The following is a 56990-nucleotide window of genomic DNA, read 5'->3' as shown; positions in this document are numbered from 1 at the left end:
GACCGCGACCGCGTGCTCCGGCTGCTCCCGTCCATCTCGGGCTACCCGTGGGCCGTCATGCCCTACGACTCGGGGGAGCGCAGCCAGCCCCGGCCGGCCAGCAGCTTCCGCCAGGTCGTCCGCTCCATCTTCTACGCCAGCGGGCGCCCGCTCCGGGTCGCCGTCGGGCTGGCCCTGCTCGCCAGCCTGGCCAACCTGCTGTACGCCCTCTACGTCCTCGCGGTCGGCTTGATCAGCGACAGCGCGGTGGAGGGGTGGACCTCCATGAGCCTGCAGATGAGCGCCATGTTCTTCCTGCTGAGCGTGGTCATCGCCATCATGGCCGAGTTCATGTTCCAGTCGAACGAGACGACCAACGAGCTGCCGATCTACCGGGTCGCCTTCGAGGCGACGAGTTCGGTGCTGTCCGCCCGGGACATGCTCAACGTCGACGCGGCGGCACCCGGTACCGCGCCGGGATCCGGCCCCTCGGCGGGCATCGGGGCCGCGAATCACGTGGCCGAGCCGGCGACGGTCGACCGCCGCGAGCACGTGCGGGCCGCCCGGTGACGGCGGCCGGTCGCCGGGCGCTCGTCGGGTGGACGGGCTTCGTCGGGGGCGCGCTGCTGCCCCGCGTCCGGCCCGTGGCGCGTTTCCGCAGCACCGACATCGACCGGCTCCCCGAGGCCGACGTGGACCAGGTCGTCTGCGCCGGTGCCCCGGCGGAGAAGTGGCGGGCCAATGCCGAGCCCGAGGCCGACTGGGCGAACATCAGCCGCCTGATCGACGCCCTCGACCGCAGCCGCGCCACCTCCTGCGTGCTGGTCTCCACCGTCGACGTGTACGCCGACTCCCGCGGTGCCGACGAGACGACGCCGGCCGACACCTCCCAGGAGCAGGCGTACGGCCGCCACCGCGCACTGCTCGAGGAGTTCGTCAGCCGCCGCTTCGACGATGCGCTCATCGTGCGGCTGCCGGGCATGTTCGGCCCGGGGCTCAAGAAGAACCTGGTGTTCGACCTCATCCACCAGCCGGAGGCACGCTTCGCTCACCAGGCCTCGCGGTTCCAGTTCTACGACGTCCGCGACCTGTGGGGCCACGCGCTGCTGGCCCGGGACGCCGGTCTGCCCGTCGTCAACCTGGCGACCGAGCCGGTGAGCTCGGGGCAGGTCGCGCGGGAGTGCTTCGGGGTGGACTACCGCTGCGACGACCGACCCGAGGTGGCCTACGACCTGCGCACCGTCCACGCGGACGAGCTGGCCGGTCGACCGGGCCCCTACCTGCGCTCGGCCGACGAGGTGCTGGCCGGCATCTCCGTCTGGGGGCGCGCGCTCGTGGAGGCGCGGCCATGAGGCTCGCCTTCTCCAACCTGGCCTGGCCGGCGGAGCTGGACCCCGCGATCCTGCCGGGCCTGCACGCGCGCGGCTTCGAGTCGCTGGAGGTCGCTCCCACCCGGCTGTGGAGCGACCCGCTCGCGCAGCCGGCCGACGAGGTGGCCCGCGTGCGCGCGCAGATCGAGTCGTCGGGCCTGCGCATCACCGCCCTGCAGTCGCTCCTCTTCCAGCGTCCGGAACTCCAGCTGTTCGGGAACGACGAGGCCCGCGAAGGTCTCTACGAGCACCTGGTGGGCATGGCCCGCCTGGCTGCGGCGCTGGGTGCCACGAGACTCGTCTTCGGTTCGCCGGGCAACCGGCGCCGGGGCGACCTCCCGGTCGCGCAGGCCGACGAGATCGCCGTCGAGCTCTTCGCCCGGCTCGGCGCCGTCGCCGCCGATCTCGGGGTGTGCTTCTGCATCGAGGCCAACCCCGAGGCCTACAAGTGCGACTACCTGACCGATGCCGTGGCCTCCACGGCGTTCGTCCGCTCCGTCGACTCGCCGGGCGTCCGCCTGCACCTCGACACCGCCTGCATGCTGCTGGCGGGGGACGACGCTCCTGAGCGGGTGCGCGCGGGTGCTGACGTGCTCGCGCACGTGCACGCGAGCGCTCCGCAGCTCGGGGTCGTCGGTGGTGACGGCCCGGTGGACCACGGACCGGTCTCCGACGCCTTGCGGTCCGTGGGCTACACCGGCCACGTCTCCGTCGAGATGCTGCCGCCCGGTGGCGACGACCTGACCGGCGCCGTGTGGCGCACCGCCGATTTCGTGAGGAAGACCTACGCGTGAGCACTGATCTCCTGACCGTCAGCGAGGAGAACGGGTGGGCCGTGCCCCGCGGGGAGGTCCACGTCCTCCGGGAGAAGCGCAGTCGCTACTGCGTCCTCATCCCGGTGATCAACGAGGGCGAGCGGCTGCTGGCGCAGCTCGGCCGGGTCCGTGACCTCGGCCTGGACCTTGACGTCATCGTGGCCGACGGCGGGAGCACGGACGGTTCCAACGTCCCGGACGTGCTCGCCGGGCTGGGCGTCCGCGCTCTGCTGGTCAAGCGGGACGCCGGCAAGCTGAGCGCGCAGCTGCGGCTGGGCCTCGCCTTCGCCATGGCCGAGGGCTACGCCGGGGTGATCACCGTGGACGGGAACGGCAAGGACGACGTGTCGGCCCTGCCCCGCTTCGTCGAGGAGCTCGATCGCGGCGCCGGCTTCGTCCAGGGCTCCCGGTACGTCCCCGGGGGCCGGGCGATCAACACGCCGCGCGAGCGGCACCTGGCGATCAAGCTCTTCCACGCCCCGCTCACGTCGCTTGCGGCCCGGCGTCGGTACACCGACACGACCAACGGCTTCCGGGCCCATTCGCGGGAGCTCCTGGAGGACCCGCGGGTCGCACCGCTGCGCTCGGTCTTCGACACCTACGAGTTGCTCGCGTACCTCCCCATCAGGGCGGCCCGGTTGGGTTACCGCTGCCTCGAGGTGCCCGTCACGCGGGCATATCCGGACGCCGGCTCCATCCCCACCAAGATCCACGGCCGTCGGGCGCAGTTCGAGCTCGTGAAGATCCTCGTGCGTGCCGCGCGCGGGGTCTACGACCCCGACGGGCAGTGACCGCGGAGCGAGGGCAGGTCGGCGTCTTCCTCCGGTTCCTGCTCGTCAACGCGCTCAACACCGGTCTGTACTGGGGCCTGTACCTCCTGTTCCTGCAGGTGATGCCGTACTTCTGGGCGAACGCCGTGGCGCTGGTCCTCGCGGTGCTCGTGGCCTACGTGGCCAACGCCCGGTACGCGTTCGGTGTCGCCACCTCCCGGTCCTCGCTGATGAGGTACCTGGTCGCGAACGGCACGACCATCGTGCTCCGGATGCTGGTGGTCTGGGTGCTGGTGGCGCCGGGGTTGCTCCCCGAGGAGCTGGCCCCGCCGGCGGCGGTCGCGATCACCATGCCGGTCGCCTTCCTGCTCACCCGGTGGGCGATGAAGGTGACGCCTCCCGGTCGGGGACCGGTCGCGGCGCCGGTGGAGACCCCGTCGCGCGGGAGCCGGGCGGCCGCCCCCCTCTGACCGGCGCGGGTGCTCAGCCGAGCAGCCGGGACACCGCCGACAGCCGGTCGTCGCCGGCCATCGCGCTCCACCATGCCGACCAGCCGGCCGCGTCCGCAGCGCTTCCAGCGCCCGGCGCACGGCTTCCCGGTCACCGCGGCGCGACGCGGCGAGCGCGGCGTAGAGGTCGCGGGCTCCTTCGGGGGCGAACACGGCGAGGTGGTCGTAGTCCCGCTCGTCGTAGGCACGCTGCAGGTTGTGCAGCATCCGCAGCTGGGCGACGGGGTTCCCCGAGTCGTCGACCCGCAGGTCCACCCGGACGCCGTCGTCCTCGTCGGTCGCCGGCTCGGCGCCGACCACCAGGAGGGCGGCGGACTGGCGCCCGCGCACGTCCCCTCCGGCGGCCTGGCCAGCACCGAGCGCGGCCAGGAGCCGGTCGGGCAGCTCCCCGCCCGTCGCGCTGAACGAGTCGGACATCGCCGGCAGCACCTCGTCGGAGGCGAGCATGTTGCCCTGCACGCTGAACCCCGCACCCACCAGGTGCCCGGACACGGGGAACGATCCCGGGCCGGTGTCCGCGGAGACCCGGCCCGTGGCGTCCAGGACCGCGATCTGCCGGTCGGCGTCCTCGGCCGAGTGCGCCGCCCGCCGCACCAGCCCTGCGGGCGTCGAACCGGCTGCGAGGCCCTCGAGGAGCGCCTTCCCGAGCCCCCGTCGGCTGCGGGCCTGGACGGCGACGACCCCCACGCCGGGCTGCGCCGCAGGCACCGCCCGGCCGACGGCCAGGATGCAGGACGAGACGGCGATGCCGAGGTCCCCGGTGACGGGATCACGGGCCAGGACCGAGAACGTCACGGCGGTGACGTCGTGGGACGGGCGGGCGTCGGCGCGGACGGGTCAGTCGTCGCGACCCAGTTCGCGGATGCCGTCGACACGCTGCCCGAGCGTAGCCGTCACGCGCTCGCTCGCCGCCCGGCGCGCCAGCCCCGGCAGGTCGGCCGAGGTGACCAGGACCACGGAGGCGCCGGCCGCGAGCGGCGCGAGCAACCAGGCGACCGGCCCGGCCTCGGCGGCCACGCGGGTGTCGACCAGCAGCCGGTCGCCCTCCACGATGCCGAGCCGGTCGGCCAGCTCACCGGCGGCCTCCACCAGCCCGCCCAGGGAGAGCTCGAGGCCGCCCGCCACCAGGCCGGGGTCGGCCGGCCGTGGCGGCGACCACGGGGCGAAGACGTCGCCGTGCACCCGCACCTCGAGCGCGAAGTCCCGGGCCGGACCCGCGTAGCCGCTCATTCCCATGCCGAGGGGGTGCAGCGACAGACCCAGCAGGTCCTCGACCCCCTGCTCCTCCAGCGGTGCCAGCCGTTCCTGGGCGGCGAGGACGACGTCGGCACCTTGCAGACCGCCCTCGTCCTCGGCGGCGGTGTCCAGCACGGTGGCGCCGCAGCTCCACACCGCCAGCAGGACGGCCGCGGTCTGCCAGTGCACGGGCAGCGCCACCACGACGGTGTGTCCCGGCGCGACGTCGAACTCCTCCTGCAGGAGGTTGGCCGTCTTGGCCACCCAGTTCGCCAGGGTCGCCGCGGACAGCTCCACCCGCTCCCCGGCGGTGTCGTCGTAGTAGGTGACGAGAGGTGTGGCGGGGGACCGGCGCAGGACGCGCGCCAGCAGGTCGGCCGGTGTGGGATCAGCGGCGGGCATCAGTTGATGCAGGAGGTGTCAGCCGCCGTGCGGGCATCTTCTGCGACGACCTCCGGGGCGGGGGGCGGCGGGGTGACCGCCTGACCGACGCCGTTGAAGTCGCTGCCGAGCACGAGCTGGACCGTACCGCGGCCGGCGTCCTCGCTCTCCGCGGCGACGGCCCCGGGGATGGCGGCCGCCACCGTGCTGGCCAGCGCCTCGTCCCCGGCGGCGTAGCGGACCTCGGTCCGCTCGTGGTCCATGGACGAGGCGTTACCGGTGGAGCCGACGGTGAACCCGGCGGTGGTCAGGGACGAAGCGGCCTTCGCGGCGAGGCCCGAGGTGCCGGATCCGTTGTAGACGTCGATGGTCACCGCCGAGGGGTCGACGGTCGCCGGGGCCTCTGCGGTCACCGGGGCCTCGGGCTCGGGCTCGGCCGAGAGGTCGGCGAAGAAGGCCTGCAGCGCGTCCTCGTCCTCGAGCCGGACGATCGACTTGCCCTCCTCCTCGCCCGTGCCGACGTTCGGCACGGTCTGGAACTCGATGCTGCCGGCGGCCACCGACTGCATCTGCTCGGCCAGCTGCATCAGGTCCAGCGACTGGTCGACGGTCAGCGATTCGGCGGCGGCCTGCACCAGCTGCCGCTGCTTGCCCAGGTCGAGCAGCACGTCCTCGGAGAGCATCTTGCGCAGCACGCCCGCGATGAACACCTGCTGGCGGACGATGCGGTCGAAGTCGCCGCGGCCCTGGGGGCCGAAGTTGTGCCGCTGACGCACGAACTTCAGCGCATCGGCGCCGCTGATCGTCTGCACGCCGGCGGGGAAGTAGGCACCGGACCACTCGCGGTCGTCGACCGCCTTGCAGAGGTTGACCTCGACGCCGCCGACGACGCTCGACAGCTCGAAGAAGCCGAGCAGGTCCACCTCCGCGTAGTGGTCGATCTGCAGACCGGTCAGCTTGGAGATCGTCTGCACCAGGAGCTGCGAGCCCCGGGCGGACTTCTCCTCCTCCGAGGAGAAGTCCGGGGCGTTCATCCGGCCGTAGGCGTAGGCGGCGTTCAGCCGGTCCTCCCCGTATCCGGGGATCTCCACCCAGGAGTCCCGCGGAAAGCTGACGAAGGAGGCGCGCGATCCGTCCGCGGGCACGTGCACCAGGATCATCGTGTCGGTGTTGACGCCGGAGTCGGTCCCGGCGTTGAGCTCGGTGAGCTGCTGCGCGGTCAGGGCGCTGCGGCTGTCGTTGCCGACGAGCAGCAGGTTCATCGCCTCGCCTGCCCGGCCCGAACCCTGGTTGCCGTCCTCGGGGATGGCGTCGGTCCGGTTGACGGTGGCCGCGGCCACCTGCCCCAGGTACCAGCCCCAGCCGGAGCCGGCGAGGAGCGTCGCGGCCAGCGCCCCCGCGACGACGCGGGTGGCGACCGCGGCGCGGTGGCCGCGACGGCCCCGGGGTGCCGCTGCGCCGGCCCGGCCCACCGGGCCCTCCTCCGCGCGGCGACGGGGCGGCCGCCCCGCGCGGGGGTCGAGGCGCGGGGGGAGCGGCCGCCCGGTCGGGCTGTCCTGCTCGTTCCGGTCTCGGCTCACGGTGTCCTCACATCTGCGGTGGCCAGCGTCGTCCCGACGCTCCCGGACGGCGCCGGCGTCGGCGCGCGGGCGTCTCGAGTGCATGGCATCGGTCCTGCGAGGCTAGCCACGCGAGGGGGCGTGCCGGGTCCCCGACACGGGGCCGGCGGTGGCGTCGGAGGTCGACGGCGCACGCCTGGCCACGCGGGTGACCTGGCACCACAGCCGTCACACGGCCGGCGCCAGGGCGTGCTGGTGGGCAGGCTGTGACCCCCGTGTCCCGAGGGGTGGACGGGGTCGTCCGTCACACCGGCGCCTGCGGTCCTCCCGTCGACGACGCAGGTAGCGTCGAGCCCGTGAGCGCAGCGACGACCCCGGTCGAGTCCCCCTGGCGGAGGGCGCTGGCGGACCTGGCAGACGGGTGGCGTCAGCGCGAGCTCTGGGGGCACCTCGGCTGGCAGGACATCCGGCAGCGGTACCGGCGGTCCCTGCTCGGCCCCATCTGGATCACCATCAGCATGGCGGTCACCGCGGTCGCGCTGGGCATCCTGTACGCGGGCCTCTTCGGCAACCCGCTGGCGGAGCAGCTTCCCTACATCCTCGTCGGCTTCATCGTGTGGGGCTTCATCGCCGGGTGCATCAACGAGGGCTCCGAGGTGTTCATCGCCAACGAGGGCCTGATCAAGCACCTGCCCTCACCGATCAGCGTGCACGTGTACCGGCTGGTGTGGCGCCAGATCCTCTTCTTCGCGCACAACCTGATCGTCTACGCGGTCATGCTCATCGTGTTCCCGCAGCCGCTCACGTGGATGTCGCTGGCGGCGATTCCCGGGTTCCTGCTGCTGATGCTCAACGGCCTCTGGATCGCGCTGCTGGCGGGGATCGTGAGCACCCGCTTCCGTGACCTCACGCCGATCACCCAGAGCATCGTCCAGCTGATGTTCTTCATGACCCCGATCGTCTGGATCTACGAGGACTTCCTGAACAGCCCCAACCCGGCGATCGCCGAGCGGGCGCGGTGGGCGGAGCTCAACCCCTTCCTCCACTTCCTCGAGATCGTCCGGGCGCCCATGCTCGGGGCCGACCAGAACCTGCGACACTGGGTGGTCGTCCTGGCGATCACCGTCGTCGGCTGGGTCCTCGCCCTCACCGTCATGCGCCGGTACCGAGCCCGCGTCGCCTACTGGGTCTGACGCCTGCCAGGTCCGCCGACAGAAAGGCACGGTTCGTGGTCAGCATCACGACGCGGGATGCGTCTGTGGACTTCCCCATCTTCGACGCGAAGAGCAGGTCTCTCAAGAAGACCGTGCTCGGCGTCGTCGGCGGCAACATCAGCAGCGACACCAAGGTGCCGATCATCGAGGCGCTCCGCGACATCAACGTGGACCTCCAGCACGGCGCACGCGTCGGCCTGGTCGGGCACAACGGCGCCGGCAAGTCCACGCTGCTGCGGCTGCTCGCCGGCATCTACGAGCCCACCCGCGGCACCGCCGTAGTGGAAGGGCGCGTCGCCCCGGTGTTCGACCTCGGCGTCGGGATGGACCCGGAGATCTCCGGCTACGAGAACATCATGATCCGCGGGCTGTTCCTGGGCATGACGCGGAAGCAGATGGAGAAGCGGGTCGACGACATCGCCGACTTCACGGAGCTCGGCGACTTCCTCTCCATGCCGCTGCGCACCTACTCGACGGGTATGCGCGTCCGGCTGGCCCTCGGCGTCGTGACCAGCATCGACCCCGAGATCCTCCTCCTCGACGAAGGCATCGGGGCCGTCGACGCGGCCTTCCTCGAGAAGGCGCGGGACCGCCTCAGCGACCTGGTCGACCGTGCCGGTCTGCTCGTCTTCGCCTCCCACTCCGACGAGTTCCTCATGCGGCTGTGCACGAGCGCCATCTGGATGGAGCACGGGCGGATCAGGCAGCAGGGCCCGCTGAAGGACGTCCTGCGCGCCTACAAGGGGCCCGAGGCGTATCCCGACGAGGGGCACGGTGCCGCGTGAGCACGGTGCCGCGGGCCGCTGACGAACTCGTCGTCGCGGTCATCGTCACCCGGCAGCGGGCCGAACTGCTCCGCCAGAGCCTGCAGGCCATCGCGGCGCAGACCCGGCCGGTCGGTGCCGTCGTCGTCGTGGACAACGGCGCCGACGCCGAGACCCGGGCGGTCGTGGAGGCGTACGGCGCCCGGACCGTCTACCTGCCGTCGCGGACGAACCTCGGTGGTGCCGGCGGGTTCGCGCTCGGGCTGCTGACCGCCCTGTCCCTCGGCGCGGACTGGGTGTGGTGCGCCGACGACGACGGGCGCCCCGGGGGCGACGACGTCCTCGAGGTCCTCCTGGGGGAGGCCAGGACGCGCGGGCTCGCCCAGGTCTCACCGGCCGTGGTGGACGAGGCCGATCCCCGGCGCCTCGCCTTCCCGCTGCGCCGCGGCCTCCGCTGGTGGGGGACCGTGGACGCCTTCGAGCCGGGGGAGTTCCTGCCGTCGTACGCGTCCCTGTTCAACGGTGCGCTCTTCCGGGCCTCGGCGTTCCAGGCGGTCGGCGTGCCGGACCTGCGGCTGTTCCTGCGGGGCGACGAGACGGAGATCCACCGCCGCCTGCAGCGCTCGGGGCTGGCCTTCGGGACCACGATGCGGGCGGTGTACCTGCATCCGCAGGGCGGAGACGAGTTCGTCCCGATCCTGGGCGGGCGGCTCTCCGCGCAGTACCCGGGTGACGAGGTCAAGCGCTTCTTCACCTACCGCAACCGCGGCTACCTCATGGCCCAACCGGGCATGCGCTGGCTGTTCCCGCTGGAGCTGGTCAGGTTCGGCTACTTCTTCCTCAGCCGGCGCGACGTCCGTGGTCTGCGCGACTGGCTGGCGCTCACGCGCGCGGGGCGCCGGGAGCGGTTCGCGATGCCCGGACGGGGTCGCTGAGCCACGACGACGCCGCCTGGGCCGTACGACGCGGACGGACCCCCTCCCGGCCGGGGAGGGGGTCCGTCGCTGTCGTACCAGGTCGCTCCGAGGTCAGAGCACCGTGCGCGGGAAGGCCGGCTTCGGGTCGAAGCGGATGCCCTCGACGAACTTCTTCGCCAGCCGGCGACGCAGCCGCCACGGCACGCGCCCGCCCCGCAGGCCGGTGAAGAGCCGCTGCGCGAACCGCAGGGCGGCGAACGGGTCCTCGTGGTGCCAGCGGTAGGACGCCTCGTTGCGGACCCCGTAGGCGAACTTCCACATGTTCGAGTCGTTGACGTCCCCGAAGTTCACCCCGCGGTTCACCGCGAGGTCGTGCGTCACCGTGCTCGTCAGCACCTGGACGCCGGGCCCCGCGGCGGTGATCCGGCGGGTGTACTCCTGGTCGTCGAACCAGATGAAGTACTCCGACAGCGGAAGACCGAACTGCGTGAGCACCCAGCGGGGGAACATCACCGACACGAACGAGCACGAGTTGACCAGCACGCTCTGCTCGCCACGGGCGAGGAGCTTCCCCCAGTCCCAGGTCGGCTCGGGGTTGTTCATCTCGCAGACGTCGCCGTCGGTCCACTTCACGACCGAGCAGGCGTAGGGCAGCCGCATGCCCATGCTCTTCTCGGCGGCCGCGTGCCCGTCCACCAGCTGGCGCAGCGCGTCGGTGTCGGCGTAGCAGTCGTCGTCCATGATCCAGACGAGGTCCGCGCCGCGCTCGTAGGCCACCGACATGCCGTGCGCGAAGCCGCCGGCGCCGCCGGTGTTCTCCGCGAGCTGCTCGATGTGGACCGTGTCGCGGCCCCGGTACTGGTCGAGGACGGAGGCGGTCGAGTCGGTGGAGGCGTTGTCCACCACGATCACCTGGTCGGCCGGGCGGTCCTGGCTCAGGACCTGCTCGATCACCTTGCCGAGCTTGTCCGCCCGGTTGTAGGTGACGATGACCGCGGCCACGTTGGTCGTGGTCACGAAGCCCACCTTTCGTAGAGTTCACGGGTCCATGCCCGGGCATCGGGGAGCGCGGCGAAGGCGGACACCCGCCCGTGCTGGCGGTGCAGCAGGGCGGTGGATCGCTCGGTGTCGTCGAGCAGGCCGGCGACGGTCCGCTCGGCTGCCCGCAGGAAGGCCAGCGGTGCGCGGGGGAGCAGGAGCTCGGGGAGGACCACCGAGGCCTGCGAACCCACGTCGCTGCTCAGCACGAGGACGCCGTGGGCGTCGGCCTCGAAGGAGGTCAGCGTGACCCCCTCGTTGTCCGAGCTGATGACCAGCATGTCGGCCACGCCGAGGGTGTTCGACACCGGCTGGTCGGGTCCGCGGAGCTCCACGACGCCGTCCAGCCCGAGCCGTGAGCGGTGCGACCTCACCTCCGCGGCCAGTTCGCCGTCGCCGTGCATGACGAAGCGGACCCGGTCGCCGTGGGTCGCGCGCAGGTGCGCCGCCAGCCGGAGGAACAGGTAGGGCCGCTTCTGCTGGGTGAACCGGCCCACGAAGGCGATGGTGAGCGGGTCGCCCGCCTTCCGCGTGGGCTCGGGTGCGGCCTCCACCGTCGACCGGTCGATGGTGAGGTCGGCGAGGGTGGCCAGCTGCACCTTCTCGCGGGGCAGCCCCTGGCGGTCGACGAGGTAGTCGCGCAGCTGCGGCGAGATGACGTGGTGGGCGTCCATGACGTTGGACAACCTGAGCGCGATGTCGACGAAGCCGCCGGTCCGCCACTCCAGCACGTGCAGCGAGTCGACCAGCTCGGTCCCCGGGTACTGGGCTCGGATCCACGGGAGGCGCTGGTAGAGCCAGCTGCAGTGGTGAACGTGCACGCCCCGGATGTCGAACCGCTCGAACAGCTGGCTCAGGAGCCGGGACTCCTGGGCGCCGGCCATCGGGTGGGTGAGGGGGATGACGAGTGCGCCGTCGTACTCGGGTCGGACGATGTCGGGATGGCCCGAGGGGCGGTCGCTGACGACGATCGGGAACAGGCCGGCCTCGCGGGCGAGGGAGATCGTCTCGGTCGCCCACTTCTCGGCCCCGCCCAGCTCCAGCCAGTGCAGCCCGAAGAGCACGGCCTTGGTGGAGCCTCGGGACGAGCCCACGGAGGTGTTGTCCAGGCGGCCCACGCGCGGGATGGGACGCGACAGGCGGCGGTTCTCCAGCCGGTCGGTGCGCAGCTGGCGGGCGGCGTCGAAGGCCACGGGGACCCGGCGGCGCACCGCGTTCCGGGCGGCGTGGAGCCGGCCGGGGGGCTGCTCGTTGCGCATCAGCGACTCGGGCGGCCCGCCGAGATCCAGGACGACGTCCACGACGCCGGTCGCCGACCGGGGGTGCCCGGTGGCGTGGGCCTCGATCGTCCCGACCACCGTGCGGTCGTCGGGCCACTCGATGCTGGACGTCCCCTGGTCGGTCAGGGACGGCAGGTGCGGGCCGTGGGTCCGGAGCACCGTGGCCCGGATCCGCTCGCCGGGGCGCGCGAGGCAGTGGAACGCCAGGGCGCCGTCGAGCAGTCGGGCCTCACGCTGGGTGAGGCCGGAGAACCAGTCCGGTTCGTGATCGATCTCGAAGACGCGGTGCGCGCCGGTCTGGTCGTGCGGGTCGGTCACCGGTGGTACTCCCTGGGAAGGCGGTCGCCGTCGGCGCTGGGGGGCGTCTCCCGCATCAGTCCTCCAGGCGACCGTCGAGCGAGCCGCCCTGGTCGAAGAAGGGGCGGATGCGGTTGTCGAACATGGTCAACGCCGAGCCGATGGCCATGTGCATGTCGAGGTACTTGTAGGTGCCGAGCCGTCCGCCGAAGAGCACGCGCTTCTCGGCGGCCTCCTTGGCCGCGAGCTCCCGGTAGCGCTCGAGCTTGGCGCGGTCCTCGGGGGTGTTGATCGGGTAGTAGGGCTCGTCGCCGGTCTCGGCGAAGCGCGAGAACTCCCGCACGACCACGGTCTTGTCCGCGGGGTAGTCCCGCTCCGGGTGGAAGTGCCGGAACTCGTGGATGCGGGTGTAGGGCACGTCCTCGTCGGCGTAGTTCATGACCGAGGTGCCCTGGAAGTCGCCGGTGGGGAGGACCTCGGTCTCGAAGTCCAGCGTGCGCCAGCCCAGCTCGCCGGCCTCGTAGCCGAAGTACTTGTCGATCGGGCCGGTGAAGACCGTCGGGACGTCGGTCGGCAGCTCGTCGCGGACGTCGAAGTAGTCGGTGGAGAGCCGCACCTCGATGTTCGGGTGGTCGGCCATGCGCTGCAGCCAGGCGGTGTAGCCGTCCTTCGGCAGGCCCTCGTAGGTGTCGTTGAAGTACCGGTTGTCGAACGTGTAGCGCACCGGGAGTCGGGCGATGACGGCGGCGGGCAGCTCGGTCGGGTCGGTCTGCCACTGCTTCTTCGTGTACCCGCGGATGAATGCCTCGTAGAGGGGCCGGCCGATCAACGAGATCGCCTTCTCCTCGAGGTTCGCGGCCTCCGCGGTGTCGATCTCGCCGGCCTGCTCGGCGACCAGGGCGCGCGCCTCGTCCGGGGAGAAGCTCTTGCCGAAGTACTGGCAGATGGTGGCCAGGTTGATGGGCAGGGCGTACGTCTGCCCCTGGTAGGTGCTGAAGACCCGGTGCTGGTAGTTGGTGAACTCGGTGAACTGGTTGACGTACTGCCAGACCCGCTCGTTCGACGTGTGGAACAGGTGTGCGCCGTAGACGTGCACCTCGATGCCGGTCTCGGGCTCCGGGGCGGAGTAGGCGTTCCCGCCGATGTGGTGGCGGCGGTCGATCACGAGGACCCGCTTGCCCAGCTGGCTGGCCACCCGCTCCGCGACGGTGAGCCCGAAGAATCCGGAGCCGACGACGACGAGGTCAGGTCCTGTGGTGGTCACGGGTCTCGACGGTACCTGCCGGTCCGGGGCCGCACGACCACGGAGAGGCGGTGTCGGGGGCGTGGCGACCCGTTCCGTCACACGGGCCTCATCCACCTCGCCCGGCCGCCGTGCGGCCGTGGATCGGGCCGTCCCGGGACGGGAGTGCCTAGGGTGGGCCCCCGTGTCGTCTCCCTCCGGCCCGCCGCCGCTGCGCGTCGTCGCCGTCACCTACTCGCCGGGTGCGGCGCTCGAGCAGTTCGTCGACTCGCTGGCCGACGCCACCAGCCGGCCGGTGGAGGTGGTCCTCGCCGACAACGGCTCGACCGACGGCGCACCGGAGCGCGCCGCGTCCCGCCACCCGCACGTCCGCGTGCTGCGCACCGGCGGGAACATCGGGTACGGCGCGGCGGCGAACGCCGGGCTCGCCGACGTCCGCACCGGCCGCGCACTCATCGCCAACCCCGACCTGCGCTTCTCGCCCGGATCGGTCGACGAACTCCTCGCCGCCGCCGACCGCTGGCCGAGGGCGGCCACCCTGGGCCCGGCGATCATGACGCCCGACGGCGAGCTCTACCCATCGGCCCGGGACCTGCCGAGGCTGTCCACCGGCGCCGGGCACGCCCTGCTGGGCTGGGCGTGGCCCGGCAACCCGTGGACCGCGCGCTACCGGCGCGAGCGCGAGGCGCCCCGCGAGCGCCCGGCGGGGTGGCTGAGCGGCTCGTGCCTGCTGGTCGACCTGGAGGCCTTCTGGTCCGTCGGCGGCTTCGACCCGGGCTACTTCATGTACTTCGAGGACGTCGACCTCGCCGAGCGGCTCACCCGCGCGGGCTGGCTGCACGTCTACGTGCCCACCGCGGTCGTCGAGCACGAGGGCGGGCACGCCACCCGGCGGGAGCCGCACCGGATGCAGCGGGTGCACCACACCAGCGCGCTGCGGTACCTCTCCGGGCAGTACCCCCGTCGGCGGCACGCCCCGCTGCGCACCGCGTTCCGCGCCGGGCTCGGGGGCCGGATGCTGGTCTCCTACGTCAGCGGGCGGGTCGCGGCCGGCGCCCGGTTCCAGCGCCGTGCCCGCGAGCTGGCGGCCGTGCCCGCCCCGCGGCGCCGCGGGGCCGGGGAGGGCTGACGTGCGGCACGCGGTGATCATGGCGGGCGGCTCGGGCACGCGGCTGTGGCCGCTGTCGCGCGGCGACCGCCCCAAGCAGCTGCTCGACGTCGTCGCGGGCGCCGACGGGGCGCCGCGCAGCCTGCTGGCCGAGGCCTGGGAGCGGCTGCGCGCGGTGCTTCCCGCCGACACCGTCTGGGTCTGCACGGCGGCCCGCTACGCCGACCAGGTGCGCGCGGCGCTGCCCGAGCTGCGCACCGACCGGCTGGTGCTCGAGCCGGTCGCCCGCGACACCGCCAACGCCGTCGGGCTGACCGCGGCGCTGGTCGCCGACGTCGACCCGGACGCCGAGCTCGCCGTCGTCAGCGCCGACCACGTCATCCGGCCGGTGGAGCGGTTCGCCGACGCGCTGCGCACCGCCTACGACGCGCTCGCCGCCCGCCCCCGTTCGCTGGTCACTCTCGGCATCCGGCCGACGGCGCCGGCCACCGGCTTCGGCTACGTGCAGCGCGGCGCGCCGACCGGCCGGCCGGGCGTGGCCGAGGCGGCGTCGTTCCGCGAGAAGCCCGACCGCGCCACCGCCGAGGAGTACCTGGCCTCGGGCCGGTACCTGTGGAACTCGGGCATGTTCGTCTGGCGCGCCCGCACGGTGCTCGACGCCCTGGCCGACCACCTCCCGGCCTCGGCCGAGGGCCTGGCCCGCATCGTCGCCGCGCCCGCCGGCCCGGCGCGGGACGCCGTGCTGGCCGAGGTGTTCCCGGGCCTGCCGAAGATCAGCGTCGACTACGCCGTCCTCGAGCCGGCCGCGACCGAGCCCGGGCGGGTGCTCGTCGTCGACCTCGACGTGGACTGGCTGGACGTCGGCTCCTGGCCCGCGCTGGCGCACACGCTAGACGACGACGGCGCGGGCAACGCCGTGCGCGGGCCCGCCGTCGTGCTGGACGGGGCGGGGAACATCGTCCTCAGCGACGACCCGGAGCACCTGGTCGCGCTCGTGGGCGTGCAGGACAGCGTCGTCGTGCACACGGCCGACGTCACCATGGTCTGCCCGGTCGCCGACGCCGAGCGGGTCAAGCTGCTGCTCGGCGCCGTGCAGGAGCGGTACGGCGACCGTTTCTCCTGATGAAGGACCTCCCTGCCCCTCACCGCTCGCAGGCTCGCGACGGGACCCTGCAGGGAGGCCGCTCCCTCGGGTTACGTTCCGGGGCATGAAGAACTTCGACGTCGCAGCCGTGGTCAGCGGGGGAGCCTCCGGTCTCGGGGAGGCCACGACCCGGGCGCTGGCCGCCCGGGGTGCCGCGGTCACGATCATGGACCTGAACCAGGAGCGCGGGCAGGCGCTCGCCGCCGAGCTGGGCGGGCACACCACCTTCGTCCGCACGGACGTCACCGACGAGGCGTCGGTGGAGGCCGCCGTCGCGGAGGCGACCGGCAAGGACCGCCCGCTGCGCATCGCGATCAGCTGCGCCGGCATCGGGCTGGCCCAGCGCACCGTCGGCCGCGACGGCGCACCTCACGAGCTCGGCGGCTTCACCCGCGTGCTGGGCGTCAACCTGATCGGCACGTTCAACGTCCTGCGCCTGGCCGCGGCCGCGATGGCGCGGACCGAGCCGGGCGAGGAGGGCGAGCGCGGCGTCGTCGTCAACACCGCCTCCATCGCCGCCTTCGACGGCCAGATCGGGCAGCTGGCGTACTCCGCGTCCAAGGGCGGCGTCGTCGGCATGACCCTGCCTGCGGCCCGCGACCTCTCCAGCGTGGGCGTGCGCGTCTGCACCATCGCCCCCGGGCTGGTGGACACCCCGCTGCTGGGCTCCCTGCCCGAGGAGGCGCGGGCCGCCCTCTCGGGGGGCATACCCTTCCCCAAGCGGCTCGGCCGTCCGTCGGACTTCGCCGAGCTGGCGCTCGCGATCGTCGAGAACGGCTACCTCAACGGTGAGGTGATCCGGATGGACGGCGCGCTGCGCATGGCACCCCGCTGACCTCTTCCCGGAGCACCCGCTGAGCACCACCCTCGACGCCCCCGCCTACCACGCGGTGTGGACGCCGGACTGGCCCCTGGACCTCGGCCGGATGCTGGCGCCGCACCGCCGCGGGGCCGCTGACCCCGCGCTGCGGGTGGCAGACTCCGGGACCTGGCGCACGACCTCCACCCCCGAGGGGGCCGCCACGGTGCGGCTGGTCCGCACGGCCGCGGGGGTGGCGGTCAGCGCCTGGGGCCCCGGCGCGGAGCGCGCCGGGGCCGCGGTGCCCGAGTGGCTCGGCGCGGCCGACCGCCCCGGGGAGTTCCGGCCCGGCGACCACCCGACGGTGGCCGAGCTGCACCGCACGACGCCGTGGCTCCGGCTGGGGCGGACCGGCCGCACCTGGGACGCGCTGGTGCCCGCGGTGCTGGAGCAGAAGGTGACCACCGCCGAGGCCTACCGGGTGTGGCGGGAGCTCCTCCGGCTCGCGGGGGAGCCCGCCCCGGGGCCGGCGCCCGAGGGGATGCGCGTGGTGCCCTCGGCGCAGCGCGTCCTGGAGGTGACCGACTGGGAGTGGCACCGCTGCGGCCTGGACGGTGCCCGCCGCCGGGCGCTGCGCGCGGCGGCGACCGCGGCCTCCGCCCTGGAGCCCGAGCGGGCCGGCGACTCGGCCGGGCTGCAGCGGCGGATGTGCTCGCTGCCCGGCATCGGGGTGTGGACGGCGGCCGAGGTGGTGCAGCGGGTCTACGGCGATCCCGACACCGTCAGCGTCGGCGACTACCACCTGAAGAACCTCGTGGGCTACGCGCTGACCGGCCGCCGGGACACCGACGACGCGGGCATGCTCGCGCTGCTGGAGCCGTGGCGGGGGCACCGGCAGCGGGTGGTGCGCCTGCTCCTGGCGGGCGGGCCCCGGCGGCCGCGGCGCGGCCCGCGCTTCGCCCCGGTCGACAACCGGCGGCGCTAGCGGACCGGGCCGCCGGGCGCCGCCCGGCGGACGGACGGGTCGGGTGGTGCGGGCGGGGCCGACACGCGCGGCCGACCCGCGGGTCGGCGACGGCCGAACCTAGAGTCGGAGCTCCCGGCCCCGACTGGCGGCGGGTAGCGGGCCGCCCGGGCGGCCCCTCGACGCGGAAGCGGTGTGCCAGGCCCATGGGGAGCAGGACCAGCGCGGCGGCCGGCCGCACGTGGGTCGCCGCGCACTGGACCGGTGTCCTCGTCGCCCTCGGCACCGCGCTCTTCGCGGCGAACGTCGCGCCGGTCTACCCGGGGCTCATGTCCTGGGACTCGGTCCGCCAGCTCGAGCAGGCCGTGGACCTCGGCCGGCTCGACGACTGGCACCCGCCGGTGATGACCGTCCTGTGGCGGGTGCTGATGTCGGCGTCCGGCAGCGTGGGCAGCCTGCTCGTCGCCCAGCTGGCCCTGCTGTGGACCTCGCTCACGCTGCTGGCGGTGTACGTCCACCGGCGCGGGGGGCGTCGCCTGCTCTCCCTGCTGCCCCTGGGCACCGGACTCCTGCCGTACGTGGTGAGCATCTCCGGGGTGATCTGGAAGGATCAGCAGCTCGCCTTCGCGCTGCTGGGTGCCGTCGTCCTGCTCCTGCACCTGCGCCAGGGGATCCGGCGGGTCTGGCTGCGCAACACCGCGATCGCCGTCACCGTGCTGCTGCTGGCCTACGCGGGCGCGGTGCGCTACAACGCGCTGCCGGCGCTCGTCCCGCTGCTGTTCCTGCTGACCTGGCCGGGCGCCGCGCGGCGCGGCCGGCTGCTCCTGGCCGCGGCCACGGTCGTCCTCTCGCTCGCCGCGACGCCGGTCATCGACGCCGTCCGGCCGGTCCAGGAGACGCACCCTGCGGCCAGCATCATGGTCGACGACGTGCTGCACCTGTACACCGTGGCCGAGCTCCGGACGGCGGCGGTGGACCCGCCGTTGGAGGAGTACCTCGTCCGGATGGCGACGTCGTGCCCGCCGGGGGAGTTCGACGTCAACTACACCTGGCGGTGCGCCAACACGACCGGCACCGTGCCCGCCGTCTTCCTCACGCACCACGAGCAGCTGCGCAGCCTCTACCTCCGGGGTATCGCCGAGCACCCCCTGCGTTACGCCCAGTTCCGCCTCGGGGTGTTCGCGGACTTTCTCGACACGCCGCCGGAGCAGATCTTCGTGTCCTGGTACGGCATCCAGGAGAACGCGCTGGGGCTGACCTTCGCCCCCGGGCCGGCGGTGGAGCTGCTCGCGTCGTACGAGGCCTTCACGGCCCGCAACTTCGGCTTCCTCTACCGGCCGTTCTTCTGGCTGCTGGCCGCCGTGGCGGTGACGGCGGTGGCCTGGCGCCGGCGTCCGGCCGGTGAGCACGCCCGGGTGGTCGCCGGCATCGGCGCGTCAGCTGCCGTCTACATCGTCAGCTACCTGCCGATGGTGATCGGTTACGACTACCGCTACGTCTACTGGCCGGCCGTCGGGGTCACCGTCGCCGCGGTGCTCCTGCTGCTCGACGCGGTCCTCCGGCGCCGTGGCGTGGCTCCCCACCGCGAGCCGGGGGCGACGGCGGGGGTACCGCGCGCCGAGGAGGACACCGCTCCCGTGGCGGTCGGCGAGCGGCTCGGGCGGGTGCCCCCGCCGGTACCCCGGTGACCTGCTTCAGGGCGGACCCGCACGCGCTGGCCCCCAGGGGTCAGCGCTCGTCGAGCAGACCCAGCAGGTAGGCCCCGTAGCCGCTCTTGCCCAGCGGCTCGGCGATCGCGCGCAGGCCGTCGTCGTCCAGCCAGCCGTTGCGCCAGGCCACCTCCTCGATGCAGCCGATCTTCAGCCCCTGGCGCTCCTCGACGACCGATACGAACTCGGTGGCCTGGCGCAGCGAGGCGAAGGTGCCGGTGTCCAGCCAGGCCGTGCCGCGGTCCAGCGCGGTGACGGTCAGCCGGTCCTCCCGCAGGTAGTGCTCGTTGACCGCGGTGATCTCCAGCTCGCCGCGGGCGCTCGGGGTGATCCCGCGCGCGACCTCGACGACGTCGCCGGCGTAGAAGTACAGCCCGGGGACGGCGTAGGAGCTCTTGGGCCGGACCGGCTTCTCCTCGACCGACAGCACCCGGCCGGCGTCGTCGAACTCCACGACGCCGTAGTCCCGCGGGTTGGCCACGTGGTAGGCGAAGACGTGCCCGCCGGCCGGCTCGGGCAGGCGGGAGAGGGCCGTGCCCAGGCCCGCGCCGTAGAAGATGTTGTCGCCGAGCACCAGGGCCACGGACTCACCGCCGAGGAACTCCGCCCCGATGAGGAACGCCTGGGCCAGCCCCTCGGGCCGCGGCTGGGCGGCGTACTCGATCCGCATGCCCAATCGGGTGCCGTCGCCCAGGAGCGCGCGGAAGGCGGCCTGGTCGTCCGGGGTGGTGATGACCAGCACCTCGCGGATCCCCGCCATCATCAGCGTGGAGAGCGGGTAGTAGATCATCGGCTTGTCGTAGACCGGCATGAGCTGCTTGCTCACGGCCTGGGTGATGGGGAACAGACGGCTCCCCGTGCCACCGGCCAGGATGATCCCGCGCATGGGGAGGAACCGTACCCAGCGGTGCGGCTCTACAGCGCCGGTCCGCCGAGCCACAGCCTCCCGACGAGTGAGGTGCCGCCGGCGCCGGGGGCGGGCTCCCAGCGGGTCGCCCAGCCCTCCGCGTGCAGCTGCACGATCGCGGCGCCGACCAGCGCGCCGGCGTTGAGGGCGCTCGTCGTCGTCACCGCGTCGGGCAGGTGGACGTCGACGGCGCCGTCGCCCTCGCCGCCGTGCCGGAGCACCACGGGGAACTCCGGCAGCGCGGCGCTGGCGACCCGGAAGGCCGCTGCCGCCGCCTCCCGGTCACCGGGGCGGGGCACCAGGTCGTTCGCGGGCGCCCGCGAGCCCACCAGGTCGCGGGAGCCGTAGGGGAAGAGGTCGTCGGCCGGCAGGCGCACCAGCGGCCGGGTGCCCTCGTCGGCGTCCTCGGCCGGGCGCTGCACCGGCAGCCCGCGCACCACCGCCACCGGGACCCCTGCCAGCTTGCCCTTCACCAGGTCCGCGGCCGACGCCAGCTCGTCGACCACGGCGACCCGGGTGGTCTCCAGCCGGTTGCCGTGGGCGTCGAGGGCGCCGCGGTGGTCGTCCAGGGCGGTGATCCCGGCCGAGCCGACGGCGACGTCGGTCAGCCCCTCGCGCCAGGTGCGGCCGAAGGTGTCGCTCACGACCACGGCGACGTCGACCCCGGCGAGCGCGCGCAACCGGGCCCGCAGCCGCCGCGCGGAGGCGTCGGCGTCCTCGGGGAGCAGGACGAGGGTGTCGGAGGCGACGTTCGACGCGTCGATGCCGGCCGCGGCGACCACCCAGCCCTGCCGGGTCTGCACGATCTTCAGCGGCCCGCGGCGGGCGAGCACCCGCACCGTCTCGGCGTCGATCGCCCGCTGCCGGGCGGCCTCCCGGTCGGCCCCGGGCTCGAGGCGGACCAGCCGCCCCTCGACCTTCGAGACCACCTTCGAGGTGACGACGACGACGTCGCCGTCGGCGAGCCAGGGCGCCGCGGCCGCGACCGCTGCGGCCAGGTCGTCGCCCGGACCGAACTCCGGCAGCCCGGCGACGGGCAGGACCGAGATGCCGGCCGGTTCGGCCCCGTCCAGAGGCTCGCGGCGAGCGTGCGAGCCGTGAGGAGGACGGGGTCCTTCGTCAGCCACGGGCGCAGGCGTCGAGCGCGGCCCGGGCCAGCGCCGTCGTCGCTTCGGGGGAGGACATGAGCAGCGGCAGCCGCCGCACGTCGACCCCCGGGACCTCCGCGGCGTCGTCCTCGGCGACCAGCCAGGCGTCGAGCAGGCCACCGTCGGAGCGGGCGCCGTAGTGCCGGCCGACGCCCTCGGCGCTCACCTCGATGCCCAGCACGGGCAGGCAGCGGTCGGCCATGCCGCGCACGACGGTGCCCCCGATGATCGGGGAGACGCCCGCGATCCGGGCGGGCGAGGCCAGCAGGGCGTCGCGCAGCCCCGGGACGCCGAGGACGGTGCCGATCGACACGACGGGGTTCGACGGCGCGAAGAGGACCGCGTCGGCGGCGGCCAGCGCCTCGGCGACCCCGGGGGCGGGCCGGGCCGCCTCGACGCCGATCTGCACGAACGCCGCGGGGTCCAGGGCCGCGCGGTGCCGCACCCACCACTCCTGGAAGTGGATCGCCCGCTGGCGGCCGTCCTCGGGATCGGTCACGACGACGTGGGTCTCGACCCGCTGGTCGCTCATGGGCAGCACGGTGACGCCGGGCTGCCAGCGGTCGGCCAGCGCCGCCGTGACCGCCGACAGCGGGTAGCCGGCGTCGAGCATCCGGGTGCGGATCAGGTGCGTGGCCAGGTCGCGGTCGCCGAGGCCGAACCACGCGGGGTCGGCGCCGTAGGCGGCCAGCTCCTCCTTGACCGTCCACGACTCGCCGGCCCGCCCCCAGCCGCGCTCCTCGTCGATACCGCCGCCGAGGGTGTAGACGACCGTGTCCAGGTCCGGGCAGATCCGCAGGCCGTGCAGCGTCACGTCGTCCCCGGTGTTGACCACGGCCGTGATCTCCGCCTCGGGCGCCGCGGCGCGCACCCCACGCAGGAACCGAGCCCCTCCGGTACCACCGGCCAGCACGACGATCTGCACGAAACGCATCGTGCCCGATGAGCACTTGTCGACTGTTCGCCGGGCGTGTCGGCGGGTGCCACGAGATGTGACGAACACCCTGGTGCGCGTGGGGCTGCTGTGGCGTGTCGCTTACACCGGGCGAAGTTGACGGCCGGGCAACGACACGCGTGTAATTCCCGCGGTGTCGACGAGTGCTGAACGGCCCGGGAACGTCCTGCCGGCCGCGCACCGTGACGAGAGCGAGAGGGGACGCACCGTCATGGCAGAGGTGTCGTGGTTGAGCGATTACGTGAACGGCACGGAGCGGTCGGCCGACCGGCTGGCGGCGACCGGCCACGGCGCGGGCCAGCTCCTGGGCCAGGGCACGGGGCAGCCGTTCGTCGGCTTCCTCGGGTTCGGCCTGGAGCCCGACACCCAGTCGTGGCAGGAGCGCGCGCTGTGCGCCGAGACCGACCCGGAGGCGTTCTTCCCGGAGAAGGGTGGCTCCACCCGCGAGGCGAAGAAGATCTGCACCGGCTGCGAGGTCAAGGCCGAGTGCCTGGAGTACGCACTCGCCAACGACGAGCGCTTCGGCATCTGGGGCGGCCTCTCCGAGCGCGAGCGGCGCCGGCTGCGCCGCCGCGCCGTTTAAGGACCCCGCCCTCCTCATCGCTCGCAGGCTCGCGACGAGCCTCTGGGCGGGGCCGTTCCAGTTCCTCACCTACAGCCGCCGGCGCCCCTCGCCGGCGGCTGTGGTTCTGTTCGGGGCATGGTCGCCCGGGTCGCCGTCGGTCGAGCGCGGGTGGTCCGCGAGGTCCGGGCCGCCGAACCGCTCGCCGCCGCGTTGTCCGCGCCGCTGACCGCCCGCGCGCCGTGGCTGACCGCCGTGCTGAACGACGGCGCCGTCCGCCGGCTTCCCACCCGCCCGGTCGCCGTCGTCGTGGACGGGGCTGCCGACGGCCCGCCGCGGGCCGCGGCCTTCCTCGACCTCCGGCGGCGCGGGCCCGTCACCGCGGTCGGCCTGCTCGGGCAGGCGCGGTCACCCCTGCCCGGTGGTCGTCCCACGGCGCGGCTGCTGGCGCGGGACGCCGAGGCCGCGGACCTGCTCGCCGGCGGGGTGCTCTCCCTGCTCGACTCCCTGCGCGGCCCCTGGTTGCTGCGGTTCACCGGGCTCCCGCTGGGTGATCCCACCGCCCGGTCGCTGGCGGCCCGCCTGCGCACCGCCGTCCTGGCCAACGAGCGCAGCACGATCCTGGTCGACGCCCTGGACGGGATCGGGTCCGTCGAGCGGGGCCGGGACGGGCGGCTCCTGGAGCGCTGGCTTCCCGCGTTCCTCGCCGCCGCGCCCGACCGCCGGGCGCGGGGCCTCCTGCGCGCCGCCGCCCGGCTGCACGCGGCCACCGGCCACCTGGAGGTCGCCGTGGTCGCCGACGGCGACCGGCTGCGCGCCGGGCTGCTCACCCTGCTGGACGGCGGCGACCGCTGGCCGTGGTGGGGCGTGGCCGGCGACGGCGGGCTGGAGACCGGGATGGGGGCGCCGGTGAGCACCTTCTCCGTGCCGCTGCGGCGCTGGCCGCGCTGAGCCTCAGCCCGGGGGGCGCATCCGGCTGCGCTCGGCGAGCACCGCGGCGCGCCCCGTGCCCAGCCGCAGGTCGCCGCCGGCGGCCCTGGTCCCGTCGGCGGCCGGAGCCCCCTCGGGCGACACGGTGAGCTCCAGCGGGTACACCCGCCCGGTCGCCTCGGGTGCGGAGCCGCCCGGGCGCACGACGGTCGCGGCCTCACCGCGCACGACCCACCCCTCGCCGTCGCGGATCACGCGCAGGTCGTCGCCCTCGACGACGGCGTGCTCGACCGGCGTGGCGGTGCAGCCGGCGGCGACCGGGTCGGCGGGGGCCTCGGCGGTCAGGCAGTTGTAGGTGGGCAGCCGCAGCTCCAGCCGCGAGGCGCCTGCACCGGTGGTGAGCCGCACCTCCGGGTAGGTCGCGGTGACGCCCACCGCCCGCGGTTCCAGCACCAGGCCGCCCACCACGAGGTCGGCGACGGGGGCGCCGGGCGCCTCGGTCGTGATGGCCGGTGCCGGCGACGTCCCGGAGGCGCGGACGGGCGGCGTCCGGTCGGCCGTGGCGGCCGCGACGGCGGCGGCCGCGCCCACGAGCGCCAGCGCGGCGACGCAGAGGGCGGCCAGCAGCGGGCCGGACCGCTCCCGGTCGCCGACGGGCGGCGGCTCCGGCGGGGCGAGCGTCGCCCAGCCGGCGGGCGGCGGCGCCTGCGGCCGGGTGCCGGGTGGGTGCTCGAGGAACTCGGCCAGGTCGTCGACCGGCGTGGGGGACCGCCCCCGGCGCCGGCCGGCGCGGTGCCGGGCGACGGCCAGGACCGACACGAGCGCCGCCACCGCGAGCGCGCCCAGGACCACGCCCACGACGAGCCAGGCGGTGGCGGCAGGGGCGTCCATCCCGACCAGCATGTCAGCCGGCCGCCCTGCGCCGAGGCGGCCTTCCGGCAGGGCGCTGCTGCCGGGCCCGTGGACAGCTGGGCTCGACCTCGCGGTGCGTCACCCGGGCGCGCGGTGTGCGACGCGGTCGGCGGTGACGTGGCGAGGAGGACCGGCCGCGGATCGGCTCAGATGGGGTCGATCTCCTCGGGGTCGCGACCCAGGAGGGTGGCCACCTGGTCGACGACGACGTCGCGCACCAGGTCGGCGAGGTCCTCGCGGTCGTGCGCGCGCAGCTCCAGCGGGCGCCGGTAGACCACGATCCGCGGCGGCACCTCCTCGCCCTGCTCGCGGCGGGCCGGCAGCAGGCGGGCCAGGGGGACACCCGCGTCGTCGAGCACGTCGGCGTCCAGCAGCGCCTCGTCCGGATCGGTGTGCTCCACCCACGGCACGTCCTCGACGGCGAACTCCACGCCGGCCAGCTCCCGCTCCCAGCGGCGCTCGAGGTCCTCGACCGCGTCCAGCACCAGGTCGTCGAACTGCTCGGCGCGGCTGCGCGACAGCGGCACCTGGGCGGGCATGAGGCGTCCCCGCAGGCCGCGACCGTGGCGGTCGCGGCGGGAGCGGGGGCGGCGGCGCGGGGGGTGGCTCATGACTGCACGCAGGGTACGGCGGGAAGCGACACGCCGGGACCCGGCACGGTTCGCCGGACGTTCCCCCACGTCCGGCCCCGCGCGGCGCCATCCCGCGTCCGACCGGTGACGATGCCCACGGGGTCATCGTGCAGGATGGGGCGCCACAGCCGGTTTCCCGGTGCGCCTGCTGTCGCGCACCGCCGGGCGGGATTACTGTGCCTTGCGTGAGGAACCGGTGGTGAGGCAGTCACGGCGCTGCTCGCGCAGCGGCTGCGCGCAACCGGCAGCGGCGACCCTGACCTACGTCTACGCGGAGTCGACCGCTGTCGTGGGCCCGTTGGCGACGTACTCCGAGCCGCACAGCTACGACCTGTGCGAGTTCCACGCCGAGCGGCTGACCGTCCCGCGCGGCTGGGAGGTCGTCCGGCACGAGATCGACATCGACGACGTCGGGCCGACCGGGGACGACCTGTTGGCCCTGGCCGACGCCGTGCGCGAGGCGGCCCGTCCCGAGCCGCCGCGCAACCCCGCCGACGACGGCAGCGGCATCCGCCGCGGCCACCTGCGGGTCCTGCCCGACCTCCCCTAGAAGGACCACCCTTCACCCCACGCCTCGCACGCTCGGCGCGGGCCCCTGAAGGGTGGCCGTTCCAGCACCTCGCCAGGCGCGCCGATAGTGTCGGGGCGTGCGTGATCTCTCGGCCCTGATCAAGGCCTACGACGTCCGTGGGGTCGTCCCCGACCAGTGGGACGAGGACGTCGCCCGTGCGATCGGCGCGGCCTTCGCCGAGTTCGTGCACGCCGAGAGCGGCGCCACGGCCGTGGTCACCGCGCACGACATGCGCGAGTCCTCCGTCCCGCTCTCCCGCGCCTTCGCCGAGGGCGTCATCGCCCGCGGCGTCGACGTCGTCGAGGCGGGTCTGGGCTCGACCGACCTGCTGTACTTCGCCGCCGGCTCGCTGGGCCTGCCCGGGGCGATGTTCACCGCCAGCCACAACCCGGCGCAGTACAACGGCATCAAGCTGTGCCGCGCCGGTGCGGCGCCCATCGGGCAGGACTCCGGGCTGGTCACCATCCGCGAGTGGGCCGAGCGCGACGACTACGAGCGCGCACCCGACCGGGTCGGCACGGTGTCGGCGCGGGACGTGCTCGCCGGGTACGCCACCCACCTGCGCTCGCTGGTCGACCTGTCCGCGGTCCGGCCCCTGAAGGTCGTCGTCGACGCGGGCAACGGCATGGGCGGGCACACCGTGCCGGTGGTGCTCGCCGACCTGCCGCTGGAGATCGTCCCCCTCTACTTCGAGCTGGACGGCTCGTTCCCCAACCACGAGGCCAACCCGCTGGACCCGGCGAACCTCGTCGACCTGCAGCGCGCCGTCGTCGAGCACGGGGCCGACATCGGCCTGGCCTTCGACGGCGACGCCGACCGGGTGTTCGTCGTCGACGAGCGCGGCGAGCCGGTCAGCCCGTCGGCCATCACCGCGCTGGTCGCCGTCCGGGAGCTGGCGAAGGGGCGCGGCACGACGATCATCCACAACCTGATCACCTCCCGCGCCGTCCCTGAGATCGTGCGCGAGCACGGCGGGCAGCCGGTGCGCACCCGGGTCGGGCACTCCTTCATCAAGGCCGAGATGGCCCGCACCGACGCCGTCTTCGGCGGCGAGCACTCCGCGCACTACTACTTCCGCGACTTCTGGCGGGCCGACACGGGCATGCTGGCCGCCATGCACGTCCTGGCGGCGCTCGGCGAGCAGGGCCGGCCGCTGTCCGGGCTGACAGCCGCCTACGCACGCTACGCGGCCTCGGGCGAGATCAACTCGACGGTGGCGGACGCGGCGGAGCGGACGGCCGCCGTGCGCGAGCTCTACGAGGGGGAGGACGGCGTGACGGTCGACGAGCTCGACGGCCTGACCGTCGAGCTCCCCGACGGCGCGTGGTTCAACCTGCGGGCCAGCAACACCGAGCCGCTGCTGCGGCTCAACGTCGAGGCGCCGGACGAGGCGCGGATGAGCGAGCTGCGCGACCGGGTGCTCGGCACCGTGCGCGCGGAGGAGGAGCAGAAGTGACCGGTACCCAGAGCAGCCCCGCCGCCGGACCGCTGGGGCTGGACCCCGAGCTGCTGGCGATCCTCGCCTGCCCGGACACCCACCACACACCGCTGACCGTCGACGAGGCGGCCGGCGAGCTCGTCTGCGGCACCTGCGACCGGGCCTACCCCGTCCGCGACGGCATCCCGGTCCTGCTGCTCGACGAGGCCCGGCAGCGCGGGTGAGGGGCGCGCCGTGACCTCACCGGAGCTCGCCGAGGAGGTGCTCGACGACCTCGAGCTGCTGCGGGCCCGCGATCCGCGCGGCCTGCTGCCGGCCGTCGCCGGCTCGGGCGCGCAGGTGCGGGAGACCACCCGGCTGACCGAGGAGGCGGGCCTCGACCGGGTCACCGGGGCCGGCCGGCCCCGCGGGCTGGTCGTCGTCGCCCGGCGGGAGGGGGCCGTCGCCGCCTCGGTCCTGCGGGCGCTCCTCGGGCCCACCAGCCCGGTCACCGTCGACGTCGTCCCGGGCCCCGCGCTGCCGGTGTGGACCGGCCCGAGCGACATCGCCGTCGTGGCCACCCGCACCGGTGCCGGCGCCTACGCGGTCGGGCCGGCCTACGAGGCCGCCCGCCGGGGCGTCTCCCTGGTCGGCATCGGGGCCGACGACGCACCGCTGCGCGGGGTGTGCGCCTCCGCCCGGGCGCCCTACGTCGCCCTGCCGCGCACCCGCGTCCGGCACACCACCCTGTGGTCGCTGCTCACCCCGATGCTGCGCCTGGCCACCGACCTCGGGCTGCTGGCGCCCGCGGTGGCCGACCCCGAGGCGGTCGCGGCCGCGCTGGACGAGGTGGCCGCGGAGTGCGGCCCGGCGCGGGAGACGTTCGTCAACCCGGCCAAGAGCCTGGCCCTGGAGCTGCTGGATACGCTCCCGGTGATCGCCTCGGAGGGCCCGCTGGCGGGCGCCGCGGCGACCCGCTTCGCCGACCAGCTCGCCACGCTCGCGGGGCTGCCCGCGACCGACTTCCGGCTGCCCGACCAGCGGGTGGCCGCCTGCGCCGTCCTCGGGGGGCCGCTGGCGCCGCAGGACGCCGCCGACGACTTCTTCCGGGACCGCGCCGACGACACCGGCCGGCGGCTGCGGCTGCTGACGATCCGCGACAGCGAGGCCGGCGAGCGCGACGGCGCGGGGGAGCGGGAGCCGCGTTCGGCGGCGGAAGGTATGCAGCAGGTGCTGAGCACCGCCGCCGCGCACAGCGTGCCGGTCAGCGGCCTGGCCGAGCACGGCGAGCCCGGTCGGCTGGGCCGGTTGCCCCGCGTGGCCCGGCAGCTGGCGGTCGCCGACTTCAGCGCCGTCTACCTGGCGCTGGCGCTCGACCTGGAGCGGGTACCGCGTCCCTGAGGGCGCGCGCGGACCGCGGACGGTCCACCATCATCTGCGACAGCACACCGGTGCTGACCGACCGGAAGGAACTCCCTTGGCGGGTGGACTCGTAGCCCTGCTCGACGACGTGGCGGTGCTGGCGCGCGCGGCCGCCGCCTCGATCGACGACATCGGCGCAGCCGCCGGACGGGCCAGCATGAAGGCCGCCGGCGTCGTCGTCGACGACACCGCGGTCACGCCCCAGTACGTGCACGGCCTGAACGCCGAGCGCGAACTGCCGATCATCCGGAAGATCGCGCTGGGCTCGCTGCGCAACAAGCTGCTGGTCATCCTCCCGGCGATCCTGCTGCTCAGCCAGTTCCTGCCGTGGCTGCTGACCCCGATCCTGATGCTCGGCGGCGCCTACCTCTGCTACGAGGGCGCGGAGAAGATCTGGCACCGGGTCAGCGGGCACGCCGAGGCCCACGCCACGGTGGAGGACGCCCTCCCCGACGAGAAGACGATCGTCAGCGGGGCGGTGCGCACCGACTTCATCCTCTCGGCCGAGATCATGGTGATCAGCCTGAACGAGGTGGCCAGCGAGGCGTTCTGGTCCCGGGCGATCATCCTCCTCGTCGTCGCCGTGGGCATCACCGTCCTCGTGTACGGCGTCGTCGGCCTCATCGTGAAGATGGACGACGTGGGGCTGAGCCTGTCCCAGCGGTCCTCGAAGGGCCTGGCCGCGTTCGGCCGCGGGCTGGTGAAGGGGATGCCGAAGCTGCTCTCCGCGCTCACCGTCGTCGGCACCGCCGCGATGCTCTGGGTCGGCGGGCACATCATCCTGCTCGGCACCGACGAGCTCGGTTTCCACCCGCTCTACGAGTTCGTGCACCACCTGGAAGAGGCGGCGCACGACGCCACCGGCGCGCTCGGCGGGGTCGTGGGCTGGCTGGTCAACACGCTGGGCAGTGCCGTCCTCGGCCTCGTCGTCGGGGCGCTGGTCGTGCTGGTCATGAACCTGACGGTGCACCGCTCGAAGGCGGGCGCCGACGCCCACTGAGAGCGGACCTCGTCCTCCTCGCGCGTCGCGAGCACGGCGCGAGCCGCGCGACGAGGCCGGGGACGTGCGGGGGCACGGACCCGTCCCGGGTGTGCGCGCCGCCGTCGGAGGGTGGTTCCTGCGGCCCCTTGGGGTGAGGTCGCGTTCCGCGAGGCCGGGGCGAGCCGTAACCTGCCCAGACGATGTGGCAGCTGAGCAACGGTGTGCGGTTCTACCCCTGGGGCAGCCGTACCGTCATCCCCGAGCTCCTGGGTGAGCCCGTGCCCGCGGACCGCCCGCACGCGGAGCTGTGGGTGGGCGCGCACCCCGACGAGCCCAGCGTGCTCTCCGACGGGCGCCCGCTGGACAAGGCGATCGCCGAGGACCCCGACCGGTTGCTCGGCCCGGCGGTGGTGGAGCGGTTCGGGGCGCGGCTGCCGTTCCTGCTGAAGGTGCTGGCCGCCGAGACGCCGCTGTCGCTGCAGGCGCACCCGACGACGGCGCAGGCGGAGGTCGGCTACGCGGCCGAGGAGGCCGCCGGCATCGCGCACGACGACCCGACCCGCACCTTCAAGGACCCCTTCCACAAGCCCGAGCTGCTGCTGGCGCTCACCACCTTCGAGGCGCTGTGCGGCTTCCGCCCGGTGGAGGAGTCGCTGCACTGCCTGGCCAAGCTGCAGGTGCCCGAGCTCAAGCCCACCATCGCCGCCCTGGCGCGCGGTGGCCTGCGGGCGGCGATCCCGCAGCTGCTGGCGCTGACCGGGGAGCGGCGGACCGAGCTGGTGCACGCCGTCGCCACCGCGGCCGCCCGGTTCGTGGCGGCGCACGACCCGGAGTTCATCAACACCTACCGGTGGGCGGCGACCCTCGCCGAGACCTACCCGGGTGACCCGGGCGTGGTCATCTCGCTGATGTGCAACCACCTCAAGCTCGCGCCGGGCGAGGCGGTGTTCCTCCCCGCGGGGAACCTGCACGCCTACCTCTCCGGCGCCGGCGTCGAGGTGATGGCCAGCTCGGACAACGTGCTGCGCGGCGGGCTGACGGCCAAGCACGTCGACCTGGCGGCGCTGATCGAGGTCCTCGACTTCACCGACGGCAAGGTGCCGGTGCTCCACCCGGTGCTCGGCCCCGGCGGGCTGCGCTACCCGGTGCCGGTGCAGGACTTCGACCTCACCCGCGTGCACCTCGACGAGCAGGCGGGCACGCTCACCACGCGCGGGCCGCAGCTGCTGCTCTGCACGGAGGGCGCCGCCGTGCTCGCCTCGGTCGACGGCGAGCTGACCCTGGAGCAGGGGCGTGCGGCGTTCCTCCCCGCCGGTGCGCCGGTCAGCGCCCGCGGTCCCGCCGTCCTCTACCGGGCGACGACTAACCTGGGCTGAGACCCGCACGGTCCGCGGCGCCGGCCGGCGCCGGGAATGCTGCGGTGAGGCGCGTCGTCCGTCAGGATGGCGGGGCGTGCACGACGACGTGCCACCCCGTGTCGGACCGCCCGGGGCGGCGGCCGGACCGGAGGAGGCGCCTGCATGCTGTTGTCCGTGGTGGTCCCCTGCCACGACGAGGAGCGGGTCCTGCCCGAGCTCGTCGCCCAGGTGACGGCGGTGATGGAGGACGTCCCGGCCGATCTCGAGTTCGTGCTCGTCGACGACGGCAGCCGCGACCGGACGACCGAGGTGATGCAGGAGCTGCACTCGCGGGACCCCCGCGTCCGCTACGTGTCGCTCAGCCGCAACTTCGGCAAGGAGTCGGCGATGCTGGCCGGCCTCGCCTACGCGCGCGGGGACGCCGTCGTGATCATGGACGCCGACCTCCAGCACCCGCCACGGCTGATCCGGCAGATGCTCGACCTCCTCCAGCAGGGCAACGACCAGGTGGTCGCCCGCCGCACCCGGGACGGCGACGCGTTCGGCCGGAGCATGCTCGCCCGGCTCTACTACCGGTTGGTCAACGCGCTGGTCGAGGTCCGCATCGAGGACGGGGTGGGTGACTTCCGGCTGCTGAGCCGGCGCGCGGTCGACGCGCTGCTGCAGCTGGGTGAGTACAACCGGTTCTCGAAGGGGCTGTTCGCCTGGATCGGCTTCCCGACCGCCACCATCGACTACCGCAACGAGGCCCGGTTCGGCGGGGACGCCAGCCGGTGGACGCTGCGCCGGCTGCTCAACTACGGCATCGACGGCATCATGTCGTTCAACAACGCCCCGCTGCGGCTGGCGATCTACGTGGGGCTCGTGGTCACCACGCTGGCCTTCGGCTACGCCGGCTACCTGGTGGTCGCCGCGGTCGTAGGGGGCATCGTGGTGCCCGGCTACGTGACCCTGGTGGCCGCGGTGATCGGGCTCGGCGGGCTGCAACTGCTGTTCCTCGGCGTCATCGGCGAGTACGTCGGCCGGATCTACTACGAGAGCAAGCACCGGCCGCACTTCCTGGTGGCCGCGGCCAGTGACGAGCTGCCGGCCGCCGCCCGGCGCGCACCGACCCGGCGGAACACCGTGCTCGTCGGCAACTGGGTCGCGCCCGACGTCCAGGCCGACGCGGACGGGGCGTACGTCCGGCCCCCGGTCCCGGCGGAGGCCCCGGACCGCCGGCCCTCCAGGTGAGGGTGGACCGGACGACGCTGCGCCACGCCCTGCGCTTCTTCGTCGTCGGTGTCATCAACACCGGTGTCTACTACGGCACGTACCTGCTGCTGAGCCTGGTGGCGCACTACCTGGTGGCGCACCTCGGCGCGATCCTCGTCGCGATGGTGGGCTCGTTCCTGCTCAACTGCTACTGGACGTTCCGCACCCGCCCCACCTGGCGGAAGCTGGCGCTGTTCCCGCTGACCAACGCGACCAACTACGTGATGACGACGGCCGGTGTCGTCGTCCTCGTGGAGTGGCTGGGCGTGGACGAGCGGCTGGCGCCGCTGGTCGCCGCGGTGGCGGCGATCCCGGTGACGTTCCTGCTCTCCCGGCGGCTGCTGGCCGGTCGCCCGGCCGCTGCCACGCGCCCGGCGGTGGGACCCGGCGCGGGGCTCCCCGCGCCGCGGGGCGTGCCGCGGTGAGGCGGCCGGTCCCCGCGGGCGCGGTCGCCCGCGCCACCGCCTCACCGGTGAGGGCTCCGGCGGGCCGGCCCGCGGCGGCCCCGGCGGCGGCTGCGGAGGGGGCGCCGCCGGCGCGACCGAGGAGGCGGCCGCCCGAGTGGGTGGTCACCCTCGCCGTCGGCGTGGCGGCCTGGGTGATCGGTGCCATCCCCTTCTGGCGAGAACGGCTGTTCTACTACGTCGGCGACCAGTACGAGCAGTTCGCCCCGTTGTGGCACGTCTTCGGCCAGCGGCTGCGGGCCGGCGACTGGGTCACCATGGACCCGGCGAGCTGGATGGGCGGGAACTACGCCGCCGAGGGTCTGAACGGGATCTGGAACCCGGTCAGCCTCGCCAACTTCGTGCTGGTCTCGTACTTCGACGACCTCGCGCTCGCCGCGGCCGTGGTCATGGTGGAGTTCCTGGGGCTGCTCGCGATGGGCACCTTCCTGCTGGCCCGCGAGCACGGTGCCCGCCGCTGGCCGGCCGCGGTCGTCGCCCTCGCCGTCCCGTTCTCCGGTTTCACCCTCTGGTACGAGGCCGCGGGGTGGCCTGCCGGCCTGATGGCGTTCACCTGGGTGACCTGGTTCTGGTGGGCGGCCCGCCGGCACGCGCGGGGCCGCCTCAACCCGGTCGTCCCCTTCCTCGCCGGTGCCCTGGTCATGACGACCGGCAACCCCTACGGCGCGCTCGGGATGGTCGTCGTCCTGGTGGCGCTCGGCGCCGAGCTGCTCGTCCGGCGCCGGTTCACCCGGCTGCTGCACCTGGTCGTGATGGGTGCCTGCGCCGGCCTGGTGGCCCTGCCGGTGTACCTGCCCCTGCTCGGCGCCGGGGACGTCTCCCTGCGCCAGGACCTCGCCGTCCTGGCCAACGACACCTTCCTGGTGCCCGATCTGGGCGACCTCGCGGCGGCCAGCTCACCGACCTACCTACCCTCCATCACCAACTGGGGCGGCGCGCTCCTGGAGACCCAGCCGTCGACCTACCTCGCCTGGTTCGTGCTCCCGCTGCTGCCGTGGCTGCGCTGGTCGAGGCTGCGGCGGCGGGCGCGGTCGCTGGCCGGGCTCCTGGGCATCGCCGGCTTCTACCTGCTCGCCACGCTGGCGCCCTCCAACCTGTGGCTGTTCCGCTGGCCGGTCCGGCTGGTGGAGTACCTGTACCTGGCGGTGGCCGTCCTCTTCGCCGTCGTCCTCTCCGCCGGGCTGGCCACCGACGCGCCCCGCCGGCGGGCGCTGGGAAGCGGCGCGATCGTCCTCGGCGGCACCTACCTGGCGTGGGCCGTCCGTCCGGCCGGTCTCCTCCAGGAGCACGCCGCCGCGCTGCTGCTGGTGGCCGCCGGCACCGCGCTCGCCGTGGTGGCCCACCGGCGGCGGGGGCTGCCGGGCCTCGGTGCCGTGCTGGTCGCGGGCACCGTCGCCGTCGTCGCCTTCCAGACCACCGTCCTGCCGTTCCGGCCGGGCGGGTTCGGCCTCCGGCCGGCCTCGGACCTGTCCGCGCTGGCGGAGGGGACCACCTCCTACGAGGGCACGGTCCTGCAGCTGGCCAGGCACGACACGATCACCACGGAGCAGATGCGCGACGGCGAGATCACCTTCGGCAACCTGCTGCGACCGACCGGCACCCCGACGGTCGCCAGCTACAGCGGGATCGGCTTCCAGGAGTTCGCCGACGCGCTCTGCGTCGACTACCGCGGGGCCACCTGCCCGGAGGCGTTCGAGCGGCTGTGGCAGCCCGCCGGGCCGGGCTACCCGGTGCCGCTCGTCGATGCCCTCCGCGTGTCGACGCTGGTCCTGCAGCGGGACCTGCTGGGCGACCACGTGGTCGACGACCAGGAACCGCCGCCCGGCTGGCGGGTGGCCGAGCGCACCCCGGTGCGGGCCGTGTGGGTCCGCGACCAGCCGTACGCCGGCGGGTCACGGGTCTCCTGGACCTCGCCCGGGGTCGAGGTCGTGGCCGGCTCGGCCGAGGAGGAGCGCGAGGTCGTCCGGTACCGCGCCGACGAGGCCGGCCGGGTGCTCTTCGCCCGCCTGGCGTGGCCCGGTTACTCGGCCACCGTCGACGACGAGGAGGTGCCGGTGGTCGACGGCCCGGCCGGTCTGCTCGCGGTCGCGGTGCCCGCCGGTGAGCACACCCTGGTGCTCGACTACGCCCCGCCCGGCCTGCGGGCCGGCGGGCTTGCCGCCGCGGGTGCGGCGCTGGTCGTGCTCGTGCAGGCCGGGTTGTGGTGGTGGCAGCGGCAGCGCGGACGCAGGCGACTGCGGGCCCGGTAGCCGCTACCGTCGCCACCCTGGCCCGGCGTCTGCCGTGGTGCCGGCGAGAGGAAGTGGTCGCATGTCGCGAGGTCGGCGGGGCGAGGGGCGAAGCGGTGCGTTCCGGGACCGGGTGCTGCGGGCGCTGGCCGCACCGGTCCGGCGCCTGCTGGCGCCGCTGGTCAGGGACGTCGTCGCCGCCGAGGCGGACCGGGTCATCAGCGCGCTGCACGAAGTGGAGTTCCGCCAGCGTCGCGACCTGCTCGCTGCCGGTGAGCGGGACGCCGCCGTGACCTCGGCCCATTTCGCCGCCCGCGAGATGCCGACCGCGCGCGCCTTCCACGACCGCACGAGCACCCTGAAGCACGGGTTGGACGTCGCCCCGCGCGGCGGGATGGCCCTCGAGTTCGGCGTCTTCGAGGGCCGTTCGCTGGAGGTCATCGCGGCGCAGCGGGGACGCCGCGAGGTGTACGGCTTCGACTCGTTCGAGGGGCTGCCGGAGGACTACCGGCCGCACGTCCGCACGGGCGCGTTCGCGGTCGGGTCGTTGCCCGACGTGGAAGGCGCCGAACTGGTCGTCGGCTGGTTCGAGGAGACCCTGCCCGGCTTCCTGGCCACCCACCCGGGACCGGTGGACTTCGTGCACGTCGACGGCGACCTGTACTCCTCGGCGGTGACGGTCCTCGACCTGGTCGGCCCGCGGCTGACCGCCGGGTCGGTGCTGGTGTTCGACGAGTTCTTCAACTTCCCCGGCTGGGAGGCGCACGAGTTCCGTGCCTGGCAGGAGTGGCTGGCCCGCACCGGCGCCCGGGCGGAGTACGTGGCCTACACGTCCAACGACGAGCAGGTGGTCGTGCGCCTGACCGAGCCGGGCCACGCGCCGGCCGGATGATCTCGGCCGGGGCCTCCCGCTGGGGCGTTCGCGCGGCGGGCGCCCGCGGCCGAGCACTCCGCGCCGAGTCGTTCACGGAGCGTCACGACTGCAGCGGGTGCGCGCCCGGCCGGGTACGTCGGCGGATTGCCGCTCGCGCGGGCCGGTTACGTTCCACTCCATGCGCCGGCGTCCGAACGGAGAAGACACCTTGGTGATGGCCGTCCAGCCCCAGACGACCCCGGCTCCGGCCGCCACGCCGGAGCCGGCTCCGCGCCACGGGCGCCTGCTCGCGCAGCGCACGCTGTTCGCGGGCCCCAACCCGGCCGTCCCGGCCGACCTGTACTGCACGACGGTCACCGGGGTCGCGGTGCGCGAACGCACCCGCCTCGTCCTCGACGGCCACGCCGCGGTGTCCACCAACTCCTACTTCGGCAGGTTCCCCGCGTCGTACTGGCAGCGGTGGACGTCCGCGCGCTCGGTGGACCTCCACGCGGTCGTCAGCGGCGGTGGCCTCGTCCGGGTCATGGCCTCCGACAGCGAGGGCACCGCCCGGACGGTGGCCACCCAGCAGGTCCGGGACGCCCACGAGCAGCCGCTGACGCTCACGCTCGCCCTCGACCGGTTCGTGGACGGTGGCGCGTTCTGGCTCGAGCTCGAGACCGACGTCGACGGGCTCGTCGTCGACCACGTGGAGTGGTCGGTCGCCACCATCCGGCCGCGGCGGGCGACCGCGGTGGTCATCTGCACCTACAACCGGGCCGACGACTGCCTGGCCACGCTCCGCACCCTCGCGGCCGACCGCGCGGTGGCCGGCGAGCTCGCGGCGGTCTACGTCGTCGACCAGGGCACGGACACCGTGGAGAGCCGCCCGGGGTTCGCCGACGTCCGCGAGGCCCTCGGGCCGGCGCTGCGGTACGTGCGGCAGCCCAACCTCGGTGGGGCCGGCGGGTTCACCCGCGGCATCTACGAGGCGGTGCGGAACGAGACCGTCGAGCGGGTGAACCTGCTGCTCATGGACGACGACATCCGGCTCGAGCCCGACACGGTCGTGCGGCTGCGGGCCCTCGCCGACCGCGCGGACGAGCCGGTGCTCGTGGGTGGCCAGATGCTCAACCTGCTGCACCCCGACCGGCTGCACGTGGGGGCGGAGTCGGCCGACCTGTCGATCCTGCGAGCCGGCAAGCCGGTGCCCGACGCGCTCACCGACGCCGACCTCACCGAGGAGCAGCAGGACCTGCGGGTCGACGGTGACTACAACGCCTGGTGGACCTGCCTCATCCCGTCGGAGGTCGTCTCGGCGATCGGCTACCCGCTGCCCGTCTTCTTCCAGTGGGACGACATCGAGTTCGGGTTGCGGGCCCGCGCGGCCGGCTTCCCGACGGTGACCCTGCCCGGTGCAGGCGTCTGGCACGCCGACTTCTCGTGGAAGAACTGGGACGACTGGTCGCGCTACTTCAGCTACCGCAACTCCCTGATCACCAGCGCTCTGCACAGCGACTTCGACCGGCGGAGCATCGCCGAGCACCTCGCCAAGCAGCTCGTGGACGCCCTCGTGTCGATGCGCTACGGCCTGGCCGCGCTGCTGATCCGCGCGGTGGAGGACTTCCTCCGGGGCCCGGAGGTGCTGGCCGACGGCGGAACGGAGACGGCCGCGCAGATCCGCAAGCTCTGGGGGGAGCACCCCGAGACGAAGAACCACCCGGCCTCGTCGGTGCCCGGTGTGGCCGCGGTCGACATGCGGCGGACCGCGCCGGCCGGTGCGCCGTCGATGCTGGGCCTGGTCCTGGTCAAGCGGATCCTCTGGCAGTTGCGCCAGCGGAACCAGGGCACGGCGGCGATCAACGCGGCCGACGCCCACTGGTGGCACGTGTCCCTCTTCGACACCGCGGTGGTGACCGACCCGTCCCAGGAGGGGGTGCGGCTGCGGCGGTTCGACCGCGAGGTGATGCTGCGGTCGGCGCGGCAGGGTGCGTCGGTGCTGGTGCGCCTCGTGCGGGAGGGGGGCGGTGCCCGCGACCGCTGGCGCGCCGCCCTGCCCGAGCTCTCCGACCGGCAGACCTGGGCGCAGCTGTTCGAGAGCGAGGCCGGCCGCTGACCTCCGCCGGCACGCCCTGACGCCGCCCGCCTCGGCGTTGCGCCGCCGGGCTCGCGGCGGACCGGCCTAGCGTCGGGCCGTTCGCCGTCCGGCTGGTGGGGGAGTCACGTGCACGTCCGACCCGGGTCCCGGCCGCGCCGGCTGGCCGCCGCCCTCGTGGGCGTGGGTCTGCTGGCGGCGCTGCCGGCCTGCGAGGCGGTGGACGTCGCCGAGAGCGGCGACCGCACCGGGGCGACGTCGGAGGGCCCCGCGCCGGTCGCCGGCTCCGCACTGGCGGCGCTGGACGCGCTCGAGGTCAAAGGTCGCGCGCCGAGGACCGGCTACGACCGCGACGAGTTCGGCGACGGCTGGGTCGACACCGACCGCAACGGCTGCGACACGCGCAACGACGTCCTGGCCCGCGACCTGACGGGGGAGACGTTCGAGCCGGGTACGCGCGACTGCGTCGTCCGCACCGGCACCCTCGCCGACCCGTACTCGGGCAGCACGATCGCCTTCCAGCGCGGCCAGGACACCAGCGACGACGTGCAGGTCGACCACGTGGTCGCGCTGTCGGACGCCTGGCAGAAGGGCGCGCAGGCCTGGGACGAGGAGCGCCGGGTCCGGTTCGCCAACGACCCGCTCAACCTGCTCGCCGTCGACGGGCCGCTCAACATGCAGAAGGGCGACGGCGACGCCGCCACCTGGCTGCCGCCGGCGAACGGCTACCGGTGCGCCTACGTGGCCCGGCAGGTCGCCGTGAAGGCCGGCTACGGGCTCTGGGCCACGCAGGCCGAGCGGGATGCCATGGCCGGCGTGCTGGCGCGGTGTCCCGACGAGCCCCTGCCGGCCGGTGCCTCGCTGCCCGCCGTCCGGTCCGCACCGGACGGGGCCACCGCGCCGGCGTCCTATGCGGACTGCGCCGCGGTCCGCGCGGCCGGCGCCGCACCCATCCACCGCGGCGAGCCGGGGTTCTCGGAGCGGTTCGACGGCGACGGGGACGGCGTCGGCTGCGAGTCCTGACCCGGCGGCCGGCCGCCGGTCAGGCCCCGTCCAGAGGCTCGCCTCGAGCCTGCGAGGGGCGAGGAGGACGGGGTCCTTCACCTATCCTGGACGGCGGTACGAGCCCCGCCGAAGCCTCGGCATGCTCGCTCATCCTCAGCGACCCCTCAGCGCCCGCCGGTCCACGGTCGGGCGCGGACACTGGAGCGACATGACCGCCAGCACTGGCACCCGCACGCTGACCGACGGCGACTACAAGGTCGCCGACCTCTCCCTGCACGGCTTCGGCCGCAAGGAGATCCAGCTCGCCGAGCACGAGATGCCCGGCCTCATGGCGCTGCGCGCCGAGTACGGCGACGCGCAGCCCCTGGCCGGCGCCCGCATCGCCGGTTCGCTGCACATGACGGTGCAGACCGCCGTCCTCATCGAGACGCTGACCGCGCTGGGCGCCGACGTGCGCTGGGTCAGCTGCAACATCTTCTCCACCCAGGACCACGCCGCCGCGGCGATCGTCGTCGGCGACGGCACCCCCGAGCAGCCGGCCGGCGTGCCGGTCTTCGCCTGGAAGGGCGAGACGCTCGAGGAGTACTGGTGGTGCACCCAGCGCCTGTTCGAGTTCCGCGACGAGACCGGCCAGGTCGTCGGCCCGAACATGCTGCTCGACGACGGCGGCGACGCCACCCTGCTGGTGCACCTGGGCAGCCGGTTCGAGGCCGACGGCGCCGTCCCCGACACCACCGACGCCGACTCGGAGGAGTACGGCGTCATCCTCGACGTCCTCCGCGGCAGCCTCGCCTCCGACGCCGGGTACTGGACCCGCATCGGCCAGGGCATCACGGGCGTCACCGAGGAGACGACCACCGGCGTCATGCGCCTGTACGAGCTGGCCCGCGACGGGCGGCTGCTCTTCCCGGCGATCAACGTGAACGACTCGGTCACCAAGAGCAAGTTCGACAACCTCTACGGGTGCCGGCACTCGCTGATCGACGGCATCAACCGCGCCACCGACGTCATGATCGGCGGCAAGGTGGCCGTGGTCTGCGGCTACGGCGACGTCGGCAAGGGCTGCGCGGAGTCGCTCCGCGGCCAGGGCGCGCGGGTGATCGTCACCGAGATCGACCCGATCAACGCCCTGCAGGCCGCGATGCACGGCTACGAGGTGACCACGCTCGACGAGGTCATCGGCAAGGCCGACATCATCATCACGGCCACCGGCAACAAGGACATCATCTCCGCCGAGCAGCTCGGGCGGACCAAGCACCAGGCGATCATCGGCAACATCGGGCACTTCGACAACGAGATCGACGTGGCCGGCCTGGCCCGCACCCCCGGCATCGAGCGGACGACGATCAAGCCGCAGGTCGACGAGTGGCGGTTCGCCGACGGCCACACGATCATCCTGCTCTCCGAGGGCCGGCTGCTGAACCTGGGCAACGCCACCGGGCACCCCAGCTTCGTCATGAGCGCCTCGTTCTCCAACCAGGTGCTGGCGCAGATCGAGCTGTGGAACAACCGCGCCGCCTACGAGGGGCAGACCCCCGGCGTCACCGTGCTGCCGAAGCAGCTCGACGAGCACGTGGCCCGGCTGCACCTCGACGCCCTCGGCGTGAAGCTCACCGAGCTGACCAAGGTGCAAGCCGACTACATCGGCGTCCCGGTCGAGGGCCCCTACAAGAGCGACCACTACCGCTACTGAGAGGACCCCGCTGCTCCCCTGCAGCCGGGCCGTTCCAGTCCCTCACCAGGGGGCATAGGAAGCTCTACCTGCGTCTTCGGCCCCCGAGACGCACGTAGAGCTTCCTATGCCTACGGGTGGATCCGGTCGTCCCACCCGCCCCGGCAGCCACCCGCGCGAGTGGGGTGCAGCCCCCTCAGCGCCCTGAACAGCGCAGAATGGGTGCCGTGCCACCCACCGCTCCCCAGAACGGGCCCAGCCGCGGCCGTGTCCTCGTCGTCGACGACGACGCCGCCCTCGCCGAGATGCTCGGCATCGTGCTGCGGCGCGAGGGGTACGAACCCGCCTTCGTCTCCGACGGCAACCGCGCGGTCGGCGTCTTCCAGCAGACCCGGCCCGACCTGGTGCTGCTGGACCTGATGCTGCCCGGGCGCAACGGGCTGCAGATCTGCCAGGACATCCGCACCCAGTCGACGGTGCCCATCGTCATGCTCACCGCGAAGGGCGACACGATCGACGTCGTCCAGGGGCTCGAGGCCGGCGCCGACGACTACGTCACCAAGCCGTTCAAGCCGGTCGAGCTGGTCGCCCGCGTCCGGGCGCAGCTGCGCCGAGGGGAGACCGGGCAAGCGGAGAACCTCAGCATCGGTGACGTGCAGATCGACGTGCCGGCGCACCAGGTCAGCCGGGACGGCGTCCCCATCTCGCTCACGCCGCTGGAGTTCGACCTCCTCGTGGCGCTGGCCCGCAAGCCCCGCCAGGTGTTCACCCGGGAGCTCCTGCTCGAGCAGGTGTGGGGCTACCGGCACGCCGCCGACACCCGCCTGGTGAACGTGCACGTGCAGCGGCTGCGCGCCAAGGTCGAGAAGGACCCCGAGAAGCCCGAGGTCGTGCTCACCGTGCGCGGCGTGGGCTACAAGGCCGGCCCGCCGTGAGCGGACAGGTCCGTGAGCATCGCAGCGAGGGACGAGCGAGGAGCGGAGCGGGCCGCGGCAGCGAACCGGTGTGCACCGTGAGCGGGGGCGGGTCGGCCGTTCCCGTGCGCGGGCTCCCCGCTCCCGGCGCCGACCGGGTGACACTGGAGCGGTGACAGCCACCCGGACCCCCGAGACGGGCACGGGTGCGGACCGCTTCCCGCCGGGGGGCGGAGGCCGGCCGGGCACCCGCGAGGAGCTGACTCGGCTGGGGCGCGGGCTGCGCCGCCGGGCCGGGCGGGCGCACCGCCGCACGAGGCGGACCCTCCGCGAGCTCGGCGCCCGGGCGGCCCGGACCTGGCGCTCGTCGCTGCAGGTGCGCATCGGCGCCATCACCATGCTGCTCGCCGGCACCGTGGTCGTGATCGTGAGCCTGGTGCTGTTCAGCCAGATCAAGGACCAGCTGCTCGACGTGAAGCGGCAGGCCGCGATCGACCAGGTGCAGGCCGGCGTCGTGTACGCCCAGAGCGAGGTGGCCGGCATCGCGACCGGCGACGCCGCCAGCGTCCGGGCCACCCTCGCCCGCACGGTGAACCAGCTGCTGGACCGCGGCGGTGCGGCCGGTGACTTCGACGTCGTCATGGTCTACCGGCCTTCCGGCGGTACCGAGATCCCCGCCACCAACCGCCGGCCGCTCACCGCCGCGCTGCCCCAGGAGCTGCGGGCCGCGGTGGATGCCGGCAACCAGGCGTCGAAGTACGACATGGTCCCCGGCGACGCGGGGGACCCACGGCCCAGCCTCGTGGTGGGCGCACCGGTGACCGGGGACGCGCAGGGGCCCGATCGCATCGAGCTCTACTACGTCTTCCCGCTGCAGCAGGAGCAGGAGAGCCTCGGCCTGATCCGCACCACCGTGCTCATCAGCGGCGTCGCGCTCACCCTGCTCGTGGTCGGCATCGGCGTCCTGGTCACCCGGCTGGTGGTGGACCCGGTGCGGCAGGCGGCCGGCACCGCGCAGCGGCTCGCCGAGGGCCAGCTCGAGGAGCGGATGGCGGTGCGCGGCGAGGACGACCTGGCGCGGCTGGCGACGAGCTTCAACGCGATGGCCGACAGCCTGCAGCGGCAGATCACCCAGCTGGAGGGGCTGTCGCAGCTGCAGCAGCGCTTCACCTCCGACGTGTCGCACGAGCTGCGCACCCCGCTGACCACCGTGCAGATGGCCGCCGAGGTGCTGCACGAGGCGCGGGAGGACTTCCCGGCGCACGTGGCCCGCTCCGCCGAGCTCCTGCGCGCCGAGCTCGACCGCTTCGAGGCGCTGCTGACCGACCTGCTGGAGATCAGCCGGTACGACGCCGGCGCGGCCGTGCTCGACTCCGCCCCCGCCGACATGGGGGCGCTGGTCGGCCGGGTCGTCGACGGGATGAGCGCGCTGGCCGAGCGGCACGCCTGCGAGCTCGTGGTCACCCGGCCGGACGAGAGCGTCCTCGCCGAGGTCGACGTCCGCCGGGTGGAGCGGATCCTGCGCAACCTGGTCGGCAACGCGATCGAGCACGGGTCCGGCCGCCCGGTGGAGATCACGCTGGCGGCCAACCGGTCGGCGGCCGCGGTCACCGTGCGCGACCACGGCGTGGGCCTGAGCCCGGGGGAGGCGCAGCACGTGTTCGACCGGTTCTGGCGGGCCGACCCCTCCCGGGTGCGCACCGTCGGCGGCAGCGGGCTGGGCCTGTCCATCAGCCTCGAGGACGCCCGCCTGCACGGCGGCTGGTTGCAGGTGTGGGGCCAGCCCGGCGCGGGTGCGCAGTTCCGGCTCACGCTGCCGCTGATGGCCGGCACCGACCTGACCAGCTCGCCGCTGCCGCTGCGACCGGTGAAGCTCCGCCGACCGGGGGTGCTGCGGTGAGCCGGCGTGCGTCGGTCGCCCTGGCGCTGCTCACGGCGGTGCTGACCCTGGTCTCCTGCTCCACCGTGCCCACCGACTCGGCGACGGTGCTGATCACCCAGGCGCCGGCCGGGGTGCCGGAAGCCGTCGGCATCGAGCCGGTCGCCCCGGTGCCGGGGGCCAGCGCCGAGGAGATCGTGCGCCAGTTCATCGACGCCGCGGCCAGCACCGTCCGCCGTCACCCGGTGGCCCGGCAGTACCTCGCGCCCGGACCGGCCGAGAACTGGCAGGACGACAGCGGGATCAGCGTCATCGGTACCGACTACGCCGTGGTGACGACGGACGAGGGCGCGGTCACCGTGACCGCCAACCTGATCGGCACCGTCGACCCCCGCGGGGTGTTCACCGTGGCCGAGCGCGGCGTCTTCACCCGTGACTTCACCCTGGAGCAGGTCGACGGCGAGTGGCGGATCACCAACCCGCCCGACGGGCTGATCATGCTCGAGCCGGACTTCCGGCGGCTCTACGACCCGGTGGACGCCTACTTCCTCGACCCGACCCTGTCGCGCGTGGTCCCCGACCCGCGCTACCTCATCCGCGGGGAGTCCCAGCCCACCGCGGTGGTGGAGCGGCTGATCACCGGGCCGTCGGCGGCGCTGGCCGCCGGCGTCCTGAATCCGCTGAGCGGCGTGGAGCTGACCTCCACCGTCACCGTCGAGGGGCAGACCGCCACCGTGGAGCTCAGCGGCCTGCCGGCCGAGCCCGCCCCGCTGCTCGCCGAGATCTGCGCCCAGCTGGTGTGGAGCCTGCAGCAGCTGGTCCGGCCGCGGATCGTCAACGTCGTCGTCCTGCTCGACGGGGAGCCGATCACCCCCGACGGCGTGCCGCGGCAGCAGACCATCGAGGACTGGGCCTCCTTCGACCCCGACGCGGTCCCGGTCGACGGGGTCGGCCACTACATCGACTCCGGGGCCGTGGAGACGGTCCCGCAGGGCGATCCGGTCCCCGGCCCGGCGGGCGAGGGGCGCTACGGGCTGGACAGCGCCGCCGTCGCGGCGGCCGGCGGGCAGCTCTCCTTCCTCACCGGCGTCCGCACCGACGAGGCGGGCGCCACGCTGCTCGCCGGCCCCTACGGCGGGGAGCTGGCCCCCGTGCTCAGCGGGGCCTCGATCAGCGCACCCACCGTCGCCGCGACCCGCACGGAGGCGTGGGTGGTGCGTGACGGCACCGAGCTCGTCCGGGTGCCCGCCGGGGGGCCGCCGCAGCCGGTCGCCGCCCCGACCCTCCCGGGTCTCGGGCGTGCCGAGGTGCTGCAGCTCTCGCCCGACGGCGTGCGCGCCGCCGTCGTGATCGACGGCGCCCAGGGCCGTCGGGTGCACGTCGGCACCGTGGTCCGCTCCGCGGACGACGGCGCGGTGGTGCTGCGCGATTTGCGCGACGTGGCGCCCACCCTGGCCGGGGTCATCGACGTCGGCTGGCGGGACAGCGGCAGCCTGATGGTGCTCGCGGGCGACGCGGGCGAGGACCGCATCGTCCCGTACACGGTCGGGGTCGACGGCTGGGGGCTCGCCCCGGTGTCCACCTCCGGGCTGCCCAGCCAGCCGACGGCGCTCGCGGTCGCACCGTCGCGGCAGGCGCTGGTGAGCGCCGGCGCCACGATCTGGCAGCTCGCCGGCGGCCGGTGGGTGACCCTCGTCCGCGGCGCCGAGCCGCTGCCCGGGACGGCGCCGTTCTACCCGTCCTGAACCGGGCGCCGTCCACAACCGCCGGCGGAGGCCTCCCGGAGGCCGACCCGGCGGGCAGGCTGGGGCGGTGGGCCCCGGGGTGCTGTCGGCGCTGGCCGACCTCGTGCTGCCCCGCTGCTGCGCCGGGTGCGGGCTGCCGGGGGCGGTGCTCTGCGCCCGCTGCGCCCGGCTGCTCGCCGCACCCCACCTGGCGTCGCCCCGGCGGTTCCCGGCGGGGTTCCCCCCGACGGTCGCCGCGGCGGTCTACGCCGGCCCGGTGCGGCCGGTGGTCAACGCCTTCAAGGAACAGGGGCGGGCGGAGCTCGCCGCGCCGCTGGGCACTGCGCTGGCCCTCGCCGTCGCCGCCGTCCGGCTGGGCGTCGACGGGGATCCGCCGCTGCTGCTGGTGCCGGTCCCCGCATCCCGCGCCGCCCTCCGGTCCCGGGGCAGGGACCACGTGCGGGAGCTGACCCGTCAGGCCGTGGCCGAGCTGCGGGCGGCCGGGGTGGTGGCAGACGAGGGCCGGGTGCTGCGCCGGCGCGGCCGCGTCCGGGACTCGTCGGGGCTGTCGGCCGCCGAGCGGCGGGCCAACCTGGCCGGCACCTTCGAGGTCACCGGCCCGCACCGACCGGCCGGTGACCTGGTCGTCCTCGTCGACGACGTGGTCACCACCGGGGCCACGCTGACCGAGGCGGCGCGGGCGCTGCAGGTCGCTCCCGGTGCGGCCGGAGAGGTCGTCGCGGCGGTCGTCGCGGCCACCCCGCGGACACCGGCCGGCCCACCTCAGGCCACTCCCGCGAGCGCCGGGTACCGGCCCGGGACCGTCCTCCACCACGACCTCGATCGACTGTCGCGGTCCCGGGGGAGGGACTAGCGTCGAAGCGACCAACGCCCGTCCCCAACCGGGAGGTCCCATGGAGATCGTGGTCCGTGGTCGCAACGTCGAGGTCCCTGAGCACTACCGCCAACACGTCGAGGACAAGGTCGGCCAGCTGGAGCGGTTCGACGCCAAGCTGTCCCGCATCGACGTCGAGCTCTTCCACGAGAAGAACCCCCGCCAGTCGGCCAGCTGCCAGCGCGTGGAGATCACGCTGCGCGGCAAGGGTCCGGTGGTCCGCGCCGAGGCCGCGGGCCCGGACTTCTACGCGGCGCTCGACCTGGCCTGCGCCAAGCTGGACAACCGGCTGCGCCGGGCGGCCGACCGCCGCCGGGTGCACCACGGCCGGCGGACCCCCGACAGCGTGCGCCTGACCGGCGCCGCGCCGGACACCGGTCACCCCGAGCTGACCATCGAGCAGCAGCTCGAGCTCGACCGCGAGCTCGCGTCGGGGCCGCACGTCACCGACCTCGACGAGCACCTGCCCGGGCAGATCGTGCGGGAGAAGCACCACCCGGCGACGCCGATGACCGTCGACCAGGCGCTCCACGAGATGGAGCTGGTCGGCCACGACTTCTTCCTGTTCCAGTGCGCCGACACCGGCCAGCCGACGGTCGTCTACCGCCGGCACGCCTACGACTACGGCCTGATCCGCCTCGCGCCCGTGTCGCAGGACGGCGGCGCCCCGGCGTCCGCGCCGGCCGCGGTGGCGCAACCGGCGAACGCCTGACCGGGCGGGGCACGGCCGCCGGCCGTGCCCCGCTCCGCCGCCGGCCGTGCCCCGCTCCGCCGCCGGCCGTGCCCGGTCCAGTCGCCGGCCGTGCCCGGCTCAGTCGCCGGCGAGCCTGCCGAACAGCACCGCGTCGGTCCGGCTGCCGTCGCGCTGGTCCAGGCAGGCGCGCACCACGCCCTCCTCGCGGAAGCCCGCACGCCGGGCCACGACCTGCGAGACGGTGTTCGCCACGTCGACGAACAGGTGCACCCTGGGGGCGCCGAGCCCGAGCGCCCACCCGGCGAGCGCGTGCGCCGTCTCCGCGGCGTAGCCGTTGCCGCGCGCCCAGGGGGCGACCGTGTAGCCGATCTCCGGGCCGAGGCGCCCGGGACGGAGGTAGAGCCCTGCGGTGCCGGCCAGCTCCCCGCCGGCCTCGACGACGACCGAGAGCCCCGTGCCGTCGGACCGCTCGCGTACGGCGCCCGTGCAGGGACCCGGCCCGAGCGTGCGAGGGCAGGGGGGCACGGGGGTCCTTCTACCAGCGCTGGGTCTCCGGGTCCTGCGAGGCGCGGTGCACCGCCTCGACGTCGGCCGGGCGGAAGGGACGCAGCACCAGCCGGCCCCGTCCGGAGGCTCGCCGCGAGCGTGCGAGCGGGGAGAGGGACGGGGTGTTTTCTCAGGCGTTGCCGAGGATGCGGTCCACCGAGATCTCGATGACCACGCGGGCCGGGTTCTCCCGGGGCCGGCGGTACCGCTGCGCGTACCGCTCCTCGGCGTCGGCCACCGACGCGGCGTCCTCGCGCACCACCGCCGCGCCCTCGAGGGTGGCCCAGCGTCGCCCGTCGACCTGGCAGACGGCGACCCGCGCCTGGCCCGCGCGGACGTGCCGGGCCTTGGCGGAGGTGCCGGAGGTGATCACCCGGGCGGTGGTCGTCGCCGCGTCGTAGGTGACGCCGACCGGGACGACGTGCGGCGTGCCGTCGGGCCGCAGCGTGGTCAGCGTCGCGAGGTGCCGCTCGGTGAGGAACTCCAGCAGTCCGGCGCCCGGGTCGGACGGATCGCGAGCCATCGCTGCAGCGTACGGATGGGACGCGTGGTGCCCCGGGCGGTCGCCACGTCCGCAGCCGTGGCGGGGCCGCCTACGCTGGGGTCGTGCTGTTCTCGAAGATCCTCCGTGCCGGTGAGGGCAAGCTCGTCCGACGCCTCGGCAGAATCGCCGACGCGGTGGAGTCGCTCGCCGACGACTACACCGACCTCTCCGACGCAGAGCTCCGGGCGAAGACCGACGAGTTCAAGGAGCGCCACGCCGACGGGGAATCCCTCGACGCGCTGCTGCCCGAGGCGTTCGCCGTGGTCCGCGAGGCGGCCACCCGCACCCTGGGGCAGCGGCACTTCCGCGTGCAGCTCATGGGCGGCGCCGCGCTGCACCTGGGCAACATCGCCGAGATGCGCACCGGTGAGGGCAAGACGCTCACCGGCGTCCTCCCCGCCTACCTCAACGGGCTGTCCGGCAAGGGCGTCCACGTCGTCACGGTCAACGACTACCTGGCCAAGCGCGACGCCGAGTGGATGGGCCGGGTGCACCGCTTCCTGGGGCTGTCGGTCGGCAGCATCCTGTCGGGCCAGACGCCCGCGCAGCGGCGCGAGCTGTACGCCTGCGACATCACCTACGGCACGAACAACGAGTTCGGCTTCGACTACCTGCGCGACAACATGGCCTGGAGCAAGGCCGACCTGGTGCAGCGCGGGCACCACTTCGCGATCGTCGACGAGGTCGACTCCATCCTCATCGACGAGGCGCGCACCCCGCTGATCATCAGCGGCCCCGCGGAGACCAGCGCCAAGTGGTACGGCGAGTTCGCCCGTCTGGTCCCGATGATGAAGCGCGACGTCCACTACGAGGTGGAGGAGGACAAGCGCACCGTCGCCGTCACCGAGGAGGGCGTGGAGTTCGTCGAGGACCAGCTCGGCATCGACAACCTGTACGAGGCGGCCAACACGCCGCTGATCAGCTACCTGAACAACGCCCTCAAGGCCAAGGAGCTGTTCAAGAAGGACCAGCAGTACATCGTCAGCAACGGCGAGGTCCTCATCGTCGACGAGTTCACCGGCCGCGTGCTGGCCGGTCGCCGCTACAACGAGGGCATGCACCAGGCCATCGAGGCCAAGGAGAAGGTGAAGATCAAGGACGAGAACCAGACGCTCGCCACGATCACCCTCCAGAACTACTTCCGGCTCTACGAGAAGCTCTCCGGCATGACCGGCACGGCGCAGACCGAGGCCGCCGAGCTGCACCAGACCTACAAGCTGGGTGTCGTCCCGATCCCGACCAACCGGCCGATGGTCCGGCAGGACCGCTCCGACGTCATCTACAAGACGGAGAAGGCCAAGTTCGAGGCCGTCGTCGACGACATCGCCGAGCGGCACGAGGCGGGCCAGCCGGTGCTGGTCGGCACCGCGAGCGTCGAGAAGTCCGAGGTCCTCTCGAAGTTCCTGCTCCGGCGCAGCATCCCGCACGAGGTGCTGAACGCCAAGAACCACGCGCGCGAGGCGGCGATCGTCGCCCAGGCGGGCCGCCCCGGGGCGGTCACCGTGGCCACCAACATGGCCGGCCGCGGCACCGACATCCAGCTCGGCGGCAACGCCGAGTTCATCGCCGACGAGGCGCTGCGCGCCCGCGGGCTCTCCCCGGCGGAGACCCCGGAGGAGTACGAGGCGGCCTGGGACGAGGCGCTGGATGCGGCCAAGGCGCAGGTCAAGGCCGAGCACGAGGCGGTCACCGAGGCCGGGGGCCTGTACGTCCTCGGTACGGAGCGGCACGAGAGCCGGCGCATCGACAACCAGCTGCGCGGGCGGTCGGGCCGGCAGGGCGACCCCGGGGAGTCGCGCTTCTACCTCTCCCTGGGCGACGACCTCATGCGCCGGTTCAACGGCCCGATGCTCGAGTCGATGATGAACACCCTGCGGGTGCCCGACGACCAGCCCATCGAGTCCAAGATGGTCAGCCGGGCGATCCTCTCGGCGCAGACCCAGGTGGAGCAGCAGAACTTCGAGGTCCGCAAGAACGTCCTCAAGTACGACGAGGTGCTCAACCGCCAGCGCACCGTCATCTACGACGAGCGGCGCAAGGTGCTCGAGGGCGCCGACCTGCACGAGCAGGTGCGGTCGATGGTCGACGACGTGGTCTCCGCCTACGTGGACGGCGCCACCGAGACCGGGTACGCGGAGGACTGGGACCTCGACCAGCTGTGGGCCGGGCTCAAGGCGCTCTACCCCGTCGGGGTCTCCGTCGAGGAGTTGATCGAGCAGAAGGCCGGCGGCGAGCAGTCCGACCTCTCCGCCGAGGACCTCAAGACCGCGATGCTCGACGACGTGCACCGCGCCTACGAGGAGCGGGAGGCGACGCTGGGCGCCGAGGTGATGCGCGAGCTGGAGCGGCGGGTGCTGCTCAGCGTGCTGGACCGCAAGTGGCGCGAGCACCTCTACGAGATGGACTACCTGCGGGCCGGCATCCACCTGCGCGCGATGGCCAACCGCGACCCCGTCGTGGAGTACCAGCGCGAGGGCTACGACATGTTCGTGGCGATGCTCGACGGCATCAAGGAGGAGTCCGTCGGGTTCCTGTTCAACCTCGAGGTGAAGACCAAGGACGAGCAGGAGGCCGAGGCGAAGGCCAAGCAGGCCGAGGCCGAGGCGAAGGCGCTGGCCGCCGCGCAGGAGGGCACGGCCAAGGTGCTGGCCCGCCAGGTCGCCGCGGCGCGGGCGGCGGCCGGGACGGCGGCGGCCGCGACGGCCCGCCGGTCCGCCCCCGCTCCCGAGGCGCCGGCCGCCCAGGCGGCGCCCGCTGCCGAGGCACCGGCCGCCGAGGCTGCAGCCGCTCCCGAGGCGCCGGCCGCCGAGGCTGCACCCGCTCCCGAGGCGCCGGCCGCCCAGGTGGCGCCGGCGCCCGCGACCGAGGAGCCGGTGGCGGAGAAGGCTGCGCCGGAGCTCACGGTGAAGGGGCTCGATGAGCCGCGCCGTGCGCCGGAGAACCTCACCTACTCCGCGCCCAGCCTGGACGCGTCCCCGGCCGAGAGCGGTCGCACCAAGGCGGCCAAGACGGCGACGGTCACCGGCACCAAGGAGACCCCGCGGAACGCGCCCTGCCCCTGCGGCTCGGGCCGGAAGTACAAGCAGTGCCACGGAGCGGCCGGCAGCTGAACGGCCCGCCCCACCGCCGACGACGCCCCGCCGACCGACCGGTCGGCGGGGCGCCGTGGTCTCCGGCCCCGCCCCGAGGTGCGAGGGCTGGGGAGGGCCGTGTCCTCCTTCAGCCGATCTGCAGCGCCGTGCAGCGCCAGCGGCCGTCCACGCCCTCGATCCGGGCGGCGACGGCGTGCGCCCGCCCGGCCCGGTGGGCGACCGCGCTGACCTCTGCCACCCCGTCCACCGGCTCGCAGACGCGCACCGGGCCGATCACCACCGGCGCGTTCCCCTCGGTGCACCACTGCGGCCGGCGGCCGGCCGACAGCGCGGCGTAGACGCCCGTCGAGGTCAGCGGCTGCACCTGGGCCAGCGGGCGGCGTCCGGCGAGCGCCTCGAGGGCGGTGGTCACCAGCCGTCGGGCGGCCGCGCCCGCGGGCGGCAGCTCGGCCCGGCCGGTCGGCACCGGCCCGAACTCGTCATGGGCGAGGGCGGACGACGCGGCGCTCGGCCGGGGCCCCGGGGGCAGGGCGGGCAGGGGGAGCGGCCGGCCGGGGCGCACCAGGTGCAACACGGGACGGACCTCGCCCGGCGGCTGCGGGGTGGGGACGACGGTCAGCTGCAGGACCGGCGGGGGAGCCGGGACGGTGCGGGACGGTGCGGTCATCGGGGACTCCGGGGTTCGACGGTGGGGGACGGGCGGGTCACGGCAGGGCCGGCGGCCGGAGCACCTGGCCGGGCAGCAGCAGGTCGGGATCGGGGCCGATCACCTCGGCGTTGGCCTGCCACCAGGCCGTGACGGCGGTCGCCACCTCGGCGTCGGACGGCGCATGCCCCCGCGTGCGCGCCAGGTGGCCCTCGGCGATGCGCCAGAGGCACTCGCCACGCAGGACGACGTGTTCCCCGGGCGCAGGAGCCGGCGGCCAGTCCGGGACGGGGGCGGTGCTCACGCCCCCGTCCCGCACGGGCACGGCAGCCGACGCCGGCCAGTCGGGGACGGCGTGCGCGGACGGCGCGGCCGGGGGAGCCGGCATCCCGTCCGCCGCGGCGGCCGTCGTCATCGGCAGCCCCGGGACCGCTGCCCCCGGCATCGGTGGCGCGATGACCAGCCCGACGCCCAGGACGAGCGCGGCGGCGCGGCGGGCGCCGGAGGGCAGCACGCCGCGGAGCGCACCGCCGGCGAGGGCGCCGGCGGCCCCGGGCAGCGCCGAGCACACGGTGAGTGCGAGACCGAGCGCACCCCATCCCCACACCGCCCACGCGAGCAGGCCCACCAGGTGCACCACCAGGACGTCGGGCCCCGCGGTGTCGGCCGTGCGCTGCGCGGCGGCGAGGGCGGCCAGCGAGACGGGTGGCGCCGAGGCCAGCAGCGCCAGGACGGCGGCGAGGCCGGCCATGCCGAGGCCCGCCGCGAGCAGTCGTCGCACCGACACCAGGCCCTCCTCCGCGTTGACGTTGCGTCACTAAAGCAACCAAACGCAAGCAAACGCAAGTGAGTAACACGATCTAGGCTGTGCGGCATGCGGTGGCAGCAGCTGTTCGCGGACCTGCAGGCGCAGTTCGAGGCCGCGGAGGACGCGCAGGACCGGGCGGAGTGGGCCTCACGCGCCCGCGCGGAGATCGGTGCCGTGCGGCTGGCCGAGCGGATCGGGGGATCGGTCGGCGCAGAGCTCGTGGTGACGTGCCGGGGAGCCGGGCGGATCCGCGGGGTGCTCGCCGCGCAGGGGACCGACTGGCTGCTGCTCGCCGACGACCGGGGACGGGACCAGCTGGTGGCGGTGGCGGCGGTCCGGGCCGTGGACGGGCTTGGTCGCTGGACCGCGGCGGCCGAGGAACCGGGACCGGTGCGGGCGCGGCTGGACCTGCGCCGTGCGCTGCGCGGCCTGGCGCGGGACCGCAGCGCCGTCCAGCTCGTGCTGGACGACGGGACGCAGCTGACCGGGACGATCGACCGGGTGGGGGCCGACTACGTGGAGGTGGCCGAGCACGCGGCGGACCAGCCGCGACGCCCGGACGCGGTGCGCCGGGTCTCGGCGGTGGTCGTCGACGCGGTGGCGGTGGTGCGCACCCTGGCGCCCGGGTGGGGCTGAGCGGTCAGCCCCGCTGCTCCGAGGAGTCGGGGCCGGCGGCGCCCGCGGTGGCCTCGGCGGCCGGCACGGTGCCGGCGCGGGCCTCGGCGTACTTCTGCTGGATGAAGCGCTCGAGCTCGTCGACCTCGACGCGCCACTGGCCGCGCCCGCCGATCTGGATCGCGATCAGCTCCTTGCGGCGCACCAGCGCATAGGCCTGCGACCACGACACGTTGAGGATCTCCGCGACGTCGTCGAGGGTCAGGAAGCGGGGCGTGGGCATCGGCGTCTCCATCCGTTCGCGGGCCAGTCTGTCAGCCGTGCCGGTGGTCCGTGGCGGTCGTCCACACCCGAACGTGTGGACGACGGGTGCACGAGTTCGCACGCGTACCGCATCATCGGCGTCCCGATGCCGTCAACGGCCCGCACCGGCGGGTCGGCGCGCCCGAACGGGCCGGAGACGTGCTGGCAGAGAGAGAAGGTCGCGTGACCGCCGTGCGCACCCCGGGCGCCGTCCCCGGCCCTGCCGAGCTGCCGGCCGGGCCCACCCCACGGCGGGTCCGGACGCCCGGCTGGCTGGACCTCCGGCTCGTGCTCGGCGTGCTGCTCGTCCTCGCCTCGGTGCTCCTCGGCGCGCGGGTGGTCAGCGCCGCGGACGCCACCGTGCCGGTCTGGAGCGCCGCGGACGACCTGGCCGCCGGGACGGTGCTGACCGCCGAGGACCTGGTGGTCGTCGACGTCCGGCTCGACGGCGCCGCGGAGAAGTACCTCTCGGGCAGCACCCGCCCCGAGGGCGGCGCGCTCTCCCGCGGCGTGCGGGCCGGTGAGCTGCTGCCCCGCTCGGCCCTCGAGGAGCCATCGGACCTCGTCCAGCTCGCCCTGCCGGTCCAGGCCGGCTACGTGCCCCCGGGTCTGCGCCGCGGGCAGCTGGTCGACGTGTACGCCGTCGCCGACCCCGCGGCCGGCGCCACCGGCCCGGACCTGGGCAGCGTCGCGCTCGTCGTCGGTGCCGCACCCGTGCAGGCCATGTCGGGCGGCGCCGAGGGTGTCCTCTCGACGCCGACCACCACGGTGCAGATCGTGGTCGGCGTGGCGGCCGACGACGCCGCGGACGTGCTGGCGTCCATCGCCGGGCGGCCGCTCGTGGTGGTCGCCCACCCCGCCGGTGCGACGGCGGACGGGAGCACCGCCGCCGTGGCCCGTGCCGGCCAGGCACGCGCGACAGCGACGACCCCGGCGCCCGCTCCGGCACCGGCCGTGGCGACCGAGGGCGCGCCCGCGCCGGCGGGGCCGACCGGCTGATGGCCCTCCAGGTCTTCACCGCCGTCACCGGCGCCGGCTGGGAGTCCGAGCTCGTCGGTGCCCTCGACCGCGACGACCACGGCGTCACCGTCGTCCGGCGCTGCGTGGACGTCTCCGACCTGCTGGCCGCCGCCGCCACCGGCACCGGTCAGGCAGCGCTGCTGTCCGCGGAGCTGCGCCGCCTCGACGGCGACGCGGTCGCCCGGCTGCGCGCGGCCGGCGTCGCGGTCGTGGGTCTGGTCGAACCCGGCGACGAGGCCGCGGCGCAGCGGCTGCGCCGGCTCGGGGTCGCCCAGGTGCTGCCGGCGGACGCCGACCCGGAGCTGATCGCCGAGGCGCTGCGGGACGCGGTCGCCGGCGTGCCGGCGCCCGGTCACGACGTGGCCGACCTCCGCGCGGCGCTCCCGGTCCCCGCTCTCCCCGTGGAGCCGGAACGGCCGCCGGGGGAGCGGGGCCGCGTGGTGGCGGTGTGGGGCCCGACCGGGGCGCCGGGCCGGACGACGGTCGCGGTGGGGCTGGCCGACGAGGCCGCCCGGCTGGGCGTACCCACCCTGCTGGTCGACGCCGACGTCCACGGCGGCGTGGTCGCCCAGGTGCTCGGGCTGCTCGACGAGTCACCCGGGCTCGCCGGCGCGGCCCGGCAGGCGGGTCTCGGGACCCTGGACGGCGCGGCGCTCGCGTCGCTGGCGTGGGCGGTCCGGCCGGACCTGCGGGTGCTCACCGGCCTCGCCCGCGCCGACCGGTGGCCCGAGCTGCGCCCGGCCGGTGTCACCGCGGTGCTCGACGAGGCCCGCCACCTCGCGCAGCTCACCGTCGTGGACTGCGCCTTCGGCGTGGAGGACGACGAGGAGCTCTCCTACGACACCGCGGCGCCGCGCCGCAACGGCGCCACCCTGGCCGTCCTGGAGCACGCCGACACGGTGCTGTGCGTCTCCGGCGCCGACCCGGTCGCCCTCCAGCGGTGCGTGCGGGCCCTCGACCAGCTGCGCGACGTGCTGCCCGAGGTCGAGCCCGTGCTCGTGGTGAACCAGCTGCGCCGCGGGCCGGTGCCCGGCGACCCGCGGCAGGAGGTCGGTGACGCGCTGGAGCGCTTCACCGGCCGCCGTCCCCGCTCCTACCTGCCGGCGGACCGGCGCGCGACCGATGCCGCGCTCGCGGTCGGCCGCACCCTCGCCGAGGCTTCACCGGGCTCTCCCCTGCGCGCGGAGCTGCGCGCGCTCGCCGCCCAGCTCGCCGGCGTACCCGCGCCGGCGGCGGGCCGGCGCGTCTCGCTGCGCACCCGGCGGGCGGGCTGACCGCCGGGTGTCCGGATCGTCGTCCGCGACGTAGCGTGAGGGATCACGCAGGGAGGCAGACGATGGTCGAGCGGCTGGGCACCCTGGAGGCCTCCTTCCTGTACCTCGAGGAACCCGGCACCCCCATGCACGTCGGCGGGGTGCTCGTCCTCGAGACGCCCCCGGGCGGGCTGGACGCGCTGGCGGCGCTGGTCGAGGCGCGGCTGTCCCTGGTGCCCCGGTACCGGCAGCGGGTGGCGGAGGTGCCCGGTCACCTCGGCAACCCCGTCTGGGTCGACGACCCCGAGTTCGACATCACCTACCACCTGCGCCGGTCGGGGTTGCCGCGGCCGGGCACCGAGCAGCAGCTGCTCGACCTGGTCTCCCGGCTGATGTCCCGGCCCCTGGACCGCCGGCGCCCGCTGTGGGAGGCCTACCTCGTCGAGGGGCTGGAGGGGGACCGGGTCGCGGTGGTGACCAAGACCCACCCCGCGCTGGTGGACGGGCTCGGCGCCGTCGACATCGGCCAGGTGCTGCTGGACGTCTCCCCGGACGCGCCGGCGCCCGAGCCGGCCGAGTGGCGGCCCCGCCGTCCGCCCTCCGGTCCGGAGCTGGTGTGGGCGGCCTTCGAGGACTACCGCCGCCGCCCGTCCTCGCTCGTCGAGCTGGCCCGCTCGGCGGTCACGGACGTGCGGGCCACCGCCGTGCGGGTCGGCGGCGTCGCCGGCGGGCTGGTGCGCACGGCCCGCTCGGCGATCCTCCCGGCTCCGCACAGCCCGCTGAACGCGCCGATCGGGCGGCAGCGCCGGGTCGCGGTGGCGTGCGCCGACCTCGACGACCTCAAGCGGGTCCGGAAGGCGCACGGCGGGACGGTCAACGACGTGCTGCTGACCGTCGTCGCGGGCGCCCTGCGGGAGTGGCTGCTCTCCCGCGGCGAGCCGCTGGTCGGCGGCACGTCGGTGCGCGCCCTCGTGCCGGTGTCGGTGCAGGACGAGGACGGCGCCGGTGGCAACCAGGTCACCTCGCACCTGGTCGACCTGCCGGTCGGCGAGCCCAACCCCCGGGTCCGCCTCGCGCGGCTCACCTACGCCATGCGCGGGCTGACCCAGCACGGTCGGTCGGTCGGCGCGGACAGCCTGATCGCGCTGACCGGTTTCGCGCCGTCGACGCTGCACGCGCTCGGCGCCCGTGCGGCGCGGGGTCTCTCCCGGCGGCTGTTCAACCTGGTGGTCACCAACGTCCCCGGCCCGCAGCTGCCCCTGTACGCCGCCGGCGGCCGGGTGCTCGAGGTGTTCCCGGTGGTGCCCCTGGCCCGGGGGCAGGGGCTCTCGATCGGCATGACCTCCTACGACGGCACGGTGTTCTTCGGGCTCAACGCCGACCGGGACAGCGTCAGCGACGTCGAGGTGCTCGCCGACCTCATCGAGCAGGAGGTCGCGGGGCTGGTCGAGACCTCGACCTGAGCCGCCGTCCGGCGGCGGCTACGGTCGTCCTTCCACCGAAGAAGGGGGTCGACCGGGTGCGCGTGTACCTGCCGGCGACGACGAACGTGCTCCGCACCCTGGTCGACGAGGGGCGGCTGACCGCTCCGCAG

At 74.5% G+C, this 56990-nt stretch carries 54 protein-coding genes and 1 pseudogene (2 of these 55 only partly in view); 39 read left to right on the top strand and 16 right to left on the bottom strand.

Annotation, left to right across the window (positions count from 1 at the left end; translation table 11 throughout):
- The 5 genes in view from BMW62_RS01100 to BMW62_RS01080 are tightly spaced (each overlapping or abutting the next) and all read left to right on the top strand, a layout consistent with a single transcriptional unit that may run on beyond the window.
- Positions 1 to 549: the end of a glycosyltransferase family protein gene (locus BMW62_RS01100; RefSeq protein WP_091928980.1), read on the top strand. 606 nt of this gene lie to the left of the window's left edge; the window shows 549 of its 1155 coding nt (coding positions 607-1155); its start codon lies beyond the left edge, outside the window; the stop codon is at positions 547 to 549.
- The gene (locus BMW62_RS01095; RefSeq protein ID WP_091928979.1) at positions 546 to 1331 is read left to right on the top strand and encodes an NAD-dependent epimerase/dehydratase family protein; all 786 of its coding nucleotides are present in this window, start codon (positions 546 to 548) and stop codon (positions 1329 to 1331) included. The genes BMW62_RS01100 and BMW62_RS01095 overlap by 4 nt, the downstream gene beginning before the upstream one ends.
- Positions 1328 to 2143 (top strand): sugar phosphate isomerase/epimerase family protein, encoded by an 816-nt coding sequence (locus BMW62_RS01090; protein WP_091928978.1) that lies wholly within the window; start codon positions 1328 to 1330, stop codon positions 2141 to 2143. The genes BMW62_RS01095 and BMW62_RS01090 overlap by 4 nt, the downstream gene beginning before the upstream one ends.
- Positions 2140 to 2955 carry a glycosyltransferase family 2 protein gene (locus tag BMW62_RS01085; protein WP_091928977.1) on the top strand — a complete coding sequence of 272 codons (816 nt, stop codon included), beginning with the start codon at positions 2140 to 2142 and terminating at the stop codon, positions 2953 to 2955. The genes BMW62_RS01090 and BMW62_RS01085 overlap by 4 nt, the downstream gene beginning before the upstream one ends.
- A complete protein-coding gene (locus BMW62_RS01080) occupies positions 2952 to 3404 on the top strand; it encodes a GtrA family protein (RefSeq protein WP_170852159.1) in 453 nt (150 codons plus the stop codon). Before BMW62_RS01085 ends, BMW62_RS01080 begins: the two co-directional genes overlap by 4 nt.
- A gap of 309 nt (positions 3405 to 3713) precedes the next feature.
- Here BMW62_RS01080 and BMW62_RS23060 read toward each other — a convergent pair.
- The 3 genes and pseudogenes from BMW62_RS23060 to BMW62_RS01065 all read right to left on the bottom strand — a co-directional run.
- Positions 3714 to 4238 (bottom strand): annotated as a pseudogene (locus tag BMW62_RS23060) (DUF1028 domain-containing protein); the annotation flags it as partial.
- A 42-nt stretch (positions 4239 to 4280) separates the two neighbouring features.
- The gene (locus BMW62_RS01070; protein WP_091928975.1) at positions 4281 to 5081 is read right to left on the bottom strand and encodes a TIGR03089 family protein; all 801 of its coding nucleotides are present in this window, start codon (positions 5079 to 5081) and stop codon (positions 4281 to 4283) included.
- Positions 5081 to 6532, bottom strand: a complete 1452-nt coding sequence (locus tag BMW62_RS01065; RefSeq protein ID WP_244523763.1) for an LCP family protein — start codon at positions 6530 to 6532, stop codon at positions 5081 to 5083. Before BMW62_RS01065 ends, BMW62_RS01070 begins: the two co-directional genes overlap by 1 nt.
- A 443-nt stretch (positions 6533 to 6975) precedes the next feature.
- Between BMW62_RS01065 and BMW62_RS01060 the strand changes: the two genes are divergently transcribed.
- From BMW62_RS01060 to BMW62_RS01050, 3 genes are all read left to right on the top strand, one after another.
- Positions 6976 to 7812 (top strand): galactan export ABC transporter permease subunit Wzm/RfbD, encoded by an 837-nt coding sequence (locus BMW62_RS01060; protein WP_091929159.1) that lies wholly within the window; start codon positions 6976 to 6978, stop codon positions 7810 to 7812.
- A gap of 65 nt (positions 7813 to 7877) precedes the next feature.
- Positions 7878 to 8618, top strand: a complete 741-nt coding sequence (locus BMW62_RS01055) for a galactan export ABC transporter ATP-binding subunit Wzt/RfbE (RefSeq protein WP_244523762.1) — start codon at positions 7878 to 7880, stop codon at positions 8616 to 8618.
- The gene (locus tag BMW62_RS01050; protein ID WP_280138588.1) at positions 8615 to 9532 is read left to right on the top strand and encodes a galactofuranosyltransferase GlfT1; all 918 of its coding nucleotides are present in this window, start codon (positions 8615 to 8617) and stop codon (positions 9530 to 9532) included. The genes BMW62_RS01055 and BMW62_RS01050 overlap by 4 nt, the downstream gene beginning before the upstream one ends.
- Positions 9533 to 9625: 93 nt before the next feature.
- Here the strand turns inward: BMW62_RS01050 and BMW62_RS01045 are convergent, their stop codons facing one another.
- Genes BMW62_RS01045 through glf form a run of 3 tightly spaced genes read right to left on the bottom strand, consistent with a single transcriptional unit; the run spans position 9626 to position 13393 of the window.
- Complete coding sequence (locus BMW62_RS01045; RefSeq protein ID WP_211434922.1) at positions 9626 to 10531, bottom strand: glycosyltransferase family 2 protein; 906 nt, start codon at positions 10529 to 10531, stop codon at positions 9626 to 9628.
- Positions 10528 to 12150: a glycosyltransferase gene (locus BMW62_RS01040; RefSeq protein ID WP_211434921.1), complete on the bottom strand. Its 1623-nt coding sequence runs from the start codon at positions 12148 to 12150 to the stop codon at positions 10528 to 10530. The genes BMW62_RS01045 and BMW62_RS01040 overlap by 4 nt, the downstream gene beginning before the upstream one ends.
- A 55-nt stretch (positions 12151 to 12205) precedes the next feature.
- Positions 12206 to 13393 carry a UDP-galactopyranose mutase gene (gene glf, locus BMW62_RS01035; protein WP_091928971.1) on the bottom strand — a complete coding sequence of 396 codons (1188 nt, stop codon included), beginning with the start codon at positions 13391 to 13393 and terminating at the stop codon, positions 12206 to 12208.
- Positions 13394 to 13556: 163 nt separating this feature from the next.
- Between glf and BMW62_RS01030 the strand changes: the two genes are divergently transcribed.
- From BMW62_RS01030 to BMW62_RS01010, 5 genes are all read left to right on the top strand, one after another.
- Positions 13557 to 14501 (top strand): glycosyltransferase family 2 protein, encoded by a 945-nt coding sequence (locus BMW62_RS01030; RefSeq protein ID WP_091928970.1) that lies wholly within the window; start codon positions 13557 to 13559, stop codon positions 14499 to 14501.
- A 1-nt stretch (position 14502) separates the two neighbouring features.
- The gene (locus tag BMW62_RS01025) at positions 14503 to 15603 is read left to right on the top strand and encodes a mannose-1-phosphate guanylyltransferase (protein WP_091928969.1); all 1101 of its coding nucleotides are present in this window, start codon (positions 14503 to 14505) and stop codon (positions 15601 to 15603) included.
- Between the two features lie 85 nt (positions 15604 to 15688).
- Positions 15689 to 16459, top strand: a complete 771-nt coding sequence (locus BMW62_RS01020; protein WP_091928968.1) for an SDR family NAD(P)-dependent oxidoreductase — start codon at positions 15689 to 15691, stop codon at positions 16457 to 16459.
- Positions 16460 to 16514: 55 nt separating this feature from the next.
- A complete protein-coding gene (locus BMW62_RS01015; protein ID WP_244523761.1) occupies positions 16515 to 17408 on the top strand; it encodes a DNA-3-methyladenine glycosylase family protein in 894 nt (297 codons plus the stop codon).
- A 185-nt stretch (positions 17409 to 17593) separates the two neighbouring features.
- The gene (locus tag BMW62_RS01010) at positions 17594 to 19075 is read left to right on the top strand and encodes a hypothetical protein (protein ID WP_091928966.1); all 1482 of its coding nucleotides are present in this window, start codon (positions 17594 to 17596) and stop codon (positions 19073 to 19075) included.
- Positions 19076 to 19115: 40 nt separating this feature from the next.
- On the opposite strand, the gene rfbA is transcribed toward BMW62_RS01010, so the two are convergent.
- From rfbA to cofD, 3 genes are read right to left on the bottom strand one after another with little or no spacing between them, the layout of a single operon-like run.
- Positions 19116 to 19982, bottom strand: a complete 867-nt coding sequence (gene rfbA, locus BMW62_RS01005; RefSeq protein ID WP_091928965.1) for a glucose-1-phosphate thymidylyltransferase RfbA — start codon at positions 19980 to 19982, stop codon at positions 19116 to 19118.
- Between the two features lie 29 nt (positions 19983 to 20011).
- On the bottom strand, positions 20012 to 21130 hold the full coding sequence (locus tag BMW62_RS01000; protein WP_244523760.1) for a coenzyme F420-0:L-glutamate ligase: 1119 nt from the start codon (positions 21128 to 21130) through the stop codon (positions 20012 to 20014).
- Positions 21123 to 22076: a 2-phospho-L-lactate transferase gene (gene cofD, locus BMW62_RS00995; RefSeq protein WP_091928964.1), complete on the bottom strand. Its 954-nt coding sequence runs from the start codon at positions 22074 to 22076 to the stop codon at positions 21123 to 21125. The genes BMW62_RS01000 and cofD overlap by 8 nt, the downstream gene beginning before the upstream one ends.
- Before the next feature lie 382 nt (positions 22077 to 22458).
- Between cofD and BMW62_RS22400 the strand changes: the two genes are divergently transcribed.
- Together BMW62_RS22400 and BMW62_RS00985 are read left to right on the top strand one after the other, a co-directional pair.
- Positions 22459 to 22689, top strand: a complete 231-nt coding sequence (locus tag BMW62_RS22400; RefSeq protein ID WP_170852167.1) for a WhiB family transcriptional regulator — start codon at positions 22459 to 22461, stop codon at positions 22687 to 22689.
- 117 nt (positions 22690 to 22806) lie between these two features.
- The gene (locus BMW62_RS00985) at positions 22807 to 23619 is read left to right on the top strand and encodes a hypothetical protein (protein WP_091928962.1); all 813 of its coding nucleotides are present in this window, start codon (positions 22807 to 22809) and stop codon (positions 23617 to 23619) included.
- 3 nt (positions 23620 to 23622) lie between these two features.
- On the opposite strand, the gene BMW62_RS00980 is transcribed toward BMW62_RS00985, so the two are convergent.
- Positions 23623 to 24489: a hypothetical protein gene (locus BMW62_RS00980; RefSeq protein WP_139206151.1), complete on the bottom strand. Its 867-nt coding sequence runs from the start codon at positions 24487 to 24489 to the stop codon at positions 23623 to 23625.
- Positions 24490 to 24656: 167 nt separating this feature from the next.
- Positions 24657 to 25121, bottom strand: coding sequence for a metallopeptidase family protein (locus BMW62_RS00975; RefSeq protein ID WP_091928960.1), 465 nt, complete (start codon positions 25119 to 25121; stop codon positions 24657 to 24659).
- A 220-nt stretch (positions 25122 to 25341) separates the two neighbouring features.
- Here BMW62_RS00975 and BMW62_RS00970 point away from each other — a divergent pair, with 220 nt between their 5' ends.
- The 18 genes from BMW62_RS00970 (at position 25342) to raiA (ending at position 46587) form a co-directional block, all read left to right on the top strand.
- The gene (locus BMW62_RS00970; protein WP_091928959.1) at positions 25342 to 25692 is read left to right on the top strand and encodes a DUF3499 domain-containing protein; all 351 of its coding nucleotides are present in this window, start codon (positions 25342 to 25344) and stop codon (positions 25690 to 25692) included.
- 97 nt (positions 25693 to 25789) lie between these two features.
- Positions 25790 to 27169: a phosphomannomutase/phosphoglucomutase gene (locus BMW62_RS00965; RefSeq protein WP_091928958.1), complete on the top strand. Its 1380-nt coding sequence runs from the start codon at positions 25790 to 25792 to the stop codon at positions 27167 to 27169.
- Positions 27170 to 27201: 32 nt separating this feature from the next.
- A complete protein-coding gene (locus BMW62_RS00960; protein WP_091929155.1) occupies positions 27202 to 27375 on the top strand; it encodes a Trm112 family protein in 174 nt (57 codons plus the stop codon).
- Between the two features lie 10 nt (positions 27376 to 27385).
- Complete coding sequence (locus tag BMW62_RS00955) at positions 27386 to 28531, top strand: SIS domain-containing protein (RefSeq protein ID WP_091928957.1); 1146 nt, start codon at positions 27386 to 27388, stop codon at positions 28529 to 28531.
- A gap of 76 nt (positions 28532 to 28607) precedes the next feature.
- A complete protein-coding gene (locus tag BMW62_RS00950; protein ID WP_091928956.1) occupies positions 28608 to 29552 on the top strand; it encodes a DUF808 domain-containing protein in 945 nt (314 codons plus the stop codon).
- Positions 29553 to 29734: 182 nt separating this feature from the next.
- On the top strand, positions 29735 to 30910 hold the full coding sequence (manA, locus tag BMW62_RS00945; protein WP_091928955.1) for a mannose-6-phosphate isomerase, class I: 1176 nt from the start codon (positions 29735 to 29737) through the stop codon (positions 30908 to 30910).
- 144 nt (positions 30911 to 31054) lie between these two features.
- Positions 31055 to 32125, top strand: a complete 1071-nt coding sequence (locus BMW62_RS00940) for a glycosyltransferase family 2 protein (protein ID WP_091928954.1) — start codon at positions 31055 to 31057, stop codon at positions 32123 to 32125.
- Positions 32126 to 32127: 2 nt separating this feature from the next.
- Positions 32128 to 32571: a GtrA family protein gene (locus BMW62_RS00935; RefSeq protein ID WP_211434919.1), complete on the top strand. Its 444-nt coding sequence runs from the start codon at positions 32128 to 32130 to the stop codon at positions 32569 to 32571.
- A gap of 140 nt (positions 32572 to 32711) precedes the next feature.
- Positions 32712 to 34859 (top strand): hypothetical protein, encoded by a 2148-nt coding sequence (locus BMW62_RS00930; protein WP_091928953.1) that lies wholly within the window; start codon positions 32712 to 32714, stop codon positions 34857 to 34859.
- Between the two features lie 61 nt (positions 34860 to 34920).
- Positions 34921 to 35730 carry a class I SAM-dependent methyltransferase gene (locus tag BMW62_RS00925; RefSeq protein WP_091928952.1) on the top strand — a complete coding sequence of 270 codons (810 nt, stop codon included), beginning with the start codon at positions 34921 to 34923 and terminating at the stop codon, positions 35728 to 35730.
- A gap of 160 nt (positions 35731 to 35890) precedes the next feature.
- The gene (locus tag BMW62_RS00920; RefSeq protein ID WP_211434918.1) at positions 35891 to 37807 is read left to right on the top strand and encodes a glycosyltransferase; all 1917 of its coding nucleotides are present in this window, start codon (positions 35891 to 35893) and stop codon (positions 37805 to 37807) included.
- A 108-nt stretch (positions 37808 to 37915) separates the two neighbouring features.
- Positions 37916 to 38809, top strand: coding sequence for a GmrSD restriction endonuclease domain-containing protein (locus BMW62_RS00915; RefSeq protein ID WP_091928951.1), 894 nt, complete (start codon positions 37916 to 37918; stop codon positions 38807 to 38809).
- Between the two features lie 190 nt (positions 38810 to 38999).
- Positions 39000 to 40484 carry an adenosylhomocysteinase gene (gene ahcY / locus BMW62_RS00910; RefSeq protein WP_091928950.1) on the top strand — a complete coding sequence of 495 codons (1485 nt, stop codon included), beginning with the start codon at positions 39000 to 39002 and terminating at the stop codon, positions 40482 to 40484.
- 197 nt (positions 40485 to 40681) lie between these two features.
- Positions 40682 to 41398, top strand: coding sequence for an MtrAB system response regulator MtrA (gene mtrA, locus BMW62_RS00905; RefSeq protein WP_091928949.1), 717 nt, complete (start codon positions 40682 to 40684; stop codon positions 41396 to 41398).
- 151 nt (positions 41399 to 41549) lie between these two features.
- Positions 41550 to 43277 carry an MtrAB system histidine kinase MtrB gene (mtrB, locus tag BMW62_RS00900; RefSeq protein ID WP_091928948.1) on the top strand — a complete coding sequence of 576 codons (1728 nt, stop codon included), beginning with the start codon at positions 41550 to 41552 and terminating at the stop codon, positions 43275 to 43277.
- Positions 43274 to 45001, top strand: a complete 1728-nt coding sequence (locus tag BMW62_RS00895) for an LpqB family beta-propeller domain-containing protein (RefSeq protein WP_091928947.1) — start codon at positions 43274 to 43276, stop codon at positions 44999 to 45001. Before mtrB ends, BMW62_RS00895 begins: the two co-directional genes overlap by 4 nt.
- A 67-nt stretch (positions 45002 to 45068) precedes the next feature.
- Positions 45069 to 45854 (top strand): ComF family protein, encoded by a 786-nt coding sequence (locus tag BMW62_RS00890; RefSeq protein WP_091928946.1) that lies wholly within the window; start codon positions 45069 to 45071, stop codon positions 45852 to 45854.
- A gap of 40 nt (positions 45855 to 45894) precedes the next feature.
- On the top strand, positions 45895 to 46587 hold the full coding sequence (raiA, locus tag BMW62_RS00885; RefSeq protein WP_091928945.1) for a ribosome hibernation-promoting factor, HPF/YfiA family: 693 nt from the start codon (positions 45895 to 45897) through the stop codon (positions 46585 to 46587).
- Between the two features lie 99 nt (positions 46588 to 46686).
- On the opposite strand, the gene BMW62_RS00880 is transcribed toward raiA, so the two are convergent.
- On the bottom strand, positions 46687 to 47094 hold the full coding sequence (locus BMW62_RS00880) for a GNAT family N-acetyltransferase (RefSeq protein ID WP_091928944.1): 408 nt from the start codon (positions 47092 to 47094) through the stop codon (positions 46687 to 46689).
- Between the two features lie 151 nt (positions 47095 to 47245).
- Positions 47246 to 47638 (bottom strand): pyridoxamine 5'-phosphate oxidase family protein, encoded by a 393-nt coding sequence (locus BMW62_RS00875; protein ID WP_091928943.1) that lies wholly within the window; start codon positions 47636 to 47638, stop codon positions 47246 to 47248.
- A gap of 83 nt (positions 47639 to 47721) precedes the next feature.
- Here BMW62_RS00875 and secA point away from each other — a divergent pair, with 83 nt between their 5' ends.
- A complete protein-coding gene (gene secA, locus BMW62_RS00870) occupies positions 47722 to 50769 on the top strand; it encodes a preprotein translocase subunit SecA (RefSeq protein ID WP_091928942.1) in 3048 nt (1015 codons plus the stop codon).
- Between the two features lie 109 nt (positions 50770 to 50878).
- Here the strand turns inward: secA and BMW62_RS00865 are convergent, their stop codons facing one another.
- Positions 50879 to 51418, bottom strand: coding sequence for an Rv3235 family protein (locus BMW62_RS00865; RefSeq protein WP_091928941.1), 540 nt, complete (start codon positions 51416 to 51418; stop codon positions 50879 to 50881).
- A 37-nt stretch (positions 51419 to 51455) separates the two neighbouring features.
- Positions 51456 to 52184, bottom strand: a complete 729-nt coding sequence (locus tag BMW62_RS00860) for a LysM peptidoglycan-binding domain-containing protein (RefSeq protein WP_091928940.1) — start codon at positions 52182 to 52184, stop codon at positions 51456 to 51458.
- An 87-nt stretch (positions 52185 to 52271) separates the two neighbouring features.
- Between BMW62_RS00860 and BMW62_RS00855 the strand changes: the two genes are divergently transcribed.
- Positions 52272 to 52841, top strand: coding sequence for a hypothetical protein (locus tag BMW62_RS00855; protein WP_091928939.1), 570 nt, complete (start codon positions 52272 to 52274; stop codon positions 52839 to 52841).
- A 4-nt stretch (positions 52842 to 52845) separates the two neighbouring features.
- Here BMW62_RS00855 and BMW62_RS00850 read toward each other — a convergent pair whose 3' ends face one another.
- On the bottom strand, positions 52846 to 53103 hold the full coding sequence (locus BMW62_RS00850) for a helix-turn-helix domain-containing protein (RefSeq protein WP_091929152.1): 258 nt from the start codon (positions 53101 to 53103) through the stop codon (positions 52846 to 52848).
- A gap of 203 nt (positions 53104 to 53306) precedes the next feature.
- Here BMW62_RS00850 and BMW62_RS00845 point away from each other — a divergent pair, with 203 nt between their 5' ends.
- From BMW62_RS00845 to BMW62_RS00830, 4 genes are all read left to right on the top strand, one after another.
- Positions 53307 to 54122, top strand: a complete 816-nt coding sequence (locus BMW62_RS00845; RefSeq protein ID WP_091928938.1) for an SAF domain-containing protein — start codon at positions 53307 to 53309, stop codon at positions 54120 to 54122.
- The gene (locus tag BMW62_RS00840) at positions 54122 to 55417 is read left to right on the top strand and encodes an AAA family ATPase (protein WP_091928937.1); all 1296 of its coding nucleotides are present in this window, start codon (positions 54122 to 54124) and stop codon (positions 55415 to 55417) included. The genes BMW62_RS00845 and BMW62_RS00840 overlap by 1 nt, the downstream gene beginning before the upstream one ends.
- A gap of 62 nt (positions 55418 to 55479) precedes the next feature.
- Positions 55480 to 56859, top strand: coding sequence for a WS/DGAT/MGAT family O-acyltransferase (locus BMW62_RS00835; RefSeq protein ID WP_091928936.1), 1380 nt, complete (start codon positions 55480 to 55482; stop codon positions 56857 to 56859).
- Positions 56860 to 56915: 56 nt separating this feature from the next.
- Positions 56916 to 56990, top strand: partial view of a DUF6912 family protein gene (locus BMW62_RS00830; protein ID WP_091928935.1) — the 5' portion only. 438 nt of this gene lie beyond the right edge of the window; 75 of the gene's 513 nt are visible here — the first part of the coding sequence; the start codon lies at positions 56916 to 56918; its stop codon lies off the right edge, out of view.

This window comes from Blastococcus sp. DSM 46786, assembly GCF_900109665.1.
GTDB classification, from domain to species: domain Bacteria; phylum Actinomycetota; class Actinomycetes; order Mycobacteriales; family Geodermatophilaceae; genus Blastococcus; species Blastococcus carthaginiensis.
The sequence above is the reverse complement of the archived record's forward strand: the minus strand, read 5'-3'. Positions and strand labels throughout refer to the sequence as shown.

Coding starts and splice junctions, on each gene's coding strand:
- BMW62_RS01090 (WP_091928978.1), top strand. CDS start 1,328: ATGAGGCTCGCCTTCTCCAACCTGGCCTGGCCGGCGGAGCTGGACCCC.
- BMW62_RS01070 (WP_091928975.1), bottom strand. CDS start 5,081: ATGCCCGCCGCTGATCCCACACCGGCCGACCTGCTGGCGCGCGTCCTG.
- BMW62_RS01020 (WP_091928968.1), top strand. CDS start 15,689: ATGAAGAACTTCGACGTCGCAGCCGTGGTCAGCGGGGGAGCCTCCGGT.
- BMW62_RS01010 (WP_091928966.1), top strand. CDS start 17,594: ATGGGGAGCAGGACCAGCGCGGCGGCCGGCCGCACGTGGGTCGCCGCG.
- rfbA (WP_091928965.1), bottom strand. CDS start 19,982: ATGCGCGGGATCATCCTGGCCGGTGGCACGGGGAGCCGTCTGTTCCCC.
- BMW62_RS00985 (WP_091928962.1), top strand. CDS start 22,807: ATGGTCGCCCGGGTCGCCGTCGGTCGAGCGCGGGTGGTCCGCGAGGTC.
- BMW62_RS00980 (WP_139206151.1), bottom strand. CDS start 24,489: ATGGACGCCCCTGCCGCCACCGCCTGGCTCGTCGTGGGCGTGGTCCTG.
- BMW62_RS00975 (WP_091928960.1), bottom strand. CDS start 25,121: ATGAGCCACCCCCCGCGCCGCCGCCCCCGCTCCCGCCGCGACCGCCAC.
- manA (WP_091928955.1), top strand. CDS start 29,735: ATGTGGCAGCTGAGCAACGGTGTGCGGTTCTACCCCTGGGGCAGCCGT.
- BMW62_RS00940 (WP_091928954.1), top strand. CDS start 31,055: ATGCTGTTGTCCGTGGTGGTCCCCTGCCACGACGAGGAGCGGGTCCTG.
- BMW62_RS00925 (WP_091928952.1), top strand. CDS start 34,921: ATGTCGCGAGGTCGGCGGGGCGAGGGGCGAAGCGGTGCGTTCCGGGAC.
- BMW62_RS00920 (WP_211434918.1), top strand. CDS start 35,891: ATGCGCCGGCGTCCGAACGGAGAAGACACCTTGGTGATGGCCGTCCAG.
- ahcY (WP_091928950.1), top strand. CDS start 39,000: ATGACCGCCAGCACTGGCACCCGCACGCTGACCGACGGCGACTACAAG.
- mtrA (WP_091928949.1), top strand. CDS start 40,682: ATGGGTGCCGTGCCACCCACCGCTCCCCAGAACGGGCCCAGCCGCGGC.
- raiA (WP_091928945.1), top strand. CDS start 45,895: ATGGAGATCGTGGTCCGTGGTCGCAACGTCGAGGTCCCTGAGCACTAC.
- BMW62_RS00875 (WP_091928943.1), bottom strand. CDS start 47,638: ATGGCTCGCGATCCGTCCGACCCGGGCGCCGGACTGCTGGAGTTCCTC.
- BMW62_RS00865 (WP_091928941.1), bottom strand. CDS start 51,418: ATGACCGCACCGTCCCGCACCGTCCCGGCTCCCCCGCCGGTCCTGCAG.
- BMW62_RS00855 (WP_091928939.1), top strand. CDS start 52,272: ATGCGGTGGCAGCAGCTGTTCGCGGACCTGCAGGCGCAGTTCGAGGCC.
- BMW62_RS00850 (WP_091929152.1), bottom strand. CDS start 53,103: ATGCCCACGCCCCGCTTCCTGACCCTCGACGACGTCGCGGAGATCCTC.
- BMW62_RS00840 (WP_091928937.1), top strand. CDS start 54,122: ATGGCCCTCCAGGTCTTCACCGCCGTCACCGGCGCCGGCTGGGAGTCC.
- BMW62_RS00835 (WP_091928936.1), top strand. CDS start 55,480: ATGGTCGAGCGGCTGGGCACCCTGGAGGCCTCCTTCCTGTACCTCGAG.